Here is a 54,561-nt window from a genome sequence, read left to right as displayed (position 1 = left end):
GAGGCGCCCCCCGATGCAGTTCCACCACGCGCGCCACCTTGTCGAGCCACGCGCGCACTTCGTCGAGCGCGTCCAGCGCCTCGTCCCACGTGGTTTCGATGAAGCGCATGCGGCTGCCGATGGGCGCCTGGCCGAGGCGCCACATGTCGGCCTCGATCACGGTGCCGAACTTGGGGTAGCCGCCTGACGGTTGGGCGTCGCGCATCTGGATGATCGGCTGGCCGCTGTGAGGCACCTGGATGACGCCGGGGACGATGCCGTGCGAGCGCAGTTCCATCGGCGCGATGGGGCGCAGCGGCTCGCCTTCGAGGCGGTAGCCGTAGCGGTCGCTCTGCGGGGTGATTTTCCATTCGCCGGCCCAGAAGGCCTCGCGCGAGGCCGGCTCGAAAGCCATGTACTCGGCGGCGGGCAGCACGCGCACGGCCGCGACGCCGTCGCGCTCCAGCGGCAGCGCGATCGCTGGCGGCACCAGGCCGAAGCCGGTACGGAAAGTGCTGCCCGTGGCCGCTGCGCGAAGCACATCGCCTCGGCGCAGCGCGCGTCCCTCGTGCCCGCCGAAGGCACCGCGCAGTTGCGTGCTGCGCGAGCCCAGTACCTCGGGCACGTCGATGCCTCCAGCCACGCACAGCACGGCGCGGCTGCCGCGCTGCGCGCCGCCTTGCGGCAGGCCCAGCGTGAGCACCTGGCCGGCGCGCGCCTGGTGCACCCACCAGGGCAGCAGCGGTTGGTCGTCGAGGCGGGCGGCGCAGTCAGCGCCCGTGAGTGCGAACGCGCAATCCTCGGCGAAACGGACCTTGAACGGGAACACCGGCACCTCGATCGCGGCGGCACCCAGTTCGTTGCCCAGCAGCAGGTTGCCCGCGGCCAGCGCGAGGTTGTCCATGGCGCCGGAGGTGCCGACGCCCCAGCGCAGGCTGCCGGTGCGCCCCAGGTCCTGCACGGTGGCGAGCGCGGCCGAGGAAAGGATTTCGATCATCGGACGATGCCCTCCACGCGGAAGCGGATCATGTCGCCCGGCTGCAGCATGGCGGGCGGGTCCTGCGCCGGATCGAAGAACACCATCGAGGTGCTGCCGATGGTGTTCCAGCCGCTGGGGCCGGCCGAGGCCGACACGCCGGTCTGCGCGCCGCCGATCGACACCGCACCGCCCGGGATGCTCAGCACGGGCACCTTGCGCCGCGGCGTCGCGATGCGCGGGTCCATGCCGCCCAGGTAGCAGTAGCCGGGATGGCTGCCGAGTGCATACACCGGATAGAGCGGCGCGCTGTGCAGCTCGACGACGGCATCGATGCCCAGGCCCGTGTGCGCCATCACGTCGGCCATGTGCGGGCCGCCTTCGCCGCCGTAGACCACCGGGAGCTCGACCACGCGGCCTTCGCGCGGCAAGGCAGTAGCGGAGTCCCAGGCGTCGCACAAACGCGTGCGCAGCGCATCGAGGTGGCGCGGCGCACGCGTGAAGGTGAGCATCAGGTTGTTCATGCCCGGCACGGCCTCCCGCACTTCGGGCCAGGTCTCGGCCTCGCGGGCCAGCGCCCAGATGCGCTGTTGCGAAGGCAGGCTCATGTCGCCGGGCGCTTCGAACAGCAGCGCGGTGGTGCCCAGCAGGCTGGTGGACGGCGAGGTCGAAGATGTCTGTGCGCTCACGCCGCGCTCCTTTGCTGCAGCCAGCGTTCGAGGTGGTGGATGTCGACGCCGCCCGCGGCAAAGCCCTCGTCGCGCAGCAGCGCGCGGTGCAGCGGCACGTTGGTGGCAATGCCTTCGATGCGCGTCTCGGCCAGCGCAAGGCGCATGCGGTCGAGCGCATCGGCGCGGGTGTCGCCGTGCACGATGAGCTTGGCGATCATCGAGTCGTAGTACGGCGGCACGCGGTAGCCGGCGCCCGCGTGCGAATCGACGCGCACGCCGAAGCCACCGGGCACCTGCCAGCCGGTGATGCGGCCGGGCGCGGGCGCGAAGGTGTCGGGGTTCTCGGCATTGATGCGGCACTCGATGGCGTGGCCCTGGCAGCGCACGTCGGCCTGCGCGAGCAAGAGGCGCTCGCCGCGCGCCATGCGCAGCTGCTGCTGCACGATGTCGATGCCGGTGGTCATCTCGGTCACCGGATGCTCGACCTGCAGGCGGGTGTTCATCTCGATGAAATAGAAGGCGCCCTTCTCGTAGAGAAACTCGAAGGTGCCCACGCCGCAGTAGCCGATCTGGCGGCACGCGGCCGCGCAGCGCTCGCCCACTTCGGCCATCAGCGCGTCGTCGATGCCGGGCGCGGGCGCCTCTTCGATCACCTTCTGGTGGCGGCGCTGCAGCGAGCAGTCCCGGCTGCCCAACCAAACGGCGTTGCCATGGCTGTCGGCCAGCACCTGGATCTCGACGTGGCGCGGGTGCAGCAAAAACTTCTCGATGTAGACCTCGGGGTTGCCGAAGGCCTGGCGCGCTTCCTCGCGCGTAAGGGCCATGGCGTCGAGCAGCGCGGCCTCCTCGTGCACCACGCGCATGCCGCGCCCGCCGCCGCCGCCCGCGGCCTTCACGATCACCGGGTAGCCAATGCCGCGCGCCAGGGCGAGCACGGCGGCCGGGTCCTCGGGCAGCCCTTCGTCGGGACCGGGCACGCAGGGCACGCCGGCCTTGCGCATCGCACGCTTGGCCGAGACCTTGTCGCCCATCGTGCGGATGCAGGCGGCACTGGGCCCGACGAACACGAGGCCCGCTTCCTCGACGCGTGCGGCGAAGCCCGCGTTCTCCGAAAGAAAGCCGTAGCCGGGATGGATCGCCTGCGCGCCGCTCAACTCGGCGGCGAACAGGATGGCAGACTGGTTCAGATAGCTCAGGCCCGGCGCTGCCGGCCCGATGCACAGCGCCTGGTCGGCCTGCGCGACGTACATCGCGTCGCGGTCGGCCTCGGAGTGCACGGCCACGGTGCGCAGGCCGAGCCCGCGGCAGGCGCGCTGGATGCGCAGGGCGATCTCGCCGCGGTTGGCAATGAGCACGGTATCGAACATCGCGCGTGCCTCCTCATGCGAAGCGGAACAGGGGCTGCCCCGCTTCCACTTCCTGGCCCGATTGCACGAGCACCTGGCGCACGGTGCCCTCGCACTCGGCGCGGACCTCGTTGAACATCTTCATCGCCTCGATCACGCACAGCAGCTGGCCGGCTTCCACAGCCTGCCCAGGCTGCACGAAAGGCGGCTCGCCGGGCGCGGGCTGCAGGTGCACCACGCCGTGCAATGGGGCGAGGCATTCGGCAGCGTCGAGCGGCACTGCTTCTTCGGGGGAGTGCCTTGGCGCCCTGCGCGCGGCAGGCTGCCTCGGCGCAGCGGACGCGCCCGCCAGAGCCGACAGCTTCACCAGCCGCAGCGTGCTGCCGTTCTCGCTGAACTCCAGTTCCGCCAGGTCCGATGCGGCCAAAGCGTCGATGAGCGTCTTGATCTGTTCCTGCTTCATGCCGGGGCTGTGGTGGCCGACGCGTTCCGCGAACGCGTGACGGCATGCATGAAAGGTAACGGGCCATGGACACAAAGCCCAAGACGGAATGGCTGTGCCGGGATAAGGCCGGCTTATGACAGCGCGGCAAGCTCGGGTTCGGGCGTCGACGCAACCTTGCCGGCCAGGTCGACCACGAGTTCGAGCAGGATGTCCTTCACGGCCTGCGCGGGTTCGGACAGCGGCAGGTGGTCGGACTGGCACAGCGCCAGCGGCGCCTCGATGACCGGGTCGACGATGGGGAATTGCCAGGCTCCGCAGCTCGCGACCACCTCGCGCGCCATCGACGCGGGCAGGATGGTGGCGCCCAACCCGTCGGCAATGGCGGCCGTGAGCGTGAAGGCCGATTCGATCTCCGCCACCACGCGCGGCACCATGCCGGCGCGCACGAAGGCCGCGTCGACCAGCTTGCGCACCACGTTGTACGGGCGCGGCAGAAAGAGCTCGATGTCGCGCAGGTCGGCCAGCTTCACCGGCTGCGCGGGCACCGGCATCGCGGCCGGCCCGACCAGAAACAGCGGCTCCTTGAGCAGCGGCACGAAGGTGAGGCCGTGGATGGCCTTGTCGCCATAGAGCACGGCCAGGTCCATGCGGCCGTTCATGATGAGTTCGCTCAGCGTGGTGCCGTAGTTCTCGTTCAGGTACAGCAGGATGCCGGGGTGGCGCGCGCGCACGGTGCGCAGCAGCGGCAGCGACAGCGCCGATGCGGCTGTGCCGGGCGCCAGGCCCACCGACACCTGGCCCGAGAGCCCCTCGCCGGCCGCCTCCATGTCGACGCGGGCCTGCTCGCACTGGCGCAGGATGATCTGCGCATGGCGGTACAGCACCTTGCCGGCCTCGGTAGGCGTCACGCCGCGCTTGGTGCGCACCAGCAGTTGCTGGCGCACCTCGCCTTCGAGCGTGGCCAGCTGCTGGCTCAGCGCGGGCTGGGCAATGAAAAGGACTTCGGCGGCCTGCGTGAGGCTGCCGATGTCCACGATCTTCACGAAATATTTGAGGCGTCGCAGGTTCACGCCTTGTCCCCAAGCAAAAGCCAAGCCTAGCACCGCCCCTGCGCGGCCGGTAGGGGGACTCACCATAAGCTGCGCCTATACGACCAGTGAAAAGTCGTCTTGGCCTCGCCCGATCGATGTGCGTACCGTTCGGTCCATGCAAGCCACCACCTCCCACGCTGCCTCCCGCATTGCCGCCCGCGTGCGGCGCATCAAGCCCTCGCCCAGCACCTCGGCCGCCGACCGCGCCAACGAACTGCGCAGGCAGGGCAAGTCGATCGTGAACCTCGTGGTGGGCGAGCCCGACTTCGACACGCCACCCCACATCCGCCAGGCCGCGGCCGCCGCCATCGAGCGCGGCGCCACGCGCTACACGCTGATGGCGGGCACGGTGGAGCTGCGCGAAGCCATCGCCGCCAAGCTCGAGCGCGAGAACGGCCTGCGCTACGCGATGAACGAGATCATCGCGACCAGCGGTGCGAAGAGCGCGATCTACAACGCCTTCGCCATCACGCTGGAGCCGGGCGACGAGGTGATCATTCCCGCGCCCTACTGGGTGTCGTACCCCGACATGGTGTTGGCCTGCGAGGGCACGCCCGTCACCGTGGCCTGCCCCGAGGCGAACGGCTTCAAGCTGACGCCCGCGCAGCTGGAGGCGGCCATCACGCCGCGCACGCGCTGGCTGCTGATCAACTCGCCGAGCAACCCGACCGGCGCCAGCTACACGGCGGCCGAATACGGCGCACTGGCCGAGGTGCTGCAACGCCATCCACACGTGATGGTGATGACCGACGAGATCTACGAGCACATCCGCTTCGACGGCGAAACGACGCCCCACATCCTCGTGGAGGCGCCCGCGCTGCGCGACCGCACGCTGATCGTGAACGGCGTCTCCAAGACCTACGCGATGACGGGCTGGCGCATCGGCTATGCGGCCGGGCCGGTGGACCTGATCAAGGCGCTGGACACGCTGCTGTCGCAATCCACCGGCAACTGCTGCTCGGTGAGCCAGGCGGCCGCGGCGGCCGCGCTGAACGGCGACCAGAGCTTCGTGGCCGAGAGCGTGGCCGTGTACAGGCAGCGGCGCGACCGCACGCTGGCGCTCATCAACGCCATTCCCGGCCTGGGCTGCGCCACGCCGCCCGGCGCCTTCTACCTCTACATCAACTGCGGCGGCCTGATCGGCAAGACCACGCCCGAGGGCAAGCGCCTGGCAGAAGACGGCGACGTGGTGATGTACCTGCTCGAAAGCGAGGGCGTGGCCGTGGTCGCGGGCACCGCATACGGCCTGTCGCCGTACTTCCGCCTGTCCATCGCCACGTCGATCGAGACGCTCGAAGAAGGCTGCAAGCGCATCGCGCGCGCCGTGGCTGCACTGCACTGAATTCACAAGGACGAACCCATGCCCTACAAAGCCATCCGCAAGAACCCGTCGGCCCCGCAGGTGGCGCCGCACATCATCGCCGCGCTGCACGACATCCCGGTGGCTGCGCTCAGCGACAACATGCACCGCAACATCGGCAGCGTGGGCCTGCAGCCGTACCACCGCCCCGGGCACAAGACCATGGCGGGCACGGCCGTGACCGTGAAGACGCGCGGCGGCGACAACCTCACACCGATGCGCGCCTTCGAGTTCTGCCGGCCCGGCGACGTGCTGGTGATCGACGCGGGCGGCGATGTCACGAACGCGGTCATCGGCGGCATCCTGTCGTTCTATGCCGCGACCATCGGCACCGTGGGCCTGGTGCTCGACGGCGCCGTGCGCGACGTGGCCGAGATCCGCGAGCGCGACTACCCGGTGTACGCGCGCGGCGTGAACCACCGCGGCCCGTACAAGGACGGCCCCGGCGAGATCAACGTGCCGGTGTCGGTGGGCGGCATGATCGTGAACCCGGGCGACATCGTGGTGGGCGACCAGGACGGCCTGATGGCCTTCTCGCCCGACGAGGCCGAGCTGCTGATCGAGAAGGCCCGTGCGCACCTGGAGACGGAAGCGCGCACGATCCTTGCGATGAAGGAGGGCCGCTGGGACCGCTCGTTCCTCGACGTGCTGGAAGCGCGCTGCGCGAACTAGACCTCCCCCAGGCTTTGCGCACTTCGTGTCGCTGCGCCACCCCCCTCACCGGGGGCGACACCGGTGGCCCGGCAAAGCCGGATCCACGGTGTCCCCCGAACAAGCCATATCAGTTTCAAGCGTTGCTGGCAGCAGCGGCTCAGGTAGCTGAGGCACCCTCGCTGACCAGCTTCCACAGCGCCTCGGCCACCGGCGCCATCTGCGCCTGCTGGCGGTACAGGCGGATGTCCACCGGCACGCGCCAGCCGCCCGCACCGGCATCGGCCAGCGCGCCGCTGCGCAGGTCTTCCGCCACCAGGCTCATCGGCAGCCAAGCGAGGCCGCGGCCCTCGAGCGCCATGGTGCGCAGCAGCGCGGCATGGTGGGCTGTGAAGACCACCGACAGCGACGCGGCGAAGTCCTTGCCGAACTCGCTGTCCTGGATCGCCCGCATGATCCGCCCCAGGCCCGAGGCCTCGCTGTAGGCCAGTACGGAGGGCGACCGGCCCGTGCCGAGCACGTGCAGCGGCGCGCCCTTCGCGTCCGCCGCGGACACCGGCACCAGCACGTCTTCGCTCAACCGCTGCACCGGGTACTGCGCCTCGTCGAGCCGCCCCGGCGCACCCGCATGGCCGTGGCACAGCACGAACTGCACGCGGCGCTGCAGCATCAGGTCTTCGCAGGCGTACGAACTGTCGGAGACGGTCTGGATCGGGCCCGTGTGCAGGCGCGATTCGACAGTGCCGAGCCAGCGCGGGAAGAAGGTCAGCGACAGCACGTGCGTGGCTGCGAAGCTCAGGCTGGCTGCGTCGAGGTCGTGCGCGGCGCGGGCCTTGATGCGCGCGGCCTGCAGGCCGGCCAGCACTTCCTGCAACAAGGGCTGGAAGCGCTTGCCCGCGGCCGTGAGCGCCGTCGGGTGCGCGCTGCGATCGAACAGATCGACGCCGACCCACTCCTCCAGCGAACGGATGTGGCGGCTGAACGCGGGCTGCGCGATGGAGCGCGCCTGTGCCGCACGCGAGAAATTGCCGGACTCGGCCAGGGCCAGGAAATCTTCCAGCCATTCCAGGTCGAGCGGTCGGTTGCCAGGGCCCATGCGCAGCGCGGTCGGTTGAATAGTTGTATGCGATTCGAGTATTGGACGGCCCATGCCCCGCCGGCAAAAGATGCACCTCATTCCTGCACCTTGAACCACCACGGAGACACAGCATGCCTTCCATCGCGAATTATCGCGGGATCATTCCCGCCATTTCCTGCCCCTTCACGGCCGACCACCGCATCGACGAACCCGCGCTGCGCAAGCTGGCCTCGTGGCTCGCGGGGCATGACGGCGTGGTGGCAATCATGACCAACGGCCACACCGGCGAAGTGTTCTCGCTGACGCCTTCCGAACGCGCCGAGGTGACGCGCATCGTGGCCGACGAGCTGCGCGGCCGCATGCCGGTGATCTCGTCCATCGTGTGCGAAGGCCTGGCCGAGGCCGCCGAGCATGCCCGCGCCGCCCAGGCCGCAGGCGCGGTGGCGCTCGACGTGATGCCGCCGCACCACTGGCTGCGCTTCGGCTTCACGCCCGGCCATGCGCTGCAGTACTTCGAGGCCATCCACCGCGCCGCGCCGGAGCTGGACCTGGTCTGCCATGTGTATCCGGCCTGGACGCGCGCCTCGTACTCGTCGCAGCTGCTGGCGGAGCTGGCCCGCCTGCCCTACCTGCAGGCCTTCAAGGTGGGCCAGCGCGACATGAACAAGTACGCCCGCGACATCCAGGCGATCCGCGAAGCCGATGCGTCCAAGGCCATCCTGACCTGCCACGACGAATACCTGCTGGCCTCGATGGTGCAAGGCGTGGACGGCGCGCTGGTCGGCTTCGCGACCTTCATACCGCAACTCATCATCGACCTGTGGAACGCCGTGAAGGCCGGCGACCTGAAGAAGGCGATGGCGGTGCAGGCGCTCATCACGCCGCTGAAGGACGCGGTGTACGGCGGCGGCGAGCCGACCGGCGAGGCGCATGCGCGCATGAAGGGCGGCATGTTCCTGGCCGGCGTGCTCGACAACGCCACCGTGCGTCCGCCCACCGAGGCGCCGAATGCACGCGAGATGGATGCGCTGCGCGCCGCCGTCGAGCAGGCAGGCCTCTCGAAGCGCTGAGCCCACGGGGCCGCGGTGCCCCGATGAAAACCACAAGGAGACAAGAGACATGCAACGCAATCATTTCCTGCGCACCGCGCTGGCCGCCCTCGCGCTGGCCGCCGCGTCCACCACCGGCTTCGCGCAGACCTGGCCCAGCCGCCCGGTGCGCATGGTGATCCCGTTTCCGCCGGGCGGCACGCTCGACACCATCGGCCGCCTGCTGGCGCAGAAGCTCGGCGAGCAGACGGGCCAGAGCTTCATCGTGGAGAACCGCGCCGGGGGCAACGGCATCATCGGTGCCGACGTGGTGTCGAAGGCGCCGGCCGACGGGTACACGCTGCTGTTCAACGCCTCGACCTTCACCACCGCGCCGATGACCATGAAGTCCGTGCCCTACGACGTGGTGAAGGACTTCACGCCGGTGGCGCTGGTGGCGAAGGCGCCGCTGTCGGTGGCCGTGAACAAGAACCTGCCGGTGAGCGACGTGAAGTCGCTCATCGCGTATGCCAAGGCGCACCCCGGCAAGATGACCTTCGCGGTGGGTTCGATCGGATCGGCGGGCCACCTGTCGACCGAGCTGCTCAAGCGCGCGGGCGGCGGTCTCGACTACCTGATCGTGCCGTACAAGGGCACCGCGCCCGCGTTCCAGGACCTGATCGGCGGGCAGATCGACGGCTTCATCGACCCTATCCTCGGTTCGCTGCAGTACCACAAAAGCGGCATGCTGAAGGTGATCGCCGTCACCTCGGCCGCGCGCGCCGCGAGCCTGCCGAACGTGCCCACTGTGGGCGAGAGCATCCCGGGCTACGAGTTCTACAGCTGGTACGGCCTGTGGGGTCCGGCGAAGCTGCCGGCCGCCGTCACGCAGCGGCTGAACACCGAGGTCAACAAGGCGCTGGGCACCGACATGCGCGAGACGCTGAATGCGCAGGGCCTGCTGCTGACGCCGGGCAGCGTCGAAGACTTCGTGAAGTTCCAGGCCGACGACATGGCGCGCTCGAAGAAGATCATCGTGGAGGGCAACATCCATGTCGAATGAAGCTGCCCCGCACGCAGTGGTAACGGGCAGCAGCGGCGGCATCGGCCGCGCCATTGCGTCCCACCTGCTGGAGGCGGGTTGGCACGTGAGCGGACTCGACCTCGCCGCGCCGACGCTGTCTCACGCGCGCTTCGTGCATATAGCCGTCGACCTGTGCGATGCCGGCGCCATCGACCGTGCGACGGGCGACTTGCAAGACGCACAAGCGCTCGTGCATGCGGCCGGCGTGCTGCGCGTCGGCCCGCTGGGCGCCCTCGACCACGCAGGCGGCGAGCTGATGTGGCGCCTGCATGTCGACGCGGCCACGCGGCTGGCCGACGCGCTCGTGCCCGCGATGGCCGCGCGCGGCTGCGGCCGCGTCGTGTTCGTCGGCAGCCGCGTCGCGCAGGGCCTGCCCGGCCGCGGCCAGTACGCAGCCACCAAGGCGGCACTGATCGCGCTCGCGCGCAGCTGGGCCGCGGAGGTCGCGGCGCAGGGCGTGACCGTGAACGTGGTGTCGCCCGGCGCCACGCAGACCTCGATGCTGCAGGACCCGGCCCGCGCGGGCAGTGCGCCGCGCCTGCCGCCCATCGGCCGGCTGATCCAGCCCGAGGAAATCGCCGCGCTCACGGCCTTCCTGCTGTCGCCGACCGCGGCGGCCATCACGGGGCAGGACATCGCCATCTGCGGCGGATCGTCGCTGCACCGCTGACCTGTCTCCTCTTTCTTCCCCAGAACCACCGACCATGAAAATCGTCAACATCCTCGAGTCCACCCGTCCCATCAAGTCGGACATCCGCAACGCCTACATCGACTTCTCGAAGATGACCTTGAGCCTCGTGGCCGTGGTCACCGACGTGATCCGCGACGGCAAGCCCGTCGTCGGCTACGGCTTCAACTCCAACGGCCGCTACGGCCAGGGCGGGCTGATCCGCGAGCGCTTCCTGCCGCGCCTGCTGGAGGCCGAGCCGGCATCGCTGCTCGACGAGACCGGCGACAACCTCGATCCGCACAGGATCTGGGCCCGCATGATGATCAACGAGAAGCCCGGCGGCCACGGCGAGCGCTCGGTGGCCGTGGGCACCATCGACATGGCCGTGTGGGACGCCACCGCCAAGATCGCCGGCAAACCGCTGTACCAATTGCTCGCGGAGCGCTACGGCACCGGCACGCCGGACCCGCGCGTGTTCGTGTACGCGGCCGGCGGCTACTACTACCCCGGCAAGGGCCTGGAAGGCCTGCAGCGCGAGATGACCAGCTACCTGGAGCGCGGCTACTCGGTGGTGAAGATGAAGATCGGCGGCGCCACGCTGGCCGAAGATTGCGAGCGCATCGAGTCGGTGCTGAAGATCCTCGGCCCCGGCCAGCAGCTCGCGGTGGACGCCAACGGCCGCTTCGATTTGCAGACGGCCGTCGACTACGGCCGCGCGCTGTCGCAGTACCCGCTGTTCTGGTACGAGGAGGCCGGCGACCCGCTCGACTACGAACTGCAGGCCAAGCTCGGCGAGGTGTACGCCGGCCCCATGGCCACGGGCGAGAACCTGTTCTCCATGCAGGACGCGCGCAACCTCATCCGCCACGGCGGCATGCGGCCCGACCGCGACTGGCTGCAGTTCGACTGCGCGCTGAGCTACGGGCTGGTGGAGTACCTGCGCACGCTCGAGATGCTGAAGGCACACGGCTGGTCGCCCTCGCGCTGCATTCCGCACGGCGGCCACCAGATGTCGCTGGCCATCGCGGCCGGCCTCGGGCTCGGCGGCAACGAGAGCTACCCCGACCTGTTCCAGCCCTACGGCGGATTCCCCGACGGCGTGAAGGTACAGAACGGCCACGTCACGCTGCCGCCGCTGCCGGGCATCGGCTTCGAGGGCAAGGCCGACCTGATCACCGAGATGCGCGCACTAGCAGCCTGAAAGCAAGCACGGCCGGTCTGTTCGTGGGGCACCGCGGAACCAGCTTTGCCGGGCCGCAGGTGTCGCCCCCGGCGAGGGGGTAGGCGAAGCGACACGAAGTGCGCGAAGCCTGGGGGAGTATCAAGGATGAAAGCCGGAGCGGCGCACGACCGGCTCCCATTGCTGGCGATAGTTCTTGAGCATCTGCGCGGTCTCGGCCGCGTTGCTGACCACGGACGTGATGTAGAGCGCGTCGGCCGCCTTCTGCAGTCCCGGGTCTTTCATGACGTCGCGAATCGCGTTGGACAGCACTTGCACCTTGGCGGGCGCCATCGTGCTGGGCGCGAAGAAGGTGTTCCAGCCGTCGGCATCGATCTTCATGCCGGCTTCGCGGAAGGTGGGGACGTTGGGCGCGAAGCTCGCGCGCTTCTTGCCTGACGTGGCCAGGATGCGGATCTTGCCGGCCACGTGCTGCGGATAGAGCGAGTCGAGCGTGTCGATCGCGATCGGCAGGCTGCCGCCGCTCAGGTCGGCTGACAGCGGCGCCGAGCCGCCATAGCCCTTGATCTCCGGCTGCACGCTCAGCGCATCGCCCACCATCAGGCCGAAGAAGTGGGGCAGGCTGCCCGTGGCCGGCACGCCGAAGACCGCCTCTTCAGGGTGCGCCCAGAGCCGGCCCACGAGGAACATCGCGCGGTCGAGCTGGAGCTTGTTGCCGACCGCCAGCGCAAAGTCGTAGCTGCTGACTTGCGAGACGGGCACGAAGTCCTTGTCGGGATCGTAGCCCGCGTCCTTGAACACCAGCGGCGCGACCACCATCACGGCGGGGTTGCCGAGCATCAGCACGTTCTGCCCCGCGGGGGCGCGCTTCACTTCCCTGGCCGCGAGCCGGCCGCCCTCGCCCGGACGGTTTTCCACGCTCACCTGGATGCCGAGCTTCGGCGTCAGCCGCTCGGCGATCAGTCGCGCGATGCGGTCAGTGCTGCCGCCCGCGGCATAGCCGACCACGAGCGTGAGCGGTCCGCCCTCGAGCGCGGCGGGCGCCTGGGCATGGACCAAGGGGGCGCAAGCGGCCAGGGCGACGCCCCACGCCATGAGCTTGCGCCTGGAAAGAAATACGGGCATCGGTTCTCCTGCGGGCAGTTGTCGTGAACGGGGGGCGCGCACGGTTTTCACGGCGAAAATCGCGCGCCCGGACTGTTTCCATTCGTTCAAATTTGTTACCGGTTTATACACATACACAAACAGTTGATCTAATTCACTATCCGTCCGCCGAGGCGGGCGAACCACATTTCCTGCCCCTTCTCCCTTCCGTCATTCCTATGCAACAAGCTTTTCCCGATGCAGCAGCGTTGCGCTCGCCCCGCTCCCTGGACGATCTGCTGCTGTACCGGCTGTCGCGTGCCGTGCGCGCAGGCAGCGGCATGGCGACCCGCCTGGTCGAAGGGGGCTTCGGCATCACGCGCCGCGAGTGGGGCATGGTCGCCACGCTCGCGCAGGAGGGCGAGATGACCTCGTCGACGCTCGCCACGCACCTGCACCTGGACCGGGTGCGCACCTCGCGCGGACTGCGCAGCCTGGTCGAGAAGAAGCTGGTGGAGCGGCGGCAGGACTCGCAGGACCGGCGCGAGGTGCATGTGCAGCTGAGTGCTTCGGGCCGGCAACTGTTCGGCCGGCTGTTTCCGCGGATCGCAGAGCTGAACACGGAACTGCTGGAAGGCATCGAGCCTGCGCACCTCGACATCTTCCTGCAGTGCCTGCGGCATCTGGAACAGCGTGGAGTGCAGTTGCTTGCACAGGGGGTGGTCGCGGAGAAGGCGGACCGCCGCTCGGGGGGAACGCGGCATCGGTGGCCGGAGCGCGGGGGCTGACGGTGCCCTTGCATGGCCGCAATCGCGAACTAGACTGAAGCATGAGGGCACCCGCGGTGCCGGGGGCCAAGGAGCGTGCCATGTACAAGCGTGTTCTTGTCCCGACCGACGGCTCTGCGCTGTCGGAGCAAGCAGTCAATACCGCCATCGAGCTGGCCTTGTTGACCAATGCGGAACTGGTGGGCGTCACCGTCGCGCACATCGAGCCCGTCGGCTACTTCGAAGGCTCGATGATGCTGAGCCAGCGGGACATCCAGGCCTCTCAGGCGCAGACGGACCAGGCCGCGCAGCACCTGGTCGACAGGGTCGCAGCCCTCGCGCTCGGCAAGGGGGTTCGCAACGCGCAGGCCATCGTCATGAAGTCGAACCAGGTCGCCGAGGCCATCATCGCGACCGCGAAGAACCAGCAGTGCGACCTGATCGTGATGGCCTCGCACGGGCGACGCAGCCTGGCGCGCCTGCTGATGGGCAGCGAGACGCTGCATGTGCTGACGCACTCGCACGTTCCGGTGCTGGTGCTGCGATAGGCAGCTCGCCGCTGGCGGCGCCCGTTCAGGCCAGGCTCGGTTCGCCGCCTGCCTGGGGCTGCTGAGCCTCCTGATCCAGCCATTGCAATTCACTCAGGAGGTACGGCCTGGAAAGAGTCATTCCGTCCAGCCGGACGCGCACGGCCAGGCCATACACCTTGGTGATCGTTCCCGGCTTCCCCTGAAACTCCACCCGCGCCCCTCTTCGGACGGGGGCCCTGAACTGGGCGTAGATTTCCTTGATATTCATCGCAAGGGTTCCTGTGAGCAGTTGGCCGGAGAACCGCGGTGATGGTTGTGTGGTCTGGTCATTTCGTAGGGGGCAAGCAGCCGGAGGCTGCATCGCGGATGCGTCATCCCGGATTGGGTTCCGCAGACGATGGGTCGCGGGGAGGACGCGAGCATGAATACGTTTGAGGCTGAGCCACCGGCTCCTCATGCTCGGCAGCGCATTCCGCGTGTCCCACCGCGCATTCACGCTCGCCATCGGCCATGACCGCGCTCGGCGCCATGCCGAAACGAGCTCGAAAACGCCGTGAGAAATGCGCAGCCGATACAAAGCCGCAGCGGGCGCAGATCTCGCCGATCGTGGCGCTGCCGCGCCGGGCTCCTCGCAACAGGCCATGGGCCCGCTCCAGCCTGTGCGCCATCAGCTCGGCGCCGAAAGTCATTCCGTCCTGGGCCATCCGCGCATGCAGGCTGCGCACCGAGATGCCCAGCTTCTCGGCGACGACCTGGGGATTCAGGACGGGATCGGCATACATCTGTTCGACGACCTGCCGCACCTTGCGCCTGAAGAAGCTGCGCTCCCTGCGAACCGTCGTCAGCTCCCCTTCCCTTGCGCCAAGAAGAACAGCATGCACGGCTCCAACGAGCAGATCGGACAGCCTCTCGGATTCGGCCTTTTCGAATGCATGCGGCCACGCGCTGAGCATGCGCATCTGGCCGGCCAGAAGGTGGAGTGCGGCGTTTTGTGGCTGGGGGCGCGCAATCAGGCTTTCAACGGCACTCGCGTGAGGACCCAGCGCCGCAATGGGTATGGCCAATGCGAGCATGCTGACCGACTGCCGATGGTCGAGCCGGTATTCACGCCTGCCGTCGATCAGGAACGGCTGCCCCGGCGCCGCCTGCATGCCTCGTTCGAGTTGCAGGACGTCGCATTTCCCCGAGGTATAGAGATCGATGAAGAGAAACGGCCGTTCGAGGCGTGCCAGGTCCGAGGCCGTGCACTCGACGTCATGCGGCGAGCAGACCTGCACATGGTTGAGCGCCAGCTCCTCGAAGCCGCGCGTCGTGAGCGTGGCTTCGAAATCGTCGGGCCACGGCACGTTCGGGGTCACCGGCGTCTTCGCCTTCTGGCCCGCCTCGCGCCAGAATTCCGCTCGGCGCTTCGGCTCGATGTGCAGCGTCGACCATCGGTTGAAAATCATCGCGCAGCAGGGCGATCGAGGTCCGCGATCTGTTTTCGATCCGGCACCGGAATCACAGCCATTGCAGGGTGTGCCCGATATTTCCTCTTTCGCCCCGCCCTCCCTTCACTCGGTTTTCGGGCGAGAGAATAATCACAAAATCGATTTTTCCGCGATGGACTTGTCTATAAGCGCAGGAAAAATTGACTCCTGGCGCAGTTCGCCCTCCAGCCCGGCTCGCCCATCGCGTAGCCAGCAGCGTCTCGATGTCGTGTACGCGGCGCCCTGTGGCGCAGGGTCGGCCTGCTTCACGATGCGCTCGGGCGATGTGCCAGTGACCACATGGAACCGGACCGGAATGCCATGGCGGAAAAAGGTCTCGGGATTGCCGATGTCGCCCGTCGGCCGCGAAAAGCGCGTGTCGAGCATCAGCACGCCGAGGAAGGCGCCGGCATTGCGGGTCATGTCCGTGGGGCTGGCCATTCATTCATTCCACCGTGCTGCGGCGGTCGATCTTGCGGCTCAGCACGATGGAGGTGTGCGTCTGGTTGATGCCGTCGATCTGCCCCATCTGGTCGAGGAGCTTGTCGAGCTGTTCAGGAGTGCCGCAGCGCAGCAGGACCATGTAGTCGAACTGGCCGCTCACGGCCCATACCTCCTCCACCTCGGGCAACCGCTCAAGCGCCTTGATGGTCGCGGGGGCGCCCTTCGCATTGACGCTGAGGCCGCAGAAGGCTCGCACCACGGCCTGTTCGAGCCGCTGGCCAAGGCGCACGCCATACCCCGAGACGATACCCTCGCGCTCCAGCCGGGCAATGCGCGCGACCACGGTGGTCCGTGCGATCTTGAGCTTGCGCGCGAGGTTGGCGGCAGGCTCGCGGGCGTTGGCTTGGAGCAGCGTCAACAGATGGCGGTCCAGGTCGTCGAGTCGTTGGTCCATGGCAGCCCCTGCAGCGGAAATGAGTGGATTGTGACCCGCGCGAAGCGAATGCCCGGGCGCCGGTGTCGGGAGCATCACCATCGTCAACGCAGCGATCGATGGACAGCGAGAAGCCGGAACAATTTCATGTCAAACTGGAATCAACGCGGGCCGTCATCTGCCACGCCTTATTAGAGAATTACGCTAGCGATCTTACGTTTTAGTCATCATGTTCAGACGCGAATTTCTTCCCCCCATGGGCCAGCTGCTGGCCTTCGAAAGCGCGGCGCGCCACGCCAGCATCTCTCGAGCCGCGCAGGAACTCCACCTGACGCAGAGCGCCATTTCGCGGCAGATCAAGCTGCTGGAAGAGCAACTGGGCACGGCGCTTTTTCATCGCGTACGGCAGCGCGTGGTGCTCACCGAAGCCGGCCGCGTGTATGCGGCCGAGCTTCGCGGCGGCCTGGACAGCGTGTCCAACGCCACCCAGCGCGTGGTGACCATGGGCGGGATGGGAGAGGTGCTCAACCTCGCGGTGCTCCCGACATTCGCAACGCGATGGCTGATCCCGCGCATGAAGCGTTTTGCCGCGCTGCATCCGGGCGTGACGGTCAACTTCGCAGCGCGGACCGAGCCCTTCGATTTCGCGCGCGAGCCCTTCGACGCGGCGATTCACTTCGGCGCCGATTTCTGGCCGGGCGCTTCTTGCGACTATCTGCTCGGGGAGAGCGTGGTCCCGGTGTGCAGCCCCGAGTTCAAGCGCCGCAGCGGCATCCACACGCGCGAGGACCTTGCGGGCCAGTGCCTTCTTCATCAGTCGTCGCGCCCCATGCAGTGGTCGGAGTGGTTCGAGCAGGTCAAGGTGAGCGCCGCGCATGCGATGCGCGGCCCGCGCTTCGAGCACTTCGCCATGCTCGCGCAAGCGGCGGCGAATGGCCTCGGCGTTGCGCTGGTGCCGAAGTTCCTCATCGAAGAAGAGCTGGCCTCCGACCGGCTGGTGGTGCTGTTCCGCGAGGCGCTGCTGACGCAGCGGGCCTACTACGTGGTGGTGCCGGAAGTCGCCGCCGAAAATCGCCTGGTGCAGGCGTTTCGCGATTGGCTGGTGGCCGAGGCGGCCGCGTCGCGGCCGTCGAGTGCCTCGTCGAAATCAACTCCGCCTGCGGCCGCCGGACGTTGAATCGCCTCGAGCAGCGGCTGGGCAAGCAGGATCACAAGGAGCACTCATTCGAGATCGAGATTGGAAGCGCCCAACCTGACGAACCGCGTCGTCGAAACGACGAAGCGTTCAGCCCTTTCGCCGATCTGCTCTCTACCATCCGTCAAGACTCGCTTCTACAGTTCTTTTCACAGGGCAACGGTGCCCCGCAGGAGAAATGAAATGACGAAAGTGAAGATCGAAAATGTGCTGGTCCTGGGCGCCGGCAAGGTCGGCAGCACCGTGGCCGACATGATCGCGGAGTACCACCGCCTGCCCGTGACGCTGGCCGACGTGAGACCGGGCCGCAACGATGAAAGCGACCCGCTGGTGCGGCGCATTGCGCTCGACGTCGAAAACAACGAATACCTGCGCACCGCGCTGCGCGCGCACTCGGTGGTGATCAACTGCCTGCCGTTCTTCCTCGCGCAGCGCGTGGCCACCGAAGCGGCGGCATGCGACGTGCACTACTTCGACCTCACCGAGGACGTGGCGGCGACGAAAGCCATCCGCGACATATCGAAGACGGCCACCTCGGTCCTCATGCCCCAGAGCGGCCTGGCGCCCGGCGTGATCGGCATGCTCGGCGGCTATCTTGCCAGCCGCTTCGACGAACTCTACGACCTGCGCCTGCGCGTGGGCGCCCTCACGCGCAATGCCACCAACAGCCTGCGCTACAACTTCACCTGGAGCATCGACGGCGTCATCAACGAGTACTGCAACCCGTGCGACGCCATCGTGAACGGCCAGCTGGTGTCGGTGCAGCCGATGGAAGGGCACGAGACCTTCACGCTCGACGCCGAGGCCTTCGAAGCCTTCAACACCTCCGGCGGCCTGGGCACGCTGTGCGAGACGCTCGCGGGCAAGGTGCGCAACCTCGACTACAAGACCATCCGCTATCCCGGCCATTGCGACGCGATGAATTTCCTGCTGCACGACCTGCGCCTGATCGAGCGCCGCGACCTGCTGCGCCAGGTGCTGGAGCATGCCGTTCCGCACAGCCGCGAAGACGTGGTGATCCTGTTCGCCTCGGCCTCGGGCCGTCGCGACGGCCGCTTCGAGCAGGAGACGCGCGTCGCGCGGGTGTTCGGAGCGCCGCTGCGCGGCAAGGACCGCACCGCCATCGAGCTGACCACCGCCGCCGGCGTCGTCGGCGTGTTCGAGCTGCTGCGGCAAGGCAAGCTTCCCGCGCTCGGCTTCGTCGGCCAGGAGCAGGTGCCGCTCGGGCAGTTCCTCGCCACCAAGGTCGGCCACTATTACCAGGGGCTCGGCGTGGCGTCTTCCGCACCTGCGCCCAGGCCCAAGGGCGAGCCCGCGCACGCCTGACCGCCTCTCTGGCCGACCGCGTGCTGCCGGTGTATTCCTGGCTCGCCAGCAAGGAGCTCGATCCGCTGGCGCCGAGGCCCGGAGACGTCGCGTACCTGGCTTGGGGGTTGTCGCTTCGTACCGTTACTCGAACCGTATCTCGGCCACCGTAGGCGCATTCGGTTCCCTGGTGTTGGCGTTCGCGAGGGCGCCGTCCTTTTCGATCCTGAACCAGTAGCGGCACCCGGTTCGCGAAATCATCGTCACGCACATCGCACCATCGGGGTTGAGAAACCATTTGCCCGACGCTCGGCCGGGGCCGCTCCGGTTGGCGAAGTCCACGCGGCCGTCGGCGTAGAACTGCCAGCTCGAGACCATGCCGGTCGCGAGATTGTTTGAAACGATGGGTTTGCCGATCAAGGTGCTCTCGATCTCGGTCTTGCTCAGAAACACGCGATCATAAGTGGGCGCCGACTCATCGGAGATGGCGGGGACGGCAGCAATGCAAAGCAGCGTGCGGATGGCGTAACGTGTGAACATGACATGCCCTTCTGACGTCGCCGAAAACGTCATTCGGAGGGGGCAAGCTCGGCCAAAATGTTGGCCCGTCGCGCTGAGGTGCGCGCGGTGGCGAAGTTGTTCTTCGACAAGTCTGCTCAGTTGAATCATTTCCTCTAGTAGTGGTCGGCTGTCATCCAGCCAGATTCGCTTGAATGCATGCGTGAATGCATTCGTGTACGGTTGCATGCGGGAGCCGGCGCCCCTCGGTGCGTGCACCGCTTGATCAATGAACGTTCTCGTTTTGCCGCCAGCATTCCAGGAAGCCGGCACGCATCGCGATGCGAGCCATCGACTTCAATGGCGTTACAGGGCATTAACCAAAAAGTGTCCTTGTCCCGTGCATCGGGTAAGACCCATGTGCAGGAATATGGCTTGCTTTTTTCTGCTTTCCACAGCCTCTCGGGGCGGTTGTGGCCAGAAAGCGGATCGACAAAGGCGGTGTTCGATTTCAGCAATGACACAACGGTGCTCCGATTGCCCTTCGGTGAGTGACCGAAGAGCGGTCTGAGATGGCGGTCGGAGGCGACTTCGCAAGACGCCGGAGATCGCGGGAATGCACTGTGAAGGCAACTTCGATCCTGCTTGTATTTCGTTGTGTCGCATGTACTGCGCTTGTAGCACTCATGATCTGGCTGCCCTGGTCGGAGTCGAATATCTCAGCGACCTCCCGAGGCCGTGCAACGCAGCCGCCTGACGCTTTTCGCCAATCGCCGGGAGCAGTGCTGCCATTGCCGCGAGGCACCCGCGGTGTGCCAAGATCGAGGCGCTGGACCTGCAGGTGGCCGGGCGGCAAGCCCGAAGCGTTCCAGAAGGTGGTGGTACGGGCGGACGCCGCCATCTACGCGAAGATCATCAAGGACGCGAACATCCGCCTGGGGCCCTGAAGCCGCGCCACCGCTGCGCGCCAGTGCCGCGCACACGGCGCAGGAGCCTGGATCGACGGATTCCCGAGGGGCCTGGGGATGGGCCGCGCATCGGCGCGCATCCTTGTCGCTGGAGCGTACTCGCTGGGTAGTCTGCCTTCGTGCAGAACCGCTTTCGGCAAGGCCGTTCAGCTCCTGCACGCGCGGTACCGGGCACTCGCCGCAGGCGGCCGGAGGTCGGCTTCCGCTGCTGCAAAGCCGACCTCCGCTTCCCGCACAAGTTGAGGATCAGTTCTGCGCTGGCGTCGCAGCGGAAACGGCTGCGCGCAACCCCAACTCATAACTGTCTACGCCGAAACCGCAGATCTGTCCCCGCACGATCTCTGCGAAGACCGAGTGGTGGCGGAACTTCTCCCGCGCATGGATGTTCGACATGTGCACCTCCACCACGGGCACCGTCAGAATTGCCAGCGCATCGCGGATTCCGTAGCTGTAGTGCGTCCATGCACCGGCATTGATGAGCACTGCGTCCACGCCCTCCGAGAAGGCGCGATGGATGCGCTCGCACATCTCGCCCTCGCTGTTGGTCTGAAAGCTCTCGATCCCGGCACCCAGCTCCTTGCCCAGAGCTTGCAGCCGCTGGTCGATTTCCTCGAGGGTTGTCGTGCCGTACTGCTTCGGATCGCGCTTGCCGAACATGTTGTGGTTGATGCCGTGAAGCATGAGGATCTTCATGATGCGTCTCCGAAATGAGCTGTCAGACCAAGGGAATGGTCATGCGGTCGATCACGGCGCGGGTGTCGGGGCGCACGCCGCGCCACCATGCGAAGGCTTCCGCGGCTTGCTCGACCAGCATGCCGACACCATCGGCCAGCCTTGGCACGCCGGCGTTTTGCGCCAAACGCAGGAAGGGAGTGAGCCCTTTGCCGTAGGCCAGTTCATACGCCAGGCGCGCGCCCTGCAGGGCCTCGACCGGCAAGGGCGGCAACTCGCCCCTGAGACTGGCCGAGGTGCCGTTGATGACGATGTCGAATTTTTCGCCCGAAAGATCGCCGTAGGCGCATCCCTCGACCTTGCCGTGAGCCGCGAACTGCCTTGCAAGATCGTCCGCCTTGCCCTGCGTACGGTTTGCGAGCACCAGCACCGCAGGTCGCTGTTCGAGAAACGGAAGCAGTGCGCCACGGACCGCACCACCTGCGCCGAGCACCAACATGCGCGCCCCCTTGAGCGCGAAGCCAAGGTTGCGTTGGATGTCATTGGTGAGCCCCAGGCCATCGAAGTTGTCGGCCACGATGCGGTCACCCTCGAACTTGAGTGCATTGGTCGCGCCTGCAAGTTGCGCGCGTTCAAGCCTTTCCGTGGCCAAGGCAAAGGCCTGAAGCTTGAACGGCGCCGTCACGTTCATGCCGCGTCCGCCAGCGCTGCGAAATGCATGCAGATCGTCGGCGAAGTGATCGAGAGATCCTTCGATCGCGCTGTAGTCGATGTCCTGTCCGGTCGAGGCTGCAAAACTGCCGTGGATGTAGGGCGACTTCGTGTGCCCGATGGGGTTGCCGATGACGGCGTACTTGTCGGTCATCTCGAGAAGCTCCTTATGCGCTGTAAAGCACGCCGTCGGCCTGCATGTCTGCGATCTGTGCGGCGTCGAAACCCAGGCTGGCTGCGATTTCCGCGTTGTGCTCGCCCAACTCGGGCGCGACCTGCATGATCGAGGTATCGCCGCCCGACATGCGGAAAGGCAGGTTCGGCAGGCGGATCTTTCCGAGCACCGGGTGGTCCTGCTCGACCACCATTCCGCGCGCCTGGATCTGTGGGTCGGCCAGCACTTCGTCGATGCGCTGGACCTTCGCGGCCGGCACGTCGATGCCGTCCAGCATCTTCAGAAGTGCCGCCACCGGTCTTGCCGATACCCAGGGCTTCACCACTTCGAGGATGCCGGTGCGCTGTGCGTTGCGACCCGCCGAGGTATGCAACATCGTGTCGGTGCCGAAGCCTGCCGGGCCACCTGTCTGTTCCACCAACGCAGCGAACCTCTTCCAGGCGTCGTCGACTTGCGCCGCGATGACGACGTCGCCGTCCTGCGCGCGGAACACGCCGTAGAGCGTCGAGTTGGGCATGTCGTGCCCTGTCTGCACCGGTACTTCCTTGCCTCCCGACAGCGTGTAGCACTGCACCGCGTATTCGTGCATCGACACCAACGTGTCGTACAGCGCCATGTCGATGTGCTGCCCGCGCCCGGACTTCACCCGACCGAGGAGGGCCGCATTGATGGCCGCCACCGCATGGATGCCGGTGTACATGTCGCCTAGCGAGATCCGCAGCAGAGGCGGCGCTTCACCGGGATTGCCGACCATCTGCATGATCCCGCTCTTGGCTTCGGCGATGAGGCCGAAACCGGCGCGGTGCGAGTCGGGGCCGGTATGTCCGTAGGCCGAAATCGAGCAGTAGACGAGGCCGGGGTTGGTCTCGGCCAGTTCGGCATACCCCAGGCCGAGCTTGTCGAGTGCACCGGGCCGGTAGTTCTCGACGAACACGTCGGCACTGTCGACGAGCTTCTTCATCAGTGCGCGGCCGCGGGGATCCTTGGTGTTGACGCTCAACCCCTTCTTGCCCATGTTCTGCTGCAGGAAGTAGCCGCTGTGGTCACCGACGAACCAGGCATGCTGGCGGCCTGCGTCGCCCGACCCCGGGCGCTCGACCTTGATGACTTCCGCACCCAGTGCGGCGAGGCAGCGCCCCACATACGGACCGGCCAGGAAGTGGCTGTAGTCGATGACGCGCATGCCAGCCAGCGGCAGCCCTTGTTGCGACGACGCGCTCATGCCGGCCTCCTTGGCACCATCACGCGGTGCTCGCCCTTCTGCACGACCTCATCGCGCTGGTTGATCAGTTCGGACGGCAGCACGAGGATGCCCCAGCCCGGCTTGCTCTTCGATTCGCGCTTGGTGCCCACGTGGAACCTCACTCGCACCGTGTCGCCCAGCTTGATCGGGCCAACGAAGCTCCATTCCCAGCCCAGCGACATGCCGGGCATGAAGCGCATGTCGCTCCTGGTCTTCAACCCGTCGGCGATCGACAGGCCGAACAGGCCGTGTGCCACGCGGGTGCCAAACGGCGTCATGCGGGCATAAGCCTCGTCTGTGTGCACGGGGGTGTGGTCGCCGCTGAGGTCGGCGTAAGCCATCACGCGCGCCTCCGTCACTTCGTAGGGCGGGCTGACGCAGGTGGCGCCGACGACGGCGTCGTCCCAATACTTGTCTTCGATGGTCAGTGATGTCATGGGTGTCTCTCCTGGATTGAAAGGTTCAGGCGCGTGGATCGATGGCAAGCGCGCGGGCCACGGTGCCTGCGCTGGCCTGGATGAATTCGACGGCCAGGCCATCCGGCAGGCGCAGCCAGTTGCGGCCTTGCGGCATCTCGGTGACGCCGAAGGCTTGTGCAGCGGCGAGTGCGGCCTCGAGGTCTTCGCACATCACGCCGATGTGGCCGAGGCGGCCCTCGGGTCCGGCGTAGTCAGGCTTGGCCATGAACTGCATGCCGCCGAGCGTCCAGTATTGGATGGGCTCCTCGACGGTGCCTTGCACCTCGCGCATCGTCATGCCGCAGACATCGTGAAAGAACCGGATATGCCAATGGATGTCTGCCACCCAGATGGCGACATGTTCGACGTAAGCGCGCGGACGGGTCATTTCGCCTCCATACGGCGTTCGATGCCCTTGATGGCAGCGACCAGCGTCTGATTCACGGGGGTCGGCACGCCGTGTTTCAGGCCCGCGCGCACAACGGCGCCGTTGATGAAGTCGATCTCGGTGATGGAACCCTTCTCCAGGCTTTGCAGCATCGAGGTCTTGAACTCGTAAGGAAGCCCTTCGGCAGCCATCATCCAGGCGTCGCGCGGCGTGTCGATGGACAATTTCACTCCACCCGCTTCGGCAACAGCCATTGCCTCGCCCACTGCTGCAAGGGCTGCAGCTTCGATCTCCGGTACTGCGTAGAGGCTGCCGTACACCTGCCCCGTGATCGCACTCAATGCACCTGTGGAGACGTTGATGAGGAGCTTGTCCCAGATCACGCCCGTGATGTTGTCGCTGACCTCGCACGGCAGCGCAGCGCGTTCGAATTCGGCGGCAATGGCCGCAGCCCGTGCACTGATGCGGCCATCGAGTTCGCCGATCACCGTGCGCTTGTTGCGTGTGCCCGCGATGATGTGGCCCGGCCCGAGGAACACGCCGCCGACATAGGTCTTGCCGGCCAGCGCATGCTCCGCGCCGGCGACCTCCGCCAGGATGTCTTCATGCCCCATTCCGTTCTGCAGCGACATCACGGCGGTGTCCGGACCGACGACGGACAACGCGCCCTCGATGGCTGCACGCGTATGGAAGGACTTGACCAGCACGATCACCAGATCGGCCGGAGGCAAACCTTCGACGCTGGTGACGGCACGCACCTTCACCATGCGCTCGTTGTCGCCGTCCTTCATGCGCAGGCCATCGCGTCGGATGGCGTCGACGTGGGCCTGGAACGGATCGATGAGCGTCACATCGGAGCCACCCGCCGCGAGGGTGCCCCCGATGGCGCATCCGAGGGCGCCTGCGCCCAGAAAGTAGATCTTCATGCGTGTCTCCTGATGGAATGACACAACGATAGTTTTTTCAGTCCATGTCGCCAATGACATGGATGAAATGGTCTACATTCCGTTTTGAAATGGAAGCGGACGACTATCCGACGGATACGGGGACCGGCATGGTCAGCGTCAAGCTGCTGTGCCTGTTCGACCTCGTCTACAGCACACGCAGCGTGACGCGCGCGGGTGAGCAGATGGGGCAGAGCCAGCCGACCGTGAGCAATTGGCTCGGCCGCTTGAGAAAGCAACTCGGGGACGAACTTTTCGTGCGCACGGTCGACGGCATGCAGCCAACGCCGCGCGCGACGGAACTCATCGTTCCTGTACGCGAAGCCTTGGCGGCATTGCGTCGTGTCGCTGCGCCCGAGCCGGCCTTCGAGCCGGCCAGCGCCACGCGGCGCTTCCGCATCTGCATGACCGATGCGAGCCACATCACATTGCTGCCGCAACTGCTGGCGCATGTGCGCGCGGCTGCGCCGGGCATCGTCCTGGAGGCCGCACGCATCGACGAGCAGACCGGGCCGGCATTGCAATCGGGCCAAGCCGACCTGGCCATCGGCCTTGTGCCTTGGCTCGAGTCAGGTTTCTTCCAACAGGTGCTCTATCCGCAGGACTGGGTGTGCCTGGTCAACGCCAAGCATCCGCGTGTGAACGGCAAGCGCATGGGCTTGCGCGAATACCGGGCCGAAGCGCACGTCGGCATCTCCGGTGGAACTGGCGTTCAGTTGCTGGAAGCCGCGCTGCAGCGTCACCGCGTGGTGCGACGCATCCTGCTGGAACTCCCGGGATTTCTCGGTCTGGCCGCGATCGTGTCAACCACCGACTTGATCGCCACGGTGCCGCGGCAGATCGGCGAGACGCTGGCACGGACAACCGGCCTTTCGGTGTTCGATTGCCCCGTGCCCGTGCCGCCTTTCACAGTCAAGCAGCACTGGCACGCCCGATACAACCAGGATCCGGCAAACCGCTGGCTGCGAGGCCTGTGCGAGCACCTGTTCGCGCGAAATTTGCGAAAGGCTCAGTGAAGGCCGTGCGCGCCTGGTGGCAACGAGTACCCGCTTACTTTGCAAACGACTGGCCTGCGCGAATGCTCCGATTGAAATTTAGTGTTGACGAAGCCGGCCCAGATACAGAGGCATACGCAAACCGGGCTCCAGACGCTCCGCGCGCCGAACAATCTTCCCATCAGTCCGGAAGCGCATGCGGATCCGGCTGACCACCATTCCGGTGCTCATCAATCACTTCGGATTCAAGGAAATTTCAAATGACCGATTCCTCTCAGTTGCCCCGTCGCTCTTTCCTGGCCAAGGCGGCGCTCGGCGTGGCTGCCGTCCAGCTGACTTCGATCGTGCCCGCCTTCGCCCAATCTGCCGGCACAGGCGCCGTCAGACGCCTCGAGCCGCTCAAGAGCATCGACGCCGGCAGCCTCAGCATCGGATATTTCGAAGCAGGTCCGGCCAACGGCGCGCCTGTGATTCTTCTGCACGGCTGGCCCTACGACATCCACATGTTCGTCGACGTCGCACCACAACTGGCCGCCGCGGGCTTCCGCGTGATCGTGCCGTACCTGCGCGGCTATGGCACCACCCGGTTCCTGTCGGCCGACACCCCGCGCAACGGCCAGCAGTCGGTGGTCGCCGTCGACATCATCGCGCTGATGGATGCGCTGAAAATTCAGTCAGCCACCATTGCCGGCTGCGACTGGGGCGCGCGCACGGCGTGCATCATGGCCGCGCTGTGGCCGGAGCGCGTGAAGGCGCTGGTGTCGGTCAGCGGCTACCTGATCGGCAGCCAGGAGGCCGGCAAGATCCCGCTGCCGCCGCAGGCCGAGTTGCAATGGTGGTACCAGTACTACTTCGCGACCGAGCGCGGCCGCGCGGGCTACGAGAAGAACCGCCACGACTTCGCCAAGCTCATCTGGCAGATCGCATCGCCGAAGTGGAACTTCGATGCGGCCACCTTCGATCGCAGCGCCGTCGCGTTCGAGAACCCCGACCACGTGGCCATCACCGTGCACAACTACCGCTGGCGCCTGGGCCTGGCCGACGGCGAAGCGAAGTACCAGGCACTGGAAGACCGACTCGCCAAGGCGCCCGTGATCGGCGTGCCGACCATCACGCTGGAGGGGGACGCCAACGGTGCGCCGCACCCCGAGCCCAGCGCCTATGCGAAGAAATTCTCGGGGCGCTACGAGCATCGGCTGGTGAGCGGCGGCATCGGCCATAACCTGCCGCAGGAAGCACCCGAGGCCTTCGCAAAGGCCGTGATCGACGTCGCGCGCGGGTGAGTCGCGTCCGCCGTCGTCGAGCAATCACCTCCAGGGCACAGGAATACAAGCCATGTGGAACATCTATCAGGCATACATCGATGGGACCTTCGTGCCCGTACAGGGCAGCGAGCGGCTGGAGATCGTCAACCCCGCAACCGAGCAGGTCATCGGCACAGTGACCTTGGCGAACCGCGACGATGCGAAGCGAGCGATCGATGCGGCCAATCGGGCACAGCCGGGGCTGGCCGGCAGCACCAAGGCACAGCGCATCGAGATGCTCAAGCGCCTCGAGGCGGCCGTGCTGGCGCGCACCGACCAGATCTGCGAGGCCACGATCGAGGAGTACGGCGGCCCTTTGGCCCGCTCGCAATGGGTCAGCAACTACGCCTCGCAATGCTTCGCGAGCACGGCACGGATGCTGCAAGACTACGTCTTCGAACGCCGCTTGGGCGACGCCACTGTGGTGATGGAGCCCGTCGGCGTGGCCGGCCTCATCGCCCCCTGGAACAGCACGACCGGAAGCATTTGCAGCAAGTTGGCATCGGCCATCGCCGCGGGCTGTGCCTCGGTCGTCAAGCCGAGCGAGTTGGGCCCGCTGCAGGCGCAGGTCGTGACCGAGGCATTGCATGACGCGGGCCTGCCGGCCGGCGTCGTCAATGTACTGCTCGGGCGCGGCGGCGATGTCGGCGACGAGATCTCCACCAACCCGGGAATCGCAAAGATCTCGTTCACCGGTTCCACGCAGACCGGCAAGCTCATTGCGCGCGCAGGCCTGGATACCATGAAGCGCGTGAGCCTGGCGCTTTCGGGCAAGTCGGCCACCGTGATACTGGACGACGCCGACCTGGTCGCCGTGTTGCCCATGGCGCTGAACGCGGCCTTCATGAACAACGGCCAGGCCTGCGTGGCCGGCACGCGACTGCTGATCCCGAACGTGCACATGACGCAGGCGATCGAACGCCTGCAGGCCACGGTGACCGCCATGCGCGTGGGCGATCCGCGCGACGCCGCCACCGCCGTCGGGCCGCTCGCGAGCAAAGCGCAGTTCGAGCGCGTGCAGCATTTCATCCGCCGCGGTCTGGCGCAGGGCGCGACGCTCGTGGCCGGCGGCGAAGGCCGCCCGGACGGTCTTGACAAGGGCTGGTTCGTGCGGCCCACCGTATTCGCCGACGTGCGCAACGACATGGACATCGCACGCGAGGAAATCTTCGGGCCGGTGCTCTCGGTGATCGGCTATGACGACGAGGATGAAGCCGTTGCCATCGCGAACGACTCCGTGTACGGCTTGCAGGCCTACGTCTTCTCGTCGCAGCCGATGCGCGCCCTCGGTGTGGCCTCGCGGCTGCGCGCCGGCACAGTGCTGGTCAATCGCATCACGCCCGAGTTGATCGCGCCATTCGGCGGCGTCAAACAGTCGGGCATCGGCAGAGAGTTTGGCATCTTCGGCATGGAAGCATTCCTGGAGCCCAAGACCATTGCCATCCCGAACGGCCTTGTGCTGCCCCGTCAGGCAGCTTGAGCACGATCGCTCGCCGGTTGGGTTCACGGCCCCGCGCCGGGGGCACGCTCTACGCCGCCGAGTCTCTCAGCAACCGTAGGGCTGCTTGCAGATCTGCAGTCTCGAAGCCTTCGGTGTAGCGAGCGAGGACGCCCGCGAGCCCAGACCGTTCGTTTATCTCAGGTCCAGACTCGCGATAGCTAGAGCCACCCGAACACCCGGCATGAAGAGCCGTGCGATCGCGGCGTCGATGATTCCGACAACGAGCATCCAGAGGTAGTGGCGCATACTTCTTCCCGTGCATATTGGTGGGCCGCCGTCTTCATTGAGCCCAGACTGCCTGGATCACCGAAGACATCGCCACGATCAGCGGATCGCTCGCACGCTCAGCCGAAGTGACAAAGAACAACTGCGCATCGATCCTGGCCGCGCTCCAGACCATCCAGTCTTCCCGCTCGGCTCCCAGCACGGCAACCTCCTCCCGCAAGAGCGCGCAGCCGCTGCCTGAGCGAACAAAATCATCCAGTCCGCTGGTGTCCTCGCTTCGCAGGACCACATTGGGATCGAGCCCCTGCTGCTCGAACAAGGAGCGCAGCATCTGATGGACATGTGATTCGATCGCGCCGTCGATCCATGGAAGGCTCGCCAGAAAGCGCCAGCCCCAGCTGTGCATCTCGGGCTTCAGCCGATTGGGAATCGCCACGCGATAGCTGAGCGATCGCAGAGGATGCCACTGCACGTCGCGTGGCGGATTCGGTGCCACGATGAGTGCGCAGGACAATCCACCGCCCCGCACCTGATCCAGAAGGTGCAGCAAAGGCAGGCTGCGCGTACGAAGCTCTACCAGAGGCAGCCCCTGCTGCATGCCTCCCAGCAACGCGCCGAGCCGAAGAAACTCGGGCGTCTCGCCCGGCACCCCCAACTCGATGCTCCCTGAGAGTTCACCCTTCAGGCGCTGCGCCGTTGCTTGCATCTCGGCCGAGGACTGCAGCAGGGCCTCCGCACAGGGAAGCAGGCGCTCCCCCGCCCGGGTCAGGCTCAGCCGGCCGCCGGCGCGAACGAACAGGGCGATGCCGAGGTCCTGTTCCAGCCCTTTGATCTGCGCCGTCACGGCCGGCTGGGTGACGTGGAGTGCATCAGCCGCCTTGGTCACGTTGCCCAGCCGGGCCACAGAGACGAATGCACGGATCTGGTAGAGCTCCATGGTTCACGAACAAGCGCGTCAGGCTGCGAAAAGACGCACTTGGGAGGGCTCTAACCCGAGACTCACCGCGCATCCGGCGGGGAACTTGGAAAGACCCGCGTAGTGCGGTTGATCCACTTCGACGGCCTGGTTTCCGACCCGCACGCGATAGCGGGAAAACTCCCCGAGGAACTCGCTCGCTTCCACCGTTCCCGGCATCCATACGAAGCGCGCATCGCGCGCCGCGTCGACGACATCCACTCGCAGCGAATGCGGCCTGAACGTTGCCAGTACGCGGTCAGAGGCCGGAGCGTCCGACGGGAGCTGGAACGGCAGACCTCCCACGCCGTCGATGTCGAGCGTCACGGTGTTGCCCTGGCGGCTGCTGACGCGGCCGGCGAGGCAGTTCATCGTCCCCACGAAATTCGCCACGAACGGGTTGACGGGATAGTCGTAGAGCATCGCGGGACTGCCTACTTGCTGCAGCACGCCGCGATCCAGGATTGCCATGCGGTCTGCCGTCGTCATGGCCTCTTCCTGGTCATGAGTGACGAAAATGGTGGTAATGCCGAGCCGCCTCTGCAACGCCAGGAGCTCCTGGCGCATCTGTACGCGCAGCGACTTGTCCAGATTGGAGAGCGGCTCGTCCAGCAAGAGCACCTGTGGCTCGATGACGATGGTGCGCGCCAGCGCAACACGCTGCTGCTGGCCGCCGGAGAGCTGGCTCGGCTTGCGCTTGGCATAGCGCAGCAGGTCCACGGTCTCGAGCGCGGCCGCCACCTTGCGCTTGATTTCCGACCGTCCGACCCGGCGTTCCACCAGTCCGAATGCAACGTTGTCCCACACGTTCAGATGGGGCCACAGCGCATAGCTCTGGAACACCATGCCGATGTTGCGTTTCCATGGGGGCATGCCGCTGACGTCCTTGCCATCCACGAGAAGCTCGCCGTGCTGATGCTGGTTGAAGCCGGCGATGAGCCGCAGCAAAGTGGATTTTCCGGACCCCGAAGGTCCCAACAGCGCAAAGAACTCGCCAGGCTCGATGAGCAGGTTGACGTCCCGCAGGACTTCCGTCGCTCCGTACGCGAGCCGGAGATTGCGGCACTCGACACTTACTTTTTTCATGATGTCTCCTCAGATCTTCGCGGGAACCGCCCCGAACGGCAGCGGTGCTTCCTCTTCCACAGGTCGCGCGACGAACCGGCTGCTGGTTCGCTCGACGACAACGTGCGATATGTAGGTACCCAGCGCAACAACGACGATGGCCAGCACGCCCAGGGCCGCACCGGGGCCGCGGCCCGCGACACTCTGCATGTACAGGTAGATGCCATAGCTCATCGGCGCCTGCGACTGGCTGGTGGTCAGCATGATGGTGGCAGACAGCTCGACGGCAGCCGTGATGAAACTGGTGACGAAGCCCGCCAGAATCCCTCCCGCCATCAACGGCACCACGACGCGCCGGATGGTTCGTGCCTTGGTCGCCCCCACGCTTTCGGCAGCCTCCTCGAGCGAGACGTGAATCTGCTGCAATGCCGCCACGCACGACCGCAGCGCATACGGCAGGCGTCGCACGGCGTAAGCCAGCATGATCATGACCCAGGTGCTGGTGAGAAGCACCTCCGTACCAGGGACCAACACACCCTTGAAAAAGCGTAGATAGCCGATGGCAAGGACCAGGCCGGGGACAGCCAGCGACGCCGTTGCTATCACGTCCAGCCAATGGCGTACCGGCAGCCGCGTGCGCAGCAGCAGGTAGGCGATGGTCGTGCCGAGCACCACGTCGAGGCCGGCGGCGAGCCCGCAGTACAGCATTGTGTTGCCAATCATGCTGCCGGCATCCTGGAATACCGTCGCGTAGTGCGCGAGGGTGTAGGCGTCCGGCAAGGGAGAGAAGCTCCACACGTTCCCGAACGATAGCAGCAGCACGCCGATGTGGGGCGACAGAACCAGCAGCATGACCAGCCCGATCCACCCATAGGCCAGAAGCGATCCGGCGGGCGACAGCACGCGCCGCTGAATGGCCCCGCCACCCTTCTGGATCGTCGAGAAGTCCTTGCCCTTGAGCATCCGTGCAGACAGCGACATGGCGGCGATGGAAAACGCGATCATGATCACGCTGGTCACGTAGCCTAGCGGATCTTCCAGCCCCACCTGGGTGATGCGCAGGTAGGCCTGCGGGGCGAGCATGTTGGTCGTGCCCAGCACCAACGGTGTGCCCAGGTCGTCGAAGACCTTGACGAACACCAGCGACGCCCCCGCCACGAACCCCGGCAGCGCCAGCGGGAAAATAACGCGCCAGAAGAGACGCCAGCCGCGGCAGCCGAGGTTCATTGCAGCCTCCTCCATCGCCCCGTCTATGTTGCGCAGCGCGAGCGTGAGGTTCATCAGCACGAAGGGAAAGTAGTGGATGGACTCGACGAAGATCACGCCGCTCAGCCCATCCATCAGAGGAATCGAGAACCCGAGGTACTCGTTGAGCAGCAGGTTGATGCTGCCCGAGCGCCCGAAGATCAGTTGCAGCGCCACCGCACCGACGAAGGGCGGCATGATCAGCGGGAGGACGCCGAGCGTCTGGATCAGGGCGGCGCCGCGGAACTGGAAGCGAACCGTGAAATAGGCCAGCGGCACCGCGATCAGCGAAGCGAACACGGTCGACATCACGGCCACATAGAGGCTGTTGAAGAACGCCTCCTGCATCAGCGGCTGGGAAAAGAATGCGACGAAGTGCCCGATCGTCGGACTCCCGTCTGCATTCACGAACGCGGTGTAGAAAACCCACGCCACGGGCATGACGAGGAACAGCAACAGGAAGACGGCAACCAGACCTGCAGCGCACCACGCGCCTGACCGCACATCCGATGGAAAAAGACCGAGCATGAAGATCTCCATGGCAGCCCGGCATTGCCGCGCTGCACGACATTGTGGTTACTTGAGGAGGGCCTCGGCCTGCTCGGCCAGGCTCCGCGCCTGGTTGTAGTTTTCCAGCGCCTTGCCGCTCCAGTCGCCCTCGAGGCCGGTGATCCGCTTGTTCGCCTCGGCATCCTTCTTGTTGGCCGCAAACATCGTCAAGAAGGCCTTGTCGGCAACCATCGACGCACTCACCAACGGCGTGAACGCGAGGCTGCGAGCCCTCTTGATCAGCGCGGCCGCCTCCGCATGAGGTTTGCGGGCCAGCGCCGCCTCGGCCCCATGAATGGCCTTGGTCGCGGCCTTCAGCTCCTTGTGCCGAAAGGTGATGGTCTGGTCGAAGAGAGACGAGACGACGTTGTAGCGCGTGGCGGAGAGATCCGCGTCGAATTTGACCTTGGTGCGCCTGGCGACCTCATAGGCGTTCGGGAAGCCGGCTGGCATTTTCAGTTGCTCGGGTGGCAACACCGGAAGACGGGAGATTTGCGGAGCAACGAGCAGTTGTTGCCCTTCCTTCGACAGCGAGAACGCAATGAACTTCCTGGCTTCCTCGGCGTTTTTGGCACCGGCGATCAATGCAATGTTGGCTGGCACCATGGCCGTGACGCTCGGGTAGGCGAACTCCACCGGAAAGCCCGAGTACTTGCCTGCGAGGCCGAAGAAATCGATCACCATGCCGATGCCGAACTGCCCGTTGTTGACACCGTCGGGAACGCCGAAACTGCGCTCCGTGATGGCCGCGCTGTTGCCCGTGATCTGAAGCAGTTCCGACCATCCCTTGTCCCACCCCTCTCCCTGAAGAATTGTCTCCACGGTCAGGTGAGTCGTGCCGGAACGCGAGGGCGAGCTCAGCGCCACGTGGCTGAAATAGATTGGTTTGGTGAGGTCACTCCATTCCGCGGGCGCAGGAAGCTTGTTGGCCGACAGGTACCGCGTGTTCCACATCAGTCCGTACCCGCCGAGCGCCTGGCCGAGGTACATCCCCGAGGCCTCGTTGAGGGGGTAGCTGCCCACGGTCTTGGGGACGGACGGATTCGCCAGCGCCGCAATGGGCTCCAGCAGTTTCCCGTTGACCAGGACCTCGAAGGCATCGGGTGCCGAAGCCCAGAAGACGTCGGGGCGTTGTCCTGCCGGCATTTCGCGGACATAGGCGACGCCTGCGGTGGTGCTCTTGTTCAGGATTTCAAGCTTGATCGAGGGGTTGGCTTTCTCGAACGCCGTCTTGTACGCTTGTGTCAGCTCCTTGGGAAACGATGTCACGACCGACACGGTGCCGGCGTGCAGCGCTGCGCAACCAGCGAGGGCGGCCAGCGTCAGCAAGGGCCGAAAGTCAATGCGCATGGAAGTCTCCGTTGTCTTGGTGATAGTGGGCCCGAGCTTATGGCCGAGGCGGAACGCATTCCAATCACAGTTTTTGATTCGAGGCATTGCCGGGAGCCTCACTCGGGTTTGCCCGTGCAAGTGGCTGCGACAGGTCGCCACCATCTGGCCCCTTGCCGTCATTGCCTTGCATACTCCCCTCTTTCCCGCTTCACCATCGGCCCTCGAAACCGCACCGCCCTTCACTCGCCGTCGGACCACTCTTTCATGCCAAATGACATCTTCATGAAGAAGGTACGCGTGGAATGTCGTCACATTCACTTCTCTCACGGCCCGGCAAAGGCATTGAACGACGTCAGCCTCGACATCGCACCGGGTGAATTCTTTGCCTTGCTGGGGCCGTCGGGCTCGGGAAAATCGACGTTGATGCGGGTCATCGCCGGGCTCGAGGCGCCTGACCTGGGCCGCGTGCTTCTGGACGGCCGCGACGTGTCCGAGGAGCCCGCCTGGGCCCGGCAGGTCGCCATGGTGTTCCAGAATCACGCCCTCTGGCCTCATATGTCCGTGGCAGAGAACATCGCCTTCGGCCTGATTGAACGCCGGGTCGAACCGCCCATCGTTCGCATCGCGGTCTCCCGGTGGCTGAGTGCCATCGGCCTGCAAGGCCAAGGAGATCGTGAACCGAACCAGCTTTCGGGGGGGCAGCAGCAACGTGTCGCATGGGCACGGGCCCTTGCCGCCGAGCCCCGACTGCTGTTGTTGGACGAACCGTTCTCCAACGTGGACAAGACGCTGAGACTGGGACTGCGGCAACAGCTGCGCACATTGCAGCAACACCTTGGCATCACGACCGTGCTCGTCACGCACGATCAGGAAGAGGCACTCGGCTCGGCAGATCGAATTGCCGTGCTGGACAACGGCGCCGTCCAGCAGGTCGGCAGCCCCACCAGCCTGTACGACTACCCGGCCAACACGACCGTTGCCCGTGCCGTTGGTCAATGGAACCTGCTCATCGGCTCGGTGCGCTCGCGGCAAGGTGGCGTGCTGCTGCTCGACGTTGAAGGTGTCGGCGAACTGCGCGTGCCGCTGCGATCGGACACACCCGCCACCTCGCGGCTCTCCATCGGCTTCCGCCCGCATGCCGTGAAAGTCGGCCATCAGGACGACGTGCACGACGCCCGCTACACATGGCTCGCAGGCACGGTGGAGAACGTCGAATTCCTGGGCAGGGCCATCCGCTACCGGGTGCGAATAGGCGATCACGCCGTGCTGGTGGACGAGCCGCATCATCGCGGCGCATCGCGCCAGGCTGTCGGTACCGACATCACGCTCGGAATCGAATTGGCTCGGTGCCGGCAATTCGCGGCCTAGCTTTTCGTCTCGGATTCGCGCCCCCAATGCGTCTTTGATCTCGACCCGAGCGCACCGAGCGCGATGGCCTTATGGCCGTCATCAGAAGACGTGATTGGAAGGATGCCACCTGCTCTGCTATTTTTGCGTCGCCTGCCGCCCCAACCACGGTTGACGAGGGCTATCACACCGGGCGCGCACCGTGAACCCGGTCGTCCTGCCCATGCCGGACGCCCGATCCGCGGTCGCTCCGCACAACGAACGGAGATACTCAATGCGCATCATCACCCGCCAGCTTTGCTGGCTATCCCTTGTCGCCTTCTTGTTCACCGGCTGCACGACGCAAGTGCCGCCGCCGGCCGGCGTGCCGCGGGTCTACGAGAAGACCATCGCCTCGCCGGTCAAGGACGAAACCTACCTCGATCCAGCGCAGATAGACACCACGCGCTTCCTGGCACCACCTCCCGATGAAACGTTCACTCGACGCGAAATTGAGCAGATGCTCGTGCTGCAGCAGCTGCGCACGCCGGCGCAGGCGGAACGATCCATCGCCGACCTAGAACAAAGTATTTTTCGTTTTTCCGACGTGATGGGCGAGCGGTTCAGGAAGGAAGACCTGCCGCGGACCGCCCAGCTGTTCGAGACGCTGTACAGAACCGAAAGCAGTCTCAACAAGCAGGGAAAGGAAAAATGGCAGCGCACGCGGCCTCCGCTGTTCGATCAGCGCATTCAACCGGTGGCACGGTATTCTTCCAGCGGCTCCTACCCGAGTGGTCACTCGACCTTTGCCTACCTCGCCGGGATCGTGCTGGCCGACATGGTTCCGGAAAAGCGTACACGAATCTTTGAGCGTGCCAGCGAGTTCGGCGAAAACCGCGTCCTCGGTGGCGTTCACTACCCTAGCGATACCGAAGCGGGTCGTCGCCTGGCGACGATGATCGCCGTCCTGATTCAGCAGAATCCCGCGTATCAACGCGATTTCGCCGCCGCCCGAAAGGAACTGCGCGCGTTGCTCGACCTGGACAGATGATCGTTGAGCGCGGCCAGGCAGGTTCCGGGGTCGACGCGTCATCTATCGCCATCCGGCAGGAACGTGAAGTACTCGCGCATCGGCCTTCGCTCTGGCAAAACGTAAATCACACCATGCGCATTGCCAAACAGCGGCTTCACATGCGTGTCGTAGAAAAGCGCTGAAACATTGATGCATCCATAGGAGATACGGTGATCTTCTGCGTTCGTCGATGCAAGTCGCTCCAATCGCCGCTCGGCCTTGTTGCTTGTCCGCACTCGATGCATGGACACTGCTGCGTCGTAGTCGACCCAAACGACGTCTTCGCCCTGCAAGTTGACCCCGGGTTCCGAGACGAAACGCCCGGCCGGCGTGGTGACCTGCTCGGTTTAGTCGAGACAGTTATTCCTAGAAGACGGCGGGTTGCAGGTCTTGGCGCAGTTCCTGTTTGAACTGCGCCGGGGTCAAGTACTGCAGGCTGCTGTGGGGACGTACCTCGTTGTAGTGATTGCGCCAGGCTTCGATCAGAACGGCGGCTTCGCGGCGCGAGCGGAACCACTCGATGGACAGGCACTCGTCGCGGAACTTGCCGTTGCAGCTCTCGTCGGTGCCGTTCTGCCAAGGCTTACCGGGATCGTTGAGCACGGTGGCGATCCCAGAGCCTGAGATCCACTCCAGGATGGCCTGGCTGACGAACTCCGGCCCGTTGTCCGAACGCATGAATAGCGGCGCACCGTGCAAGCTGACCAGGCGCGAGAGCACCTCGATCACCCGTTTGGACCGGATGGCTCCGGCCACATCGATGGCCAGGCACTCGCGGGTGTATTCGCCTTGAACGGCGTGTGAACGCGCGGGCGCACCGAGGCGATGCGCTTGCGCGGCCGTGCGCTGCCCCCGACTTTCGTAGCGCACGACCGCTTCGACAGGCTCCAGGTCGCTCAACTTGGACATGCCCGCTCGCGCCAGAACGCGACTGACCGTGGATTCCGAGACGCCCACGCTGCGCGCAATGCGAGCCTGCAGCATTCGACGTTTGCGCAGCTCGACGATGAGCAAGGCCTTTCCTGCATCGATGGCCCTGGGAGAGCGCGTGGGCCTGGAGGACGCATCGGCCAAGGCGGCTTCGCCGCCGGCCAGATAGCGACCGAGCCACTTCCTGGCCGTGGGCGCGGTGACGCCGTGTGCGGCTGCGGCTCGCACGGCATCCAAGCCCTCCACTGTCATCTGTTTGACCATCTCGATTCGGCGGGCAAAGGTAAGTCGGGCATGCTTATGGGTGTTCATCCGGTTGGGCGTCCTGAGTGGATTGGGTGTTTGGCGACTTCCAGTCTCTCAAACCCAATCCGGATGAACACCGGATACAACCTATTGAAGCTTCACAGCTAGTCGGCCGCTTTCAAATAGTGGCCGAAGCCTTCTTTAGTGCCCGGATCGAGCACACCCTCAACATCCACTTCCCCCGACGTCGCAAATCCGGGACATGGCTTGATGTCATTCATTCCGCTGCTGAAATGCGCATCAAGCACTCCCCGATGAGCGCATGCAGTGCGCTGGCATTTCGGCTCCCAATCAACTGATGGACTTTGGCTTGGGCCATGCTCCAGTGAGGCATGCCCTCGGCACATTTATCGCGGCCCGCAGCGGTGATACGCAAGCTCCGAGTGCGCCCGTCAGTCCCCGGCCCAAGATCCACCCAATCTGTCGAAATAAGGGGCTTGAGAGTGCGTGTCAGCGTTGATGGAGAGAGCGACATCGTCTCGGCCAGATCGCAGGGGCGCACCGGCCCGTGTGCCAGGACTTCCATCAACAACCGGTACTGCGTGATTCTGAGACCGACTTTGCTGAGTTCCGCATCATAGTGCTGCCTGATCACGCGGGCGAGCTGATGCGCCTTGGTGTCGGTACAGGCTGACCGCTGAAGGCCCGCGGCAGCGATCACGTGCGTCTGCGGCGCAGGGAGCGTTTGCATTGGCGCACGCGCGGGAGTGGCGCGCCTGGACAACATCGGCTTCGGCTGTCAGGACACTTTGGACGGCTTTGTGGAAGCCTCATCCAGCGCATGCGTCTGGTCGATGAAACGGCGGCTCGAGGCCAGGATTTCCTTGCGCGTGCGCTCGGATTCCACCGCGCGGGACAGAACCAGCGCCCCCACGCACTGGGCAATCAGCGCCCATGCCGCATCGGGGTCGCCGATGCGCGAGCTCCAGCTCTTCTGCAGGCGCTTCAGGCCCTCTTCGACCGCCCCGCGCACCTCGGGCCCGGCCCTGGCGATCTCGGGCCCCAGTGCCGGCAGCACGCAGCCGGTTTCGGGATGCAGCGCGTGGTACGAACTCAGGTAGCTGCGCAACCGCTTGGCGACGTGGTCGGGCGGCGAGTCGCGGTCTCCGGCCAGCATGTCGGTGCTGTTGGAAATTTCATGTTCGAGCAGTTCGGCGAACAGCGCCTCCTTGGACGGGAAGTGTCCATAGAAAGCGCCCCCGGTCAGGCCGATGCTCGCCATCAATTCATCGACGCCGGTGGTACCGAAGCCGCCCTTCTTGGCGATGGCACGGGCATTCGCGAGCAGTTTCTTGCGGGTTTCCTCTTTGTGGGTGGACGGATAGCGCATGAGCGGGCCTCTGCAGATCGTGGAGGCGTTCATCATAGCATGCCACTCGTTTGATAAACGGTCGTGATTCCATTGTGCTCCATATCAAGGGTTTCCCCCTGCTGGAAACCTGCTCGAGCGTGTTGACGCTGCCCTCGCCGCAAATCTATAGTCCACTATCGTTTATTAAACGATCTCTATTTAAAAGAAAGGCGAGCGAAGCGACGGCGATGAGGGGCCGCCGCCCGCCCTGCGCCTGAGCCGCTCGGCTGCCGCGAGCCGATGCGCCAACCTGTCTAGCCACCCCCTGGAGTCCGACCATGAGAGAAGCCGTCATCGTTTCCACCGCACGCACGGGCATCGGCCGCGCCTTCCGCGGCGCGTTGAACAACATCAAGTCGCCCACGCTGATGGGCCATGCGATCCAGCACGCCGTGCAGCGGGCGGGCGTCGATCCCAGCGAGGTGGAGGATGTGGTCATCGGCAGCGCGATGGCCGCCGGCACCGCGGGCATGAACATCGGACGCCTTGCGGCGCTCGCGGCGGGACTGCCGCAGTCGGTGCCGGGCCAGACCATGGACCGGCAATGCGCCTCGGGCCTGATGGCCATCGCGACGGCGGCCAAGCAGATCATCGTCGACGGCATGGACGTGACCGTGGGCGGGGGGCAGGAGAACATCTCCGCCGTGCAGAACCCGTTCGTCAAGTGGGTGGGTGAAGAGGCCGACCCGCTGCTCATCGCGCGCGTGCAGCACGCCTACATCCCGATGCTGAACACGGCCGAGATCGTGGCGAAGAAGTACGGCATCTCGCGGGAGGCGCAGGACGAATATTCCGCGGAAGCCCAACGCCGCACCGCGCTGGCGCAAGAGCGCCACCTGTTCGATGACGAGATCGTGCCGATCACGGCGCGCATGGCCGTGGCCGACAAGCAGACGGGCACGATCAGCTACCGCGACGTCACGCTGGACCGCGATGAAGGCAACCGCCCCGACACCACGCTCGAAGGCCTTGCCAGTCTCAAGCCGGTGGTCGAAGGCGGCGTGATCACCGCGGGCAATTCGAGCCAGCTGTCGGATGGCGCATCGGCCTGCGTGCTGGTGGAGCGCGCGGTCGCCGAGCGCCGCGGGCTCAAGGCGCTGGGCACGTACCGCGGCATCGCGGTGACCGGGCTCGCGCCGGAAGAAATGGGCATCGGCCCGGTCTTGGCCGTGCCCAAGCTGCTGAAGACCCACGGGCTCAAGGTGAGCGACATCGGCCTCTGGGAACTGAACGAGGCCTTTGCCTGCCAGGTGCTGTACTCGCGCGACCGCCTGGGCATCGATCCGGAAAAGCTGAACGTCAACGGCGGCGGCATCACGATCGGCCACCCCTACGGCATGACCGGCTCGCGGCTGGTCGGGCATGCGCTCATCGAAGGCAAGCGGCGCGGTGCGCGCTTCGTCGTCGTGACGATGTGCATCGGCGGTGGCATGGGCGCCGCGGGCTTGTTCGAAGTGGCTTGAGACAGGAAGATCACGATGACTTATCAGGCTCCCATGCGGGACATTCAATTCGTGCTCCACGAGGTGCTCCAAGTGCCGGCCATGCTGGAGGCCTGCGGCCAGCCGGAGTTCGACGCCGAAACCATCGACCAGGTGCTCGCCGCGGCCGGCCAGTTCGCATCCGAGGTGATCGCACCGCTCAACGGGCCCGGCGACGAGCACGGGTGCAGCATGCCCTCGCCCGGCGTGGTGCAGACCCCGCCCGGCTTCAAGAAAGCGTACGACGAGTTCACCAAGAACGGCTGGGCCGGCCTGGCGTGCAGCCCCGAGTTCGGCGGCCAGGGCTTTCCTTCAGTCGTGGCCAATGCGGTCTATGAAGTCTTCGGCGGCGCCAACATGGCGTGGTCGTCCTACCCCGGCATGTCGCACGCCACCTACGTGAACGTGGCGGCCAACGGTTCCGAGGAGCAGAAGGCGCTTTACCTGCCGAAGATCGCCTCGGGCGAGTGGGCCGGAACCATGTGCCTGACCGAGCCCAACGCGGGCACCGACCTGGGCCTGATGCGCACGCGCGCCGTGCCGCAGCCCGATGGCAGCTACAGCATCACCGGCAGCAAGATCTTCATCTCGGGCGGCGAGCAGGACCTGACCGGCAACATCATGCACCTGGTGCTCGCGCGCATCGCCGATGCGCCGCCCGGGGTGAAGGGCATCTCTCTTTTCATCGTTCCCAAGTTCCTGCCCGATGCAAGCGGCACGGCCGGCGCGCGCAATGCGGTGGTCTGCGGCTCCATCGAGCACAAGCTGGGCATCCACGGCAACTCGACCTGCACCATCAACTTCGACGGTGCCACCGGCTGGCTGCTGGGCGCGCCCAACAAGGGGCTGGCGGGCATGTTCGTGCAGATGAATCACATGCGCGTGCTGGTCGGCGTGATCGCCATCGGCCTGATGGAAGCGGCCTACCAGAAGGCCCTGGCCTATGCGAAGGAGCGCCTGCAGGGCCGCGCCAGCGGCGCCAGATCGTCCAGCGAAGCAGCGGACCCAATCATCGGGCATGCCGACGTGCGCCGGATGCTGCTCACGCAGAAGGCGAACATCGAGGGCGCGCGCGCCCTGGCACTGTGGGCCGCGCAGCTCAGCGATCTTCAGCGTCTTCATCCCGACGCCGCCAAGCGCAACGAGACGGCCGAACTGCTGGGCCTTTTGACCCCGCTCGTGAAGGCGCTGTCGAGCGACCTCGCGGTGGAATGCACGCTGCTCGCGATGCAGGTGTTCGGCGGGCACGGCTACATCCGCGAGAACGGCGTGGAGCAGCATCTGCGCGACGTGCGCATCGTGGGCCTCTACGAGGGCACGAACGGCGTGCAGGCCATGGACCTGCTCGGCCGCAAGGTGCTGGCCGACCAGGGCCGGCAGATGGGCGTCTTCCTGGACATGGCCGGCGCATTTGCCGAGGCCTGCAGCCCGCGCGAGGCGATGCGCGAGTTCGCGCAGCCGCTCGCCGGGCTGGTCGCCGACATCACGCAGCTCACCCGCGAACTGGTGGACACTTCGGCGCAAGACCCGCACGCCGCAGGCGCGGCTGCTGCGCCCTATCTGCGCCTGGTCGGGCACCTGGCGCTTGCCTGGAGCTGGGCGCGCATGGCCGAGGTGGCGCTCAGGAACGCCGATTCCACCGACCCGATCTATGCGTCGAAGATTGCCACGGCCCGCTTCTACTTCCAGCGGCTGCTGCCGCAGACGGCAGCGCTGTGCGGCGAGATCCGGGCGGGCTCGTCCGCATTGATGGAACCGGCCGTCGATCTTTTCTGAACCCGCGGCATGTACCACCTGAGCCGCTTCGCAGCCGCCACGCCCGGCAAGCTGGCGGTGCATTTTCTCGAATCAGGCGAGGCGTTCAGCTTCTCGCAGCTCGAACGCGAGGCGAACCGCGCGGCCAACGCCTTGCTGTCGCTCGGCCTGAAACGCAGCGACTGCATCGTGCTGTGCATCGAGAACGCGCCGGAGTTGCTCTTTCTCGCGCTCGGCGCGCAACGCATCGGGCTGTACTACGTGCTCGCCTCGACGCGGCTGTCGGCCGCGGACTTCGAGTACATCGTCAAGGATTCGGGGGCATCGGTCGCCGTCGTGTCGTCGGCCTGCATGAGCGCCGAAACGGCCTCGTCGCTGGATCTCAGCGGCGCACGGCGCATCGGCATCGGCTTTGCGGATACAGCTATGGAACGCTGGGAGACGCACTTTCTCGCTGCGCCGGACGGCCTGCCGCCCACGCCCGCGCCAGGCCGCGAGATGCTGTATTCATCGGGCACGACCGGCCGGCCCAAGGGCGTGCGCAAGCCGCCCTTCGAAGGCGCCTTCGATGCGGTGGACAACCGCAACGGCGCGGTGGCGCGCTCGTTCGCGCTCGACGCCTCCGCGGTCTACCTGTCCACGTCGCCGCTGTATCACAGCGCACCCAACCGGTTCCTGTCGGCGGCCATCCATGCCGGCGCCACCAGCATCGTGATGGCGAAGTTCGATGCCGAACGCGCGCTCGCCGCCATCGCCCACTTCGGATGCACCCATTCGCTCTGGGTGCCGACCATGTTCCACCGCCTGCTGCACCTGCAAGCGGAGGTACGCAGCCGCTACAGCATGGCCTCCATGCGCCACGCTGTCCATGGCGCGGCGCCCTGCCCCGCGCACGTCAAGCAGGCGATGATCGACTGGTGGGGTCCGGTCCTGCATGAGTACTACTCGGGCACCGAAGGCATCGGAGCCACGGCCATCAGCTCGCGCGAATGGCTCGATCACAAGGGCTCGGTCGGGCGCGCGACCGACGGCATCCTGCACATCCTGGATGACGCGGGCCGCGAGCTGCCGCCGGGCGAAACCGGGAACGTCCATTTCGAGAGCGACGCGCAGTTCGAGTATTGGAACGACCCCGCCAAGACCCGCGCAGCGACGAGTCCGCAGGGCTGGCGATCCTTCGGCGACATCGGTCACCTCGATCGCGAAGGCTACCTCTACCTGACGGATCGCAAGGACTTCGTCATCATCTCCGGCGGGGTCAACATCTACCCGCAAGAGATCGAGGACGTGCTGCTGCAGGATCCCCGCGTTGCCGATGCCGCGGTCTTCGGCGTGCCGAACGACGAGTACGGCGAAGAGATCAAGGCCGTCATCCAGCCGGCGCATCCGGATTTCACGGGCCCGGCCGTCGCCGAGGCGCTGAAGGCACGCTGCCGCGAGTTGCTCGGTCCGCTCAAGGTGCCGAGAAGCATCGATTTCGAGTCCGACTTTCCCCGGCACGCGACCGGCAAGCTTTACAAGAAGTTGCTGCGCGATCGCTACCTGGCCTAGAGGGTGCGAGTCGCCGGCCCGCTTCGCAGCGAGCCGGCGGATGCCCAAGGTTAGGCCAGCGCAGGCTCCAGGAACCCGGCGAGCCGCTGCACGATCAGCTGCTCGGCTTCTTCCATGATGCGATCGATCAGCTCCTGCACCGTCGGAATGTCGCGGATCAGGCCGACCACCATGCCGCAGCTCCAGGCGCCGGCATTCATCTCGCCTTGCAACATCACGCGCGGATAGACCCCCGCGACTTGGTCGATGATGTCCTCGAACTTGAGGTCGGCGCCCTTTTCCTTCTCGATCCTGATCAGCTGCTCCACGGATGAATTGGTCAGCACGCGCTCCGTGTTGCGCAGGCCGCGCATCACGAGCCGCGTGTCCAGCTCGGTGGCCGCCACGATGGCGTCCTTCACGTTCTGGTGGATCGGCGCTTCCTGTGTGGCCACGAAGCGCGTGCCCATGTTCATGCCCTCCGCGCCCAGCGCCAGCGCCGCCACCAGGCTGCGCGCATCGGCCATGCCGCCGGAGGCGACGAACGGGATCTTCAGCTCCTCGGCCGCGCGCGGCAGCAGGATCATGTTCGGCAGGTCGTCCTCGCCCGGGTGGCCGCCGCATTCGAAACCGTCCACGCTCACGGCGTCGCAGCCGATGGCCTCGGCCTTCAGCGCATGCCGCACCGACGTGCACTTGTGGATCACCTTGATGCCGGCCTTCTTGATCGCGGGCATGTAGGCCTCGGGGCTGCGCCCTGCCGTCTCGACGATGCGCACGCCCCCATCCGCAATGGCCGCGATGTATTCCGGGTACGGCGGCGAAGACAGGGTTGGCAGGAACGTCAGGTTCACGCCGAAGGGCTGGTCCGTCATGTCGCGGCAGCGGGCGATCTCCTTGGCCAAGAGCTCGGGTGTCCTTTGGGTCAGGCCCGTGATGAGCCCGAGCCCGCCGGCATTGGAGACCGCCGCGGCGAGTTCCGCGAAGCCGACGTAGTGCATCCCGCCCTGGATGATCGGGTGGCGGATGCCGAAGAGTTCAGTGATGCGTGTTTTCATGTGTCTTTCACCAGGTTTCCATGTAGGGGCGCAGGTCCATCTCGAAGGTCCAGGCGTCTCGAGGCTGGGTGTGCAGGTACCAGTAGTTTTCCGCGATGTGCTCGGGGTTCAGAATGCCGTCCTGCTCCTTGAGCGCATAGCGTTCGGGGAAGTTGCTGCGGATGAACTCCGTGTCGATGGCGCCGTCGACCACGATGTGCGCCACGTGGATGCCGCGCGGGCCGAGCTCGCGCGCCATGCTCTGGGCCAGTGCGCGCAGGGAATGCTTGGCGCCGGCAAAGGCCGCGAAATTCGCTGCACCGCGAGTCCCCGCCGTCGCGCCGGTGAAGAGAATCGTGCCGCGTCCCCGCGCGACCATCCTGCGCGCGACCTCGCGTGCATTCAGGAATGCGCTGAAGGCGGCCATCTCCCAGATCTTCATGTACTTGCGCCCCGTCTCCTCCAGGATGCTGCTGGGCACGTTGGCGCCGATGTTGAACACCATCACCTCGATCGGGCCGCGCTCCTTCTCGATCTGGTCGACGAGGGCCACGACTTCTTCCTCCTTGCGCGCATCGCTGCCGTAGCCGAACGCCTGGCCGCCGGCGGCGCGGATGCGTTGGACGGCCGGCTCCAGCTTGTCAGCCGAGCGCCGAGTCAGGCACGCGACGTAGCCCTCTCGGGCGAAGCGCGCGCCGATCGCGCTGCCGGTGGCGTCGCCTGCGCCGACGACGAGGGTCACACCGCGTTGGTTGGCTGTTGGGTCCATGCGTTCTCCTTTAAAAAACGTTCGTTAAGTCATTGCACGTTAATCAATGAACGTTCGCTTGTCAATCAAGAAGGAAGTCCAGTGAAACCCCGTTGACGTGAGCGCGGCAATCACATAGCTTTCGTTTATCAAACGTTCGTTAACTCAAAGGAGCCCGTGAATGCGCAAGTCAGTTGATTTCTTCTTCGATGTCGGCAGCCCCTCGTCCTATCTGGCATGGACGCAGTTGCCCGGCCTGTGCGCCAGCCATGGCGCCGACCTCGTCTACCGGCCAATGCTGCTGGGCGGCGTCTACCAGGCCACGGGCAACGCCTCGCCGGCCAACATTCCCGTCAAGGGGCGCTATACGCAGATGGACTACGAGCGCCATGCGCGCCGCTATGGCGTGCCGTTCCAGGGCAATCCGCACTTCCCGGTCATCACGCTGTTCCTCATGCGCGCGGTTACCGGCATCCAGTTGCGGCGTCCGGAGCAGCTGCAGCAACTGCTCGGCTGCGTGTTCAAGGCGCTCTGGATCGACGCGCTCAACTTGAACGATGCGCAGCTCACGGCCCGCATTCTGGCCGAGGGCGGGTTCGATCCCGCCGAGATCGAGCGCCTGACGCAGGACGCCGAGATCAAGACCGCGCTGAAGGCCACGACGCAGGAAGCGGTCGAGCGCGGCGTGTTCGGTGCACCCACGCTCTTCGTCGGCGATCAGATGTTCTTCGGGCAGGACCGCATGGACTTCGTTCGCGAAGCCCTGTCCTGAGTCGCCGCCAACCGCATGAAGGAAAAACTCATGGAACACCGACCCTGGCATGCCTCCTACCCCGCAGGGCTTCCCCGCGAGATCGTCCTGGACGACAGTGAATCCCTCGTCACCTTGCTTGAACGTGCGTTCACGAAGCACAGTACCAAGACGGCCGTCACCTGCGCCGGAGAATCGCTGACCTTCGCGCAGGTCGAGCATGCGTCGGCGCTGCTCGCGCGGTCCCTGCAAGCAACCGGGCTCAAGCGCGGTGACAGGGTCGCCCTTCTGCTGCACAACAACCTCATCTACCCCGTGGCTTTGGCCGCCGTCCTGCGCGCGGGCATGGTGGGGGTGACCATGAACCCGCTCTACACGGCACGCGAGCTGGCATACCAACTGGCCGATTCGGGGGCGTCCGCACTGGTGGCTGCCGAGCCGTTCATGGGCGTGGTCACCGAGGTCCTCGGCCAGACACAGCTTCGGTATGTCATGACCGTGCCGATGCAACAGGTGAAGCAGGCATTGTTCGCGACGGGCGGCGATGCAGGTGCGCCAGCTGCGAACGATGAACCTCGCGTCGTCGGTTTGCGCGACGCGACCGCCGCGCTACCGGACGCCGATTTCGCCAGCGAGCACGTGCGCCCCTCCGACCTGGCCTTTCTGCAGTACACCGGCGGCACGACGGGTGTTTCCAAGGGCGCTTGCCTGACACACCGCAGCGTGCTTGCCAGTTCGCTGCAGATGCGGTCATGGCTGGGGTTGGCACTCGACCTCGACAACTTCGAAATCGTAACGCCGTTGCCGCTGTATCACATCTTTCCACTCGGCATGGCTCTGACGGCCCTTGCCAGCGGCGCTCACAACCGCTTGGTCGTCAATCCGCGCGACGCCCAGGCGCTTTGCGCCGAACTCGAGCGCGCGCCCTTCGACATGCTGATCGGCGTCAATACGATGTTCAATGCCTTGGTGGCGTTGCCCGAGTTGCCCGGCATCGACTTCTCCCGCTGCAACGTGGTCATCGGCGCCGGCGCCTCGATCCAGTCGGCCGTTGCAGCCAAGTGGGTTGCGGCCGGCGGCCCACCCATCACCGAGGCCTATGGGCTTACTGAAACGTCGCCCAGCGTTACCTTCAATGCGCCGGGGCGCAACGGCACCATCGGCGCGCCAGTGCCGTCAACCGACGTTCTCATCGTCGACGAGGCGGGCGAACCAGTGCCGCTCGGCACGCCCGGCGAGTTGCTGATCAAGGGCCCGCAGGTCTTCGCGGGCTACTGGAACCGCGAGGAGGAAACGCGCAGGTCTTTCACGCCGGATGGCTGGTTCAAGACCGGCGACATCGTCACCATGGATGCACAAGGTTTGATGTACATCGTCGACCGGAAGAAGGACATGATCCTGGTCTCTGGCTTCAATGTCTACCCGAACGAAATCGAAGGCGTGGTCGCCATGCACCCGGACGTGCTCGAATGCGCGTGCGTCGGGGTGCCTGACGAGCGCTCGGCGGAGGCCCCCCATCTCTTCGTCGTCCGCCGCGTACCTGGGCTGAGGGCGGAAGAGTTGGAAGCGCATTGCCGCAAGCTCCTTGCCGCATACAAGGTGCCTCGCCACATCACGTTCCTCGAATCGCTGCCCAAATCAGCAGTGGGGAAAATTCTGCGCAAAGAACTGAGGCCAATTTCCGGCGGTGCCACGGACGCGGCACCCAAGGTTGAAGTCGCCGGATGAGTAGCTGAATCGACGTCGTCGGGGCGCGGCGTTCGAACGAACAACATCACGATTCGAAGATGAGGACCGGCCCATACCTTCATCGAATCCCCGGTACTTCGGCACGACCTCGCTAGAAAATTTTGTCTTTGCGTTGTTTGCCCACGCCGGAATGCTTTTCTTCAGAGTGTCCAAGTCGAGCTTTGTTCGACCAGATCGCGGACAAGTGGTCGATGATGATTCTGGCCGTGCTGGATGACGAGCCGCACCGGTTGACCAGCGAGGGCTTTGATCTTCTCGTGAGTGACTGACAGAGGCCAATGGTCCGGCTCTTGCTAAACTCATGCTGCTGAGGAGCCTCGCACGGCGACCGAAACCTGCTGGCCAAGATGCTTGTCGGTCGCCACGGCACCAGATGTTTGCGCCCGCCCGAACACCAACGTGCAACCCAGCTATTCGGCCCTGATGTCGGGCGACGCAATTGTGGGCACCCCCTGCAAGATGGCGGCACCGTTCTGGGTCACCATCGCGCGCCGGTAAGCAGGCCTCGCCTGCAGGCGTTCCCAGTAGGCGCGAACCGAAGGCGTGAACTGCTGGTCGAGGCCGAGATGCTCGGCCAGCAGCAGCGCGTAGCCGACCGAAACATCGGCGGCAGTGAAACGATGCGCACAGAGGAACTCCTGCTCCACTAAGAGGGGTTCCAGCGTCCGCAACCTCGCGAGGAACCACTTGCCGTAGTCATGGGCCACCTGGGGCTGACGCCGCTCGCCCGTTTCGAAGTGCAGATAGCGCAGCACCAGCGTCTGCGGGAACGTCAAGGTCGCTTCGCCGAAATGCAGGTAGTTCAGGTAGGCGCCAAAGGCCGGCTCATCGACGCCGACATCAAGCTTTCCCGGTGAGAAGCGCGCCGCCAGATACTGGCAGATTGCGGAAGACTCTGTCATGCGAACAGTCCCGTCGATCATGGCCGGTACCGTCCCCAGGGGGTTGATCTCCAGGTACGACCGGGCAAGCACGCGAGGCGGGAACGGCATCATCTTCAGGTCGTACGGAATCCCGAGTTCCTCCAGCATCCACAAGGGACGAAACGAACGTGCGCTCACGCAATGGTGCAGGGTGATCATGGCTTCAGTGCTCGGAAATGGCGGGTGTCGGTCCGCTTTTTACAGCGTTGGCAATGAGGTCACCCATGCGCGCCGTTCCAACCAGCCGAGCGCTGCTGCATTGGATGTCCGCGGTTCGGTAGCCTCGGCCGAGCACCGAGCGTATCGCAGCCTCGATGGCCGCGGAAAGATCGGGCCGGCGCGCGGAGTGGCGCAACAGAAGCCCAAAGGCGCGGATGCAGGCGATCGGATTCGCGACATCCTGCCCGGCGATGTCGAGCGCAGTACCATGCCCTGCCTCAAACATGCCCTTGGCGCCTTCTCCCAGCATCGCCGATGCCGACAACCCGATCGATCCTGTCAGCGCCGACGCCGCGTCGCTCAGGAGATCACCAAAGAGGTTGCCCGCCACGATGACGTCGAAGGATGCGGGACGCCCGATGAGCTGCATCAGCGCGTTGTCGGCGTACAGATGCGTGAGTTCCACGTCGGGGTACTGCGCTGCCAGCTCGCCCACCACCGAACGCCAGAGGCCGGACGTTTCCAGCACATTGGCCTTGTGCACGCTCGCGAGTTTTCCGCGTCTCGCGCGCGCCATGTCGAAGGCGATGCGCGCGATGCGGCGCACCTCTTCTTCCGCATACCGCATCGTGTCGAACCCTTCCCGCTGTCCCTCGAAAGCCCCGTCCGGTGCGCTGCGCTGGCCGCGCGGCAGACCGGTGTAGACGTCTCCGTTCAGCTCGCGCACCACCAGCAGGTCGGTGCCCGCGACGCGTTCGGCACGCAACGGCGAGAGCCGCGCCAGATCCGGCGGAACGACGACCTCGCCTGGCAGCATCGCGATCCTGAATGCCGGCATGGCCTCAGTCCAGTGTGGCGCCGGACTGCTTCACCAGCTTCTGGTGCTTCGCCAACTCGGACTGGAAGAAGGCTGGCGCCAGGTCAGGCCCCGTGTTCAGGACCGTGAGCCCCTGGCCGGCGATGACGGTTCTTGCTTCCGGCGATACCAAGGCCTCTTGCACCGCCGCGGCATAGCCGTCGACCACGGGTTTGGGCAAACCGGCCGGACCGATCAAGGCGATCCAGGCGTCGAAGCTGTACTTGGGCACACCCGACTCCATCATCGTCGGCACGTCGGGCAAGGCCGCGGAGCGCGCCGGCGTCGACACCGCCAATGCGCGCAGTGCCCCGGCCTTGACCTGTGGGGCGACCTGCGAGATCGAAACGAACGCGAGTTGCACCTGCCCGCCGATCAGATCGGTGATGAGCGGTCCAGTGCCGCGATAGGGCACGTGCTTCATGTCGATGCCGGTCTCGCTCACCATCAGTTCCCCCGCCAGGTGGAGCACGCTCCCGTTGCCGGCGGACCCGTAGTTGAGCTTGCCGGGATTGGCCTTCGCATAGGCCAGCAGTTCCTTCACGCTCTTCACCGGAAGCGCGTTGTTCACCACCAGCACGACCGGCACCGTGGCCAGTACCGCGATGGGCGTGATGTCCTTCATGCTGTCGTAGGGAATCGTCTTGTAGATGCCTGGATTGATGACATGGTTGGACGACACCATGCCGAGCGTGAGCCCATCCCTGGGTGCCTTCACGATCTGTGCGGTGCCCGGAATTCCTCCAGCGCCGACGACGTTCTCCACCACGATCGGATGGCCGGTCGCGCGTCCGAAGGCCGGTGCGACTGCGCGGGCGACCGCATCGACCGTCGAACCTGCGGCCAGTGGAACGACGAGCCGTATCGGCCGGTCGGCATTCGAGGATTGCGCGGCGGCGAACAAGGACGTGGCAAGCAACGCTGCCGCTAAAGAAACGGAAATGGTTTTCCGGAGGAAATGTGCATGCATGGGTTTGTCTCTCTTGCTTTGTTGGAATTCATGGATGGCGCGCCTGGAGCTCGGCAAACGAAACGAGTTCGCCCGCAATCGCGCTGGCCGCCACCGTGGGCGGGCTGGCGAGCCAGACTTTTCCGGGGCCGCCCCGGCCGGGGAAGTTGCGGTTGATGGCGCTCACGGTGACCTGGTCGGCCCGCACCGAACCACCCGGCCCGCAGTTGCCGCAAGCGCCGCAGGAGGGCTGAAGAATGCGCGCGCCCACGCGTTCGAACGCATCCATGTACCCGGCTGCAATGCAATGGTCGCGTACCGCGGTGGTCCCGAACTGGAGATACAGGTCCACCCCGGGCGCGACCTTGAGTCCGCGGTCCACCGCCCACCTGAGCACCGCGTGGTAATGGTCGAAGTCTTCGCGCTTGCCGGCCGTGCACGAGCCCCCGTAGGCGATGTCGATGCGCACCCGCTCGCCGACCGCCGCCAGCGGCAGGCCGTTGCCGGGATCGCCCGGTGCCGCGACCATGGGGGAAAGCTGCGTGCAGTCGACGTGGAGCGTCCTGGCGTAGACCGCGCCGTCGTCGCTGCGCATCCAGGGCTCGACTTCGAAACCGATGCCGCGGCGCTCGCGCAGGAAGCGCACGGTCTCCGCATCGGGAGCGACCAGGCCGGTGAAGCCACCGAGTTCCGCCGTCATGTTGGTGAGCGTGGCGCGCTCGTCGGTGGTCATGCGCCGCACCACCTCGCCCGTGAACTCGAACACCTTGCCCACCCCGCCGCCGTCGCGCACGAAGGGCAGCGCGAGCAGATGCAGCACGACGTCCTTGGCGGTCACGCCAGCGGCAAGCGAGCCATCGAGCACGATCTTCAGGGACTGCGGCACCGTCAGCCGGACCGCCCCCGTCATGAAGGCATTCGCCATGTCCGTGGTTCCGACGCCGAAAGCCACGCAACCCAGCGCGCCGCTGTGCGGCGTGTGTGAATCCGTGCCCACCACCAGTTGGCCCGGCAGCGCATAGTGTTCCGCCACCATGGCGTGCGAGATGCCGGCCACGTTGGTGCCGTCGTCCTTGGCGGCCTGTTCCTCCGTCAGTGTGCGGTGCGAGCGCAGGCCGTAGGCGGCCGCGAATTCGCGCTGCGCCTCGACCATGCGATGCACGTTCGGCACCAGGCCGCCGCGCACGTGTGCGGGGCTCTCCTCGACATAGGACGTGTGGTCTTCGAAGACGACGATGGAATCTGCGTCGTGCAGCACCAGCGGACGGCCGAAGGTGGCGTGCAGCATGTGCGCGGCCATGCCGGTGTAGTACTCGTGGATGAAGCGAAGGTCGGCGCGCACGAAGGCACCGTCGCCCGCCGCGGGATGCGCCTGCGTCAGTTCGGTGGCGAGCGCGTGGCGCGCCACGACCTTCTCGAACAGCGTGCGCGGATGCGCGTCCCGAGCCTCGGGCGGCACCGTGATGTCGCGCATGAATCGCTGGCCGAACCTCAGCAGCCCGCTGCTCTTCAGGATCGCGGCGGCCAACGCGTCGCGGCCGGCCACGAGGTCGTCGACCGGAATCGCCTCGCCCGCCTGGACGCGCGCGACCAGGCCGAAGTCGGTCGAGGTGAACAGGCCGATGTTGTCGGCGTTCTGCCGGTACAGGCGCTCGAAGCTTTCGGCGATGACCAGCCGCACGCCGGCCGCCTTCTCGGCAGTGGGGCTGTGCTCGCGCGAGGAGCCCTTGCCATAGCGCCTGCCCGCGACCACGACCTCGATGCCCGAGCGGCGCACGGCATCGGTGCCGATCGGGAATGCCTCGCCCGCCTTGAAGCCGGTGTAGGGGTAGCGCCCCAGCTTGTCGTCGTAGTGCGTGAGGATCGGAAGCGGCGTGATTTCGTCCGTCGAAACATCGTCACGCAATGGCGACGCGTCGGCGAGTTCAAGGCGCTCGCCCTTCAAGCTCAGCTCGACCATGCGTGCTGAACAGCTCAGGAAGAGGACGCGCGGGTCGAACCGGATGCATTCGGCGCTGGCGGCGGCTGGCGTGGAGGCTGTCATGCCCCGATGTTCGCGGGCCGTGGCAGCGCCATAAAGCGCTCGCTCGGCACAGGGGATCTCGCCATCCGCGAGATCGGTGATTACCCTCGCAGACTCTCGATCAGGGCTGCAACTGCGCGAGGCTGCGGGGTCTTGCGCAGGGCGTAGATGTTCAGGACGCGGTCGGCCCACTCTTCCGCCAGCGGACGCCTGGCAAAGCGGTCGGTCCCCGCATAAGCCGTCACGGCACTTCGAGGCACCACGGCGATGCCGAGGCCCGCCTCCACCATGCGGCAGACGGCATCGAAGCTGCTGACCGTCACCTTCGGATTGAAACGCCTGCCCAATGCTGCGGCGCGCTCGTTCAGGGACCGGTCCATCGCGCCGCCCTGGTGAATGCCCACCAAAGGAAATTCGAGCGCACGCGCAAACGTGACTATCTGCAAGGCCGCCAATTCATGCCCCGAGGGAAGCACCACGAGCAACGGGTCGGAGGCGAAGCGCCAGGCATCCATGCCCGCCGGCACCGCGACGTCGACACCCACACCGACATCGGCGCGATCATCCAGACAGGAGCGCAGCACGTCGCGCGTGTCTTCCTCGCGCAGGGCGACCTCCACGCCCGGATATGCCTCCATGAAGCGGTGCAGGCGCTCGGGCAGGAAACCGATGACGGAGGACATGTTGGCATGAAGGCGCACCCTACCCCGCACTTCGCCGCCTTCGCTCTGCACTTCGCGCAACAAGGCTTGCAGTTCGTCGTCGAGGCGTTCGCCCCGCGCCAGCACCAGCCTGCCGGCATCGGTGAGTGCAATGCCACGTGGCGACCGCACGAGCAGCGGCGTCTCGAAGGCATGTTCCAGGTCCGCGATCCTCCGGCTCAAGGCCGAAGGTGCGATGTTCTCCGCTGCAGCAGCACGGACGATGGAGCCGGCGCGGGCCGCCGCTACGAACAACCTGATGCTGTAGGAATCGATTCGACGGTTCACGGGCTTCATCGCTTGGTGGGCTGCCTAGTGTGGCACACGGATTTGCTGCGTCGCCTCCTACCCTGCAAGTGCGAAGCACCGTTCGCGAGGAGGACATGACGCGCGAGATCGTGATCGATGCGCTGCGAATGGCGTGGTTCAAGTGTCATCCGGGCAAGCAGGGAAAGATCGATCTTTCAAAGCAAAGCGACTCAGGCCGCCCAGTACGCCAGTCACGACTTCGGGGATGCATTCAAGGAGTACGGCATCGGCCAAGGACGAAACCGCCGCGTGGCTGCTCTGGTACATCAGCCAGCTCACGCTGGAAACCGAGCAGGCGGAAGGTGTTGAAGGGCAGGAAGGCGCCGGCACCGACGAGTGAGAAACGGGACCGGCGTCCAGATCTTCGCTTGGCGCCAAGTGCTCGCGACCTCAGGCCGAATCGGGGAGCCTACGCGCCGTACGCCGCCATGAAGACCCGTACGGCCTCGCGCAGAAGGGCCCTGTTTTCCCGGGTATCCGGCATCTCGAGCTTCAGCAGTCCGCGGATGTGCCCGGAGCCCAGGAACATCGACAGGAACAGGTCCGCCGCCTGAAGCGGGTTCCGCACCTTCAGCGTGCCCGCCGAGTTGGC

The 54,561-nt window shown here is 65.8% G+C and carries 57 protein-coding genes (1 of these 57 only partly in view); 23 read left to right on the top strand and 34 right to left on the bottom strand.

The annotated features are described in order from the left end of the window. From AC1DFC_RS27075 to nac, 5 genes are all read right to left on the bottom strand, one after another. A protein-coding gene (locus AC1DFC_RS27075) for a 5-oxoprolinase subunit C family protein (RefSeq protein ID WP_007829011.1) crosses the window boundary here: on the bottom strand, positions 1 to 976 show its 5' portion. It extends 5 nt beyond the left edge of the window; 976 of the gene's 981 nt are visible here — the first part of the coding sequence; the start codon lies at positions 974 to 976; its stop codon lies off the left edge, out of view. Continuing rightward, entirely contained in the window at positions 973 to 1,644 is a 672-nt protein-coding gene (pxpB, locus tag AC1DFC_RS27070) for a 5-oxoprolinase subunit PxpB (RefSeq protein ID WP_007829010.1), read from the bottom strand. The genes AC1DFC_RS27075 and pxpB overlap by 4 nt, the downstream gene beginning before the upstream one ends. Then, entirely contained in the window at positions 1,641 to 2,993 is a 1,353-nt protein-coding gene (gene accC / locus AC1DFC_RS27065) for an acetyl-CoA carboxylase biotin carboxylase subunit (protein WP_413333526.1), read from the bottom strand. The genes pxpB and accC overlap by 4 nt, the downstream gene beginning before the upstream one ends. 13 nt (positions 2,994 to 3,006) lie before the next feature. After that, on the bottom strand, positions 3,007 to 3,435 hold the full coding sequence (locus AC1DFC_RS27060) for an acetyl-CoA carboxylase biotin carboxyl carrier protein (protein WP_007829007.1): 429 nt from the start codon (positions 3,433 to 3,435) through the stop codon (positions 3,007 to 3,009). A 113-nt stretch (positions 3,436 to 3,548) separates the two neighbouring features. Then, positions 3,549 to 4,487, bottom strand: a complete 939-nt coding sequence (gene nac / locus AC1DFC_RS27055) for a nitrogen assimilation transcriptional regulator NAC (RefSeq protein ID WP_042672744.1) — start codon at positions 4,485 to 4,487, stop codon at positions 3,549 to 3,551. Between the two features lie 136 nt (positions 4,488 to 4,623). On the opposite strand from nac, the gene AC1DFC_RS27050 reads away from it, so the two are divergent. Together AC1DFC_RS27050 and AC1DFC_RS27045 are read left to right on the top strand one after the other, a co-directional pair. Beyond that, positions 4,624 to 5,850 carry an aspartate transaminase gene (locus AC1DFC_RS27050; protein WP_478180356.1) on the top strand — a complete coding sequence of 409 codons (1,227 nt, stop codon included), beginning with the start codon at positions 4,624 to 4,626 and terminating at the stop codon, positions 5,848 to 5,850. Positions 5,851 to 5,868: 18 nt separating this feature from the next. After that, positions 5,869 to 6,540 (top strand): RraA family protein, encoded by a 672-nt coding sequence (locus AC1DFC_RS27045; protein WP_413333519.1) that lies wholly within the window; start codon positions 5,869 to 5,871, stop codon positions 6,538 to 6,540. A gap of 139 nt (positions 6,541 to 6,679) precedes the next feature. On the opposite strand, the gene AC1DFC_RS27040 is transcribed toward AC1DFC_RS27045, so the two are convergent. Beyond that, positions 6,680 to 7,615: a LysR family transcriptional regulator gene (locus tag AC1DFC_RS27040; RefSeq protein WP_007829003.1), complete on the bottom strand. Its 936-nt coding sequence runs from the start codon at positions 7,613 to 7,615 to the stop codon at positions 6,680 to 6,682. A 113-nt stretch (positions 7,616 to 7,728) separates the two neighbouring features. Here AC1DFC_RS27040 and AC1DFC_RS27035 point away from each other — a divergent pair, with 113 nt between their 5' ends. From AC1DFC_RS27035 to AC1DFC_RS27020, 4 genes are read left to right on the top strand one after another with little or no spacing between them, the layout of a single operon-like run. Then, a complete protein-coding gene (locus AC1DFC_RS27035) occupies positions 7,729 to 8,667 on the top strand; it encodes a dihydrodipicolinate synthase family protein (RefSeq protein WP_007829002.1) in 939 nt (312 codons plus the stop codon). Positions 8,668 to 8,716: 49 nt separating this feature from the next. Continuing rightward, complete coding sequence (locus AC1DFC_RS27030) at positions 8,717 to 9,688, top strand: Bug family tripartite tricarboxylate transporter substrate binding protein (RefSeq protein WP_413313979.1); 972 nt, start codon at positions 8,717 to 8,719, stop codon at positions 9,686 to 9,688. After that, positions 9,678 to 10,379: an SDR family NAD(P)-dependent oxidoreductase gene (locus AC1DFC_RS27025; RefSeq protein ID WP_413333517.1), complete on the top strand. Its 702-nt coding sequence runs from the start codon at positions 9,678 to 9,680 to the stop codon at positions 10,377 to 10,379. Before AC1DFC_RS27030 ends, AC1DFC_RS27025 begins: the two co-directional genes overlap by 11 nt. Positions 10,380 to 10,413: 34 nt before the next feature. After that, a complete protein-coding gene (locus tag AC1DFC_RS27020) occupies positions 10,414 to 11,580 on the top strand; it encodes a mandelate racemase/muconate lactonizing enzyme family protein (protein ID WP_413333515.1) in 1,167 nt (388 codons plus the stop codon). Between the two features lie 120 nt (positions 11,581 to 11,700). Here the strand turns inward: AC1DFC_RS27020 and AC1DFC_RS27015 are convergent, their stop codons facing one another. Further along, the gene (locus tag AC1DFC_RS27015) at positions 11,701 to 12,684 is read right to left on the bottom strand and encodes a tripartite tricarboxylate transporter substrate-binding protein (protein WP_413333513.1); all 984 of its coding nucleotides are present in this window, start codon (positions 12,682 to 12,684) and stop codon (positions 11,701 to 11,703) included. A 197-nt stretch (positions 12,685 to 12,881) separates the two neighbouring features. Here AC1DFC_RS27015 and AC1DFC_RS27010 point away from each other — a divergent pair, with 197 nt between their 5' ends. Continuing rightward, entirely contained in the window at positions 12,882 to 13,430 is a 549-nt protein-coding gene (locus AC1DFC_RS27010; RefSeq protein ID WP_007828994.1) for a MarR family winged helix-turn-helix transcriptional regulator, read from the top strand. Positions 13,431 to 13,510: 80 nt separating this feature from the next. Beyond that, a complete protein-coding gene (locus tag AC1DFC_RS27005) occupies positions 13,511 to 13,957 on the top strand; it encodes a universal stress protein (RefSeq protein ID WP_007828992.1) in 447 nt (148 codons plus the stop codon). Positions 13,958 to 13,982: 25 nt separating this feature from the next. Here the strand turns inward: AC1DFC_RS27005 and AC1DFC_RS27000 are convergent, their stop codons facing one another. The 4 genes from AC1DFC_RS27000 to AC1DFC_RS26985 form a co-directional block, all read right to left on the bottom strand. Then, positions 13,983 to 14,207: a hypothetical protein gene (locus tag AC1DFC_RS27000; RefSeq protein WP_007828990.1), complete on the bottom strand. Its 225-nt coding sequence runs from the start codon at positions 14,205 to 14,207 to the stop codon at positions 13,983 to 13,985. Between the two features lie 103 nt (positions 14,208 to 14,310). Continuing rightward, positions 14,311 to 15,387 carry a helix-turn-helix transcriptional regulator gene (locus AC1DFC_RS26995; RefSeq protein ID WP_478180355.1) on the bottom strand — a complete coding sequence of 359 codons (1,077 nt, stop codon included), beginning with the start codon at positions 15,385 to 15,387 and terminating at the stop codon, positions 14,311 to 14,313. Positions 15,388 to 15,519: 132 nt separating this feature from the next. Next, entirely contained in the window at positions 15,520 to 15,849 is a 330-nt protein-coding gene (locus AC1DFC_RS26990; protein WP_007828986.1) for an aspartate/glutamate racemase family protein, read from the bottom strand. Between the two features lie 4 nt (positions 15,850 to 15,853). After that, positions 15,854 to 16,306 (bottom strand): Lrp/AsnC family transcriptional regulator, encoded by a 453-nt coding sequence (locus tag AC1DFC_RS26985; protein WP_413333509.1) that lies wholly within the window; start codon positions 16,304 to 16,306, stop codon positions 15,854 to 15,856. Positions 16,307 to 16,514: 208 nt separating this feature from the next. On the opposite strand from AC1DFC_RS26985, the gene AC1DFC_RS26980 reads away from it, so the two are divergent. The 3 genes from AC1DFC_RS26980 to AC1DFC_RS26970 are packed head-to-tail and all read left to right on the top strand — an operon-like array spanning position 16,515 to position 18,806. Then, positions 16,515 to 17,462, top strand: coding sequence for a LysR family transcriptional regulator (locus AC1DFC_RS26980; RefSeq protein ID WP_042672741.1), 948 nt, complete (start codon positions 16,515 to 16,517; stop codon positions 17,460 to 17,462). Then, a complete protein-coding gene (locus AC1DFC_RS26975) occupies positions 17,459 to 17,662 on the top strand; it encodes a hypothetical protein (protein WP_042672740.1) in 204 nt (67 codons plus the stop codon). Before AC1DFC_RS26980 ends, AC1DFC_RS26975 begins: the two co-directional genes overlap by 4 nt. A gap of 1 nt (position 17,663) precedes the next feature. Then, positions 17,664 to 18,806 (top strand): saccharopine dehydrogenase family protein, encoded by a 1,143-nt coding sequence (locus AC1DFC_RS26970; protein WP_007828980.1) that lies wholly within the window; start codon positions 17,664 to 17,666, stop codon positions 18,804 to 18,806. A gap of 123 nt (positions 18,807 to 18,929) precedes the next feature. Here AC1DFC_RS26970 and AC1DFC_RS26965 read toward each other — a convergent pair whose 3' ends face one another. After that, complete coding sequence (locus AC1DFC_RS26965; RefSeq protein WP_478180354.1) at positions 18,930 to 19,325, bottom strand: hypothetical protein; 396 nt, start codon at positions 19,323 to 19,325, stop codon at positions 18,930 to 18,932. Positions 19,326 to 20,095: 770 nt separating this feature from the next. Between AC1DFC_RS26965 and AC1DFC_RS26960 the strand changes: the two genes are divergently transcribed. After that, the gene (locus AC1DFC_RS26960) at positions 20,096 to 20,230 is read left to right on the top strand and encodes a hypothetical protein (protein ID WP_272943553.1); all 135 of its coding nucleotides are present in this window, start codon (positions 20,096 to 20,098) and stop codon (positions 20,228 to 20,230) included. A 267-nt stretch (positions 20,231 to 20,497) separates the two neighbouring features. Here the strand turns inward: AC1DFC_RS26960 and aroQ are convergent, their stop codons facing one another. The 6 genes from aroQ to AC1DFC_RS26930 are packed head-to-tail and all read right to left on the bottom strand — an operon-like array spanning position 20,498 to position 24,824. Then, entirely contained in the window at positions 20,498 to 20,944 is a 447-nt protein-coding gene (aroQ, locus tag AC1DFC_RS26955; protein WP_007828976.1) for a type II 3-dehydroquinate dehydratase, read from the bottom strand. Positions 20,945 to 20,966: 22 nt separating this feature from the next. Then, positions 20,967 to 21,788 (bottom strand): shikimate dehydrogenase, encoded by an 822-nt coding sequence (gene aroE / locus AC1DFC_RS26950; protein ID WP_478180353.1) that lies wholly within the window; start codon positions 21,786 to 21,788, stop codon positions 20,967 to 20,969. Positions 21,789 to 21,801: 13 nt separating this feature from the next. Next, on the bottom strand, positions 21,802 to 23,031 hold the full coding sequence (locus tag AC1DFC_RS26945) for a CaiB/BaiF CoA transferase family protein (protein WP_478180352.1): 1,230 nt from the start codon (positions 23,029 to 23,031) through the stop codon (positions 21,802 to 21,804). Beyond that, a complete protein-coding gene (locus AC1DFC_RS26940) occupies positions 23,028 to 23,480 on the bottom strand; it encodes a MaoC family dehydratase (RefSeq protein WP_042672752.1) in 453 nt (150 codons plus the stop codon). The genes AC1DFC_RS26945 and AC1DFC_RS26940 overlap by 4 nt, the downstream gene beginning before the upstream one ends. A 34-nt stretch (positions 23,481 to 23,514) precedes the next feature. Then, positions 23,515 to 23,898, bottom strand: a complete 384-nt coding sequence (locus tag AC1DFC_RS26935) for a VOC family protein (protein WP_007828955.1) — start codon at positions 23,896 to 23,898, stop codon at positions 23,515 to 23,517. Further along, positions 23,895 to 24,824 carry a ketopantoate reductase family protein gene (locus AC1DFC_RS26930; RefSeq protein ID WP_478180351.1) on the bottom strand — a complete coding sequence of 310 codons (930 nt, stop codon included), beginning with the start codon at positions 24,822 to 24,824 and terminating at the stop codon, positions 23,895 to 23,897. The genes AC1DFC_RS26935 and AC1DFC_RS26930 overlap by 4 nt, the downstream gene beginning before the upstream one ends. A gap of 89 nt (positions 24,825 to 24,913) precedes the next feature. Here AC1DFC_RS26930 and AC1DFC_RS26925 point away from each other — a divergent pair, with 89 nt between their 5' ends. The 3 genes from AC1DFC_RS26925 (at position 24,914) to AC1DFC_RS26915 (ending at position 28,621) form a co-directional block, all read left to right on the top strand. Next, positions 24,914 to 25,858, top strand: a complete 945-nt coding sequence (locus AC1DFC_RS26925) for a LysR family transcriptional regulator (protein WP_007828953.1) — start codon at positions 24,914 to 24,916, stop codon at positions 25,856 to 25,858. Between the two features lie 239 nt (positions 25,859 to 26,097). Next, positions 26,098 to 27,120 carry an alpha/beta fold hydrolase gene (locus AC1DFC_RS26920; RefSeq protein WP_478180350.1) on the top strand — a complete coding sequence of 341 codons (1,023 nt, stop codon included), beginning with the start codon at positions 26,098 to 26,100 and terminating at the stop codon, positions 27,118 to 27,120. 52 nt (positions 27,121 to 27,172) lie between these two features. Next, the gene (locus AC1DFC_RS26915; protein ID WP_478180349.1) at positions 27,173 to 28,621 is read left to right on the top strand and encodes an aldehyde dehydrogenase family protein; all 1,449 of its coding nucleotides are present in this window, start codon (positions 27,173 to 27,175) and stop codon (positions 28,619 to 28,621) included. A 301-nt stretch (positions 28,622 to 28,922) separates the two neighbouring features. On the opposite strand, the gene AC1DFC_RS26910 is transcribed toward AC1DFC_RS26915, so the two are convergent. Genes AC1DFC_RS26910 through AC1DFC_RS26895 form a run of 4 tightly spaced genes read right to left on the bottom strand, consistent with a single transcriptional unit; the run spans position 28,923 to position 34,031 of the window. Further along, a complete protein-coding gene (locus AC1DFC_RS26910; protein WP_007835746.1) occupies positions 28,923 to 29,804 on the bottom strand; it encodes a LysR family transcriptional regulator in 882 nt (293 codons plus the stop codon). An 18-nt stretch (positions 29,805 to 29,822) separates the two neighbouring features. Next, positions 29,823 to 30,908 carry an ABC transporter ATP-binding protein gene (locus AC1DFC_RS26905; protein WP_007835747.1) on the bottom strand — a complete coding sequence of 362 codons (1,086 nt, stop codon included), beginning with the start codon at positions 30,906 to 30,908 and terminating at the stop codon, positions 29,823 to 29,825. A 9-nt stretch (positions 30,909 to 30,917) separates the two neighbouring features. Further along, complete coding sequence (locus tag AC1DFC_RS26900) at positions 30,918 to 32,660, bottom strand: ABC transporter permease (protein ID WP_007835748.1); 1,743 nt, start codon at positions 32,658 to 32,660, stop codon at positions 30,918 to 30,920. 48 nt (positions 32,661 to 32,708) lie between these two features. After that, positions 32,709 to 34,031: an ABC transporter substrate-binding protein gene (locus tag AC1DFC_RS26895; RefSeq protein WP_413333492.1), complete on the bottom strand. Its 1,323-nt coding sequence runs from the start codon at positions 34,029 to 34,031 to the stop codon at positions 32,709 to 32,711. Between the two features lie 264 nt (positions 34,032 to 34,295). Here AC1DFC_RS26895 and AC1DFC_RS26890 point away from each other — a divergent pair, with 264 nt between their 5' ends. Next, entirely contained in the window at positions 34,296 to 35,381 is a 1,086-nt protein-coding gene (locus AC1DFC_RS26890; RefSeq protein WP_478180348.1) for an ABC transporter ATP-binding protein, read from the top strand. A 253-nt stretch (positions 35,382 to 35,634) separates the two neighbouring features. Next, on the top strand, positions 35,635 to 36,390 hold the full coding sequence (locus AC1DFC_RS26885) for a phosphatase PAP2 family protein (protein ID WP_413333490.1): 756 nt from the start codon (positions 35,635 to 35,637) through the stop codon (positions 36,388 to 36,390). A gap of 38 nt (positions 36,391 to 36,428) precedes the next feature. On the opposite strand, the gene AC1DFC_RS26880 is transcribed toward AC1DFC_RS26885, so the two are convergent. The 4 genes from AC1DFC_RS26880 to AC1DFC_RS26865 form a co-directional block, all read right to left on the bottom strand. Next, a complete protein-coding gene (locus AC1DFC_RS26880; RefSeq protein WP_413333488.1) occupies positions 36,429 to 36,704 on the bottom strand; it encodes a hypothetical protein in 276 nt (91 codons plus the stop codon). 73 nt (positions 36,705 to 36,777) lie between these two features. Then, positions 36,778 to 37,653 carry an integrase core domain-containing protein gene (locus tag AC1DFC_RS26875; RefSeq protein WP_478180347.1) on the bottom strand — a complete coding sequence of 292 codons (876 nt, stop codon included), beginning with the start codon at positions 37,651 to 37,653 and terminating at the stop codon, positions 36,778 to 36,780. 211 nt (positions 37,654 to 37,864) lie between these two features. Then, positions 37,865 to 38,338, bottom strand: a complete 474-nt coding sequence (locus AC1DFC_RS26870) for a MarR family winged helix-turn-helix transcriptional regulator (RefSeq protein WP_413333484.1) — start codon at positions 38,336 to 38,338, stop codon at positions 37,865 to 37,867. A gap of 48 nt (positions 38,339 to 38,386) precedes the next feature. Continuing rightward, complete coding sequence (locus AC1DFC_RS26865) at positions 38,387 to 38,977, bottom strand: TetR/AcrR family transcriptional regulator (protein ID WP_413333482.1); 591 nt, start codon at positions 38,975 to 38,977, stop codon at positions 38,387 to 38,389. A gap of 299 nt (positions 38,978 to 39,276) precedes the next feature. Between AC1DFC_RS26865 and AC1DFC_RS26860 the strand changes: the two genes are divergently transcribed. From AC1DFC_RS26860 to AC1DFC_RS26850, 3 genes are read left to right on the top strand one after another with little or no spacing between them, the layout of a single operon-like run. After that, positions 39,277 to 40,461, top strand: coding sequence for an acetyl-CoA C-acyltransferase (locus tag AC1DFC_RS26860; protein ID WP_478180346.1), 1,185 nt, complete (start codon positions 39,277 to 39,279; stop codon positions 40,459 to 40,461). Positions 40,462 to 40,476: 15 nt separating this feature from the next. After that, a complete protein-coding gene (locus AC1DFC_RS26855) occupies positions 40,477 to 42,255 on the top strand; it encodes an acyl-CoA dehydrogenase C-terminal domain-containing protein (RefSeq protein ID WP_413333479.1) in 1,779 nt (592 codons plus the stop codon). A 9-nt stretch (positions 42,256 to 42,264) separates the two neighbouring features. After that, entirely contained in the window at positions 42,265 to 43,785 is a 1,521-nt protein-coding gene (locus AC1DFC_RS26850; protein WP_478180345.1) for an AMP-binding protein, read from the top strand. Between the two features lie 50 nt (positions 43,786 to 43,835). Here the strand turns inward: AC1DFC_RS26850 and AC1DFC_RS26845 are convergent, their stop codons facing one another. Then, positions 43,836 to 44,822 (bottom strand): NAD(P)H-dependent flavin oxidoreductase, encoded by a 987-nt coding sequence (locus AC1DFC_RS26845; RefSeq protein ID WP_478180344.1) that lies wholly within the window; start codon positions 44,820 to 44,822, stop codon positions 43,836 to 43,838. A gap of 7 nt (positions 44,823 to 44,829) precedes the next feature. Further along, positions 44,830 to 45,570 (bottom strand): SDR family oxidoreductase, encoded by a 741-nt coding sequence (locus AC1DFC_RS26840; RefSeq protein ID WP_478180343.1) that lies wholly within the window; start codon positions 45,568 to 45,570, stop codon positions 44,830 to 44,832. Between the two features lie 160 nt (positions 45,571 to 45,730). Here AC1DFC_RS26840 and AC1DFC_RS26835 point away from each other — a divergent pair, with 160 nt between their 5' ends. Both AC1DFC_RS26835 and AC1DFC_RS26830 read left to right on the top strand, forming a co-directional pair. Beyond that, entirely contained in the window at positions 45,731 to 46,321 is a 591-nt protein-coding gene (locus AC1DFC_RS26835) for a 2-hydroxychromene-2-carboxylate isomerase (RefSeq protein WP_478180342.1), read from the top strand. Between the two features lie 15 nt (positions 46,322 to 46,336). Continuing rightward, entirely contained in the window at positions 46,337 to 48,028 is a 1,692-nt protein-coding gene (locus AC1DFC_RS26830) for an AMP-binding protein (RefSeq protein ID WP_478180341.1), read from the top strand. 431 nt (positions 48,029 to 48,459) lie between these two features. Here AC1DFC_RS26830 and AC1DFC_RS26825 read toward each other — a convergent pair whose 3' ends face one another. From AC1DFC_RS26825 to AC1DFC_RS26805, 5 genes are all read right to left on the bottom strand, one after another. Further along, positions 48,460 to 49,131, bottom strand: a complete 672-nt coding sequence (locus tag AC1DFC_RS26825; protein WP_413316046.1) for a glutathione S-transferase family protein — start codon at positions 49,129 to 49,131, stop codon at positions 48,460 to 48,462. Between the two features lie 4 nt (positions 49,132 to 49,135). Next, positions 49,136 to 49,969: an isocitrate/isopropylmalate family dehydrogenase gene (locus AC1DFC_RS26820; protein WP_478180340.1), complete on the bottom strand. Its 834-nt coding sequence runs from the start codon at positions 49,967 to 49,969 to the stop codon at positions 49,136 to 49,138. Between the two features lie 4 nt (positions 49,970 to 49,973). Next, positions 49,974 to 50,891 carry a Bug family tripartite tricarboxylate transporter substrate binding protein gene (locus AC1DFC_RS26815; protein ID WP_413333537.1) on the bottom strand — a complete coding sequence of 306 codons (918 nt, stop codon included), beginning with the start codon at positions 50,889 to 50,891 and terminating at the stop codon, positions 49,974 to 49,976. 94 nt (positions 50,892 to 50,985) lie between these two features. Further along, positions 50,986 to 52,980 carry an aconitase family protein gene (locus tag AC1DFC_RS26810; RefSeq protein ID WP_478180339.1) on the bottom strand — a complete coding sequence of 665 codons (1,995 nt, stop codon included), beginning with the start codon at positions 52,978 to 52,980 and terminating at the stop codon, positions 50,986 to 50,988. Positions 52,981 to 53,060: 80 nt separating this feature from the next. Further along, the gene (locus tag AC1DFC_RS26805) at positions 53,061 to 53,957 is read right to left on the bottom strand and encodes a LysR substrate-binding domain-containing protein (RefSeq protein ID WP_413333463.1); all 897 of its coding nucleotides are present in this window, start codon (positions 53,955 to 53,957) and stop codon (positions 53,061 to 53,063) included. Between the two features lie 217 nt (positions 53,958 to 54,174). On the opposite strand from AC1DFC_RS26805, the gene AC1DFC_RS26800 reads away from it, so the two are divergent. After that, positions 54,175 to 54,309 carry a hypothetical protein gene (locus tag AC1DFC_RS26800; RefSeq protein ID WP_413333461.1) on the top strand — a complete coding sequence of 45 codons (135 nt, stop codon included), beginning with the start codon at positions 54,175 to 54,177 and terminating at the stop codon, positions 54,307 to 54,309. Between the two features lie 69 nt (positions 54,310 to 54,378). Here the strand turns inward: AC1DFC_RS26800 and AC1DFC_RS26795 are convergent. Beyond that, the coding region (locus tag AC1DFC_RS26795) for a TetR/AcrR family transcriptional regulator C-terminal domain-containing protein (protein WP_478180338.1) at positions 54,379 to 54,561 on the bottom strand (183 nt) is incomplete at its 5' end.

Source organism: Variovorax sp. 10L421 (genome assembly GCF_056395365.1).
Note: the sequence above shows the minus strand (reverse complement) of the source record. Positions and strands in the feature narration are given on the sequence as shown.

Bases quoted from the DNA above. Each gene is read 5' to 3' on its own strand.
- AC1DFC_RS26900 (WP_007835748.1), bottom strand. From the start codon at position 32,660: ATGCTCGGTCTTTTTCCATCGGATGTGCGGTCAGGCGCGTGGTGCGCT.
- AC1DFC_RS27000 (WP_007828990.1), bottom strand. From the start codon at position 14,207: ATGAATATCAAGGAAATCTACGCCCAGTTCAGGGCCCCCGTCCGAAGA.
- AC1DFC_RS26825 (WP_413316046.1), bottom strand. From the start codon at position 49,131: ATGATCACCCTGCACCATTGCGTGAGCGCACGTTCGTTTCGTCCCTTG.
- AC1DFC_RS26845 (WP_478180344.1), bottom strand. From the start codon at position 44,822: ATGAAAACACGCATCACTGAACTCTTCGGCATCCGCCACCCGATCATC.
- accC (WP_413333526.1), bottom strand. From the start codon at position 2,993: ATGTTCGATACCGTGCTCATTGCCAACCGCGGCGAGATCGCCCTGCGC.
- AC1DFC_RS26995 (WP_478180355.1), bottom strand. From the start codon at position 15,387: ATGATTTTCAACCGATGGTCGACGCTGCACATCGAGCCGAAGCGCCGA.
- AC1DFC_RS26850 (WP_478180345.1), top strand. From the start codon at position 42,265: ATGTACCACCTGAGCCGCTTCGCAGCCGCCACGCCCGGCAAGCTGGCG.
- AC1DFC_RS26835 (WP_478180342.1), top strand. From the start codon at position 45,731: ATGCGCAAGTCAGTTGATTTCTTCTTCGATGTCGGCAGCCCCTCGTCC.
- aroE (WP_478180353.1), bottom strand. From the start codon at position 21,788: ATGACCGACAAGTACGCCGTCATCGGCAACCCCATCGGGCACACGAAG.
- AC1DFC_RS26990 (WP_007828986.1), bottom strand. From the start codon at position 15,849: ATGGCCAGCCCCACGGACATGACCCGCAATGCCGGCGCCTTCCTCGGC.
- AC1DFC_RS27050 (WP_478180356.1), top strand. From the start codon at position 4,624: ATGCAAGCCACCACCTCCCACGCTGCCTCCCGCATTGCCGCCCGCGTG.
- AC1DFC_RS26870 (WP_413333484.1), bottom strand. From the start codon at position 38,338: ATGCAAACGCTCCCTGCGCCGCAGACGCACGTGATCGCTGCCGCGGGC.
- AC1DFC_RS26935 (WP_007828955.1), bottom strand. From the start codon at position 23,898: ATGACCCGTCCGCGCGCTTACGTCGAACATGTCGCCATCTGGGTGGCA.
- AC1DFC_RS27015 (WP_413333513.1), bottom strand. From the start codon at position 12,684: ATGCCCGTATTTCTTTCCAGGCGCAAGCTCATGGCGTGGGGCGTCGCC.
- AC1DFC_RS26810 (WP_478180339.1), bottom strand. From the start codon at position 52,980: ATGACAGCCTCCACGCCAGCCGCCGCCAGCGCCGAATGCATCCGGTTC.
- AC1DFC_RS27030 (WP_413313979.1), top strand. From the start codon at position 8,717: ATGCAACGCAATCATTTCCTGCGCACCGCGCTGGCCGCCCTCGCGCTG.
- AC1DFC_RS26805 (WP_413333463.1), bottom strand. From the start codon at position 53,957: ATGAAGCCCGTGAACCGTCGAATCGATTCCTACAGCATCAGGTTGTTC.
- AC1DFC_RS26800 (WP_413333461.1), top strand. From the start codon at position 54,175: ATGCATTCAAGGAGTACGGCATCGGCCAAGGACGAAACCGCCGCGTGG.
- AC1DFC_RS26875 (WP_478180347.1), bottom strand. From the start codon at position 37,653: ATGAACACCCATAAGCATGCCCGACTTACCTTTGCCCGCCGAATCGAG.
- AC1DFC_RS26920 (WP_478180350.1), top strand. From the start codon at position 26,098: ATGACCGATTCCTCTCAGTTGCCCCGTCGCTCTTTCCTGGCCAAGGCG.
- AC1DFC_RS26970 (WP_007828980.1), top strand. From the start codon at position 17,664: ATGACGAAAGTGAAGATCGAAAATGTGCTGGTCCTGGGCGCCGGCAAG.
- AC1DFC_RS26980 (WP_042672741.1), top strand. From the start codon at position 16,515: ATGTTCAGACGCGAATTTCTTCCCCCCATGGGCCAGCTGCTGGCCTTC.
- AC1DFC_RS26860 (WP_478180346.1), top strand. From the start codon at position 39,277: ATGAGAGAAGCCGTCATCGTTTCCACCGCACGCACGGGCATCGGCCGC.
- AC1DFC_RS26830 (WP_478180341.1), top strand. From the start codon at position 46,337: ATGAAGGAAAAACTCATGGAACACCGACCCTGGCATGCCTCCTACCCC.
- AC1DFC_RS27060 (WP_007829007.1), bottom strand. From the start codon at position 3,435: ATGAAGCAGGAACAGATCAAGACGCTCATCGACGCTTTGGCCGCATCG.
- AC1DFC_RS26930 (WP_478180351.1), bottom strand. From the start codon at position 24,824: ATGAAGATCTACTTTCTGGGCGCAGGCGCCCTCGGATGCGCCATCGGG.
- AC1DFC_RS27045 (WP_413333519.1), top strand. From the start codon at position 5,869: ATGCCCTACAAAGCCATCCGCAAGAACCCGTCGGCCCCGCAGGTGGCG.
- AC1DFC_RS26905 (WP_007835747.1), bottom strand. From the start codon at position 30,908: ATGAAAAAAGTAAGTGTCGAGTGCCGCAATCTCCGGCTCGCGTACGGA.
- AC1DFC_RS27005 (WP_007828992.1), top strand. From the start codon at position 13,511: ATGTACAAGCGTGTTCTTGTCCCGACCGACGGCTCTGCGCTGTCGGAG.
- AC1DFC_RS26895 (WP_413333492.1), bottom strand. From the start codon at position 34,031: ATGCGCATTGACTTTCGGCCCTTGCTGACGCTGGCCGCCCTCGCTGGT.
- aroQ (WP_007828976.1), bottom strand. From the start codon at position 20,944: ATGAAGATCCTCATGCTTCACGGCATCAACCACAACATGTTCGGCAAG.
- AC1DFC_RS26925 (WP_007828953.1), top strand. From the start codon at position 24,914: ATGGAAGCGGACGACTATCCGACGGATACGGGGACCGGCATGGTCAGC.
- AC1DFC_RS27040 (WP_007829003.1), bottom strand. From the start codon at position 7,615: ATGGGCCCTGGCAACCGACCGCTCGACCTGGAATGGCTGGAAGATTTC.
- AC1DFC_RS26965 (WP_478180354.1), bottom strand. From the start codon at position 19,325: ATGTTCACACGTTACGCCATCCGCACGCTGCTTTGCATTGCTGCCGTC.
- AC1DFC_RS26820 (WP_478180340.1), bottom strand. From the start codon at position 49,969: ATGCCGGCATTCAGGATCGCGATGCTGCCAGGCGAGGTCGTCGTTCCG.
- AC1DFC_RS27020 (WP_413333515.1), top strand. From the start codon at position 10,414: ATGAAAATCGTCAACATCCTCGAGTCCACCCGTCCCATCAAGTCGGAC.
- AC1DFC_RS26985 (WP_413333509.1), bottom strand. From the start codon at position 16,306: ATGGACCAACGACTCGACGACCTGGACCGCCATCTGTTGACGCTGCTC.
- AC1DFC_RS27010 (WP_007828994.1), top strand. From the start codon at position 12,882: ATGCAACAAGCTTTTCCCGATGCAGCAGCGTTGCGCTCGCCCCGCTCC.
- AC1DFC_RS27035 (WP_007829002.1), top strand. From the start codon at position 7,729: ATGCCTTCCATCGCGAATTATCGCGGGATCATTCCCGCCATTTCCTGC.
- AC1DFC_RS26945 (WP_478180352.1), bottom strand. From the start codon at position 23,031: ATGAGCGCGTCGTCGCAACAAGGGCTGCCGCTGGCTGGCATGCGCGTC.
- AC1DFC_RS26915 (WP_478180349.1), top strand. From the start codon at position 27,173: ATGTGGAACATCTATCAGGCATACATCGATGGGACCTTCGTGCCCGTA.
- AC1DFC_RS27025 (WP_413333517.1), top strand. From the start codon at position 9,678: ATGTCGAATGAAGCTGCCCCGCACGCAGTGGTAACGGGCAGCAGCGGC.
- AC1DFC_RS26865 (WP_413333482.1), bottom strand. From the start codon at position 38,977: ATGCGCTATCCGTCCACCCACAAAGAGGAAACCCGCAAGAAACTGCTC.
- AC1DFC_RS26910 (WP_007835746.1), bottom strand. From the start codon at position 29,804: ATGGAGCTCTACCAGATCCGTGCATTCGTCTCTGTGGCCCGGCTGGGC.
- AC1DFC_RS26855 (WP_413333479.1), top strand. From the start codon at position 40,477: ATGACTTATCAGGCTCCCATGCGGGACATTCAATTCGTGCTCCACGAG.
- AC1DFC_RS26885 (WP_413333490.1), top strand. From the start codon at position 35,635: ATGCGCATCATCACCCGCCAGCTTTGCTGGCTATCCCTTGTCGCCTTC.
- AC1DFC_RS26890 (WP_478180348.1), top strand. From the start codon at position 34,296: ATGAAGAAGGTACGCGTGGAATGTCGTCACATTCACTTCTCTCACGGC.
- AC1DFC_RS26840 (WP_478180343.1), bottom strand. From the start codon at position 45,570: ATGGACCCAACAGCCAACCAACGCGGTGTGACCCTCGTCGTCGGCGCA.